This window comes from uncultured Bacteroides sp. (assembly GCF_905207245.1).
Lineage (GTDB): Bacteria > Bacteroidota > Bacteroidia > Bacteroidales > Bacteroidaceae > Bacteroides.
The window spans coordinates 1-57,671 of the sequence record NZ_CAJLKP010000027.1; the positions used below are offsets into that span (position 1 = coordinate 1).

The window sequence follows — 57,671 nt, forward strand, 5'->3', positions numbered from 1 at the left end:
TAGAGAGAAGCCTCCATATCAATTGATGTGGAGGCTTTTTGTATTTACACCATTTTGAAAACTATCCCAATTCTCCTCATCTTGCATGCAAATAGCATCGTTATGAGGAAAAAGTGAGGTCTGTATTTCTCTTGTAATACTTCTTGTTTCAACCCCTGAACTAATGATTAAAACTACTTAAAATCAGGGAATTATATTCATTCTTTGTTTCGATATTCAGTGTTTTATTCGTACCTTTACTTCGTATTAAAAGGTACTATAATACCTTTAATCAATGAACAATTATTTTTTATTTAAAATAAACTTCGATTTTAGTAAAACAAAAAACAGCAGATAGCTGTTGTTATTATAGAATTGAAAACGACATGAGAACAACTGTAAAGACATTTTTGGTATTTATGCTACTGACATTGGTATATAGTCTAAGTAGCAGCGCCGTCAACTTTACGGGGACGGTCGATAAAGAAGCAGCCGCTTGCAAAGTAAGTGCTTCTTCTTCATCGCTGAGAAATGTCTCTTCAGATAATGTCGTTAACGATACAAGAAGCCTGTTTACTAATACCAAGTTCATGTGGTCTACTGATGTGGAACTTGGCAACAAACCTATCTCAGAAAGATATTCTTTTAATTCCCAGCGTTTCCGTAGAGCTATGGAAACTTCTATATTCCTTAAGGGAATTTTCTTAATCTTATCTCAGCATCAGAATCTGATGGTGCATGACCAGTCGAAACTATACTATTCGGATAAAGATCCGCATTATACTTCCTTCAGTAGTGAATACTACATCTATACTTTACGACGGATTATAATTTAAATTTCCCGCAGACTAGTTTTCCCTTTCCATCTTTCCCAAATGTGGCTGAAAGTTGGCGATCTCTTACATCCCTAACTCTAGGGTGAGGTTATACGGGTGATTACGGTATATTGATACCGTGAGGGGGAGAACTGTATCCATACGAATTATTCTAAAAAATCAATTTTAATACAAAACCATTTAAATTTTTCATCATGGAAACTACTCAAAAGAAATCCGCCTCTTTTAAAGGCATCAAGTCTGCCGGTTGGGTAATCGTAATTTGCTTTATCGTAGCCGTGCTTATTTTTCACTTTGTGTTGGGAAATCCCTCTAACTTCATGAACAATGACCCGAACAACCATCCGCTGCCTGGAAACTTCCTCGGCACTATCTATAAAGGTGGATTCATTGTTCCTGTTATCCAGACTCTCTTGCTGACCGTTATTGCATTGAGCATTGAACGTTACATTGCTATCGGTGCTGCTTTTGGTAAAGGTCCGTTGGCTAAGTTTGTTGCTAATATCAAAGCTGCCCTGGCTGCCAGTGACATGAAGAAAGCACAGGAAATTTGTGACAAACAACATGGTTCTGTTGCCAATGTAGTAAATGCTACTTTGAAAAAGTATGCTGAAATGGAAAATGATACCAATCTGTCTAAAGACCAGAAGTTGCTTGCCATACAGAAGGAATTGGAAGAAGCCACTGCGCTGGAACTGCCGATGATGGAGCAGAACTTGCCTATTATCGGTACTATCACTACTCTGGGTACATTGATGGGATTGCTCGGTACGGTTATCGGTATGATTCGTTCGTTTGCCGCTCTGGCTGCCGGAGGTTCTGCTGACTCAATGGCGTTGTCACAAGGTATCTCTGAGGCCTTGATTAATACGGCATTCGGTATCTTGACCGGAGCACTCGCCGTTATTTCCTATAACTATTATACCAATAAGATTGATAAGCTGACTTACAGCCTTGATGAGGTTGGATTCTCTATCGTGCAGACTTTTGCCGCTACGCATAAGTAAATTGACTCAATTTTTAATTTAATAATTATGGGTAGAGCGAAGATAAAAAAGAAAAGTACGTTCATCGATATGACGGCGATGAGTGATGTGACAGTACTGCTGCTGACCTTTTTCATGCTGACATCTACGTTCGTGAAGAAAGAGCCGGTGCAGGTCACCACTCCGGCCTCTGTTTCCGAAATTAAGATTCCGGAAACGAATATCCTGCAGATATTGGTCGATCCGAACGGAAAAGTGTTTATGAGTATGGACAAACAGTCTGACCTGCGCGAGGTGCTGGAAGCCATGGGACAAGAGTATGGAGTGACATTCACTCCGGAGGAAACCAAGAAGTTCGGATTGGCATCTACTTTCGGAGTACCGATGAAGAGTATGAAGAAGTACCTCGACTTGCCGCAGGACCAGCAGGATGCTGTGTTAAAGAATGAGGGGATACCTACTGACAGTATCGACAATCAGTTTAAAGCATGGGTGCGCAATGCCCGTGCCACGAACAAAGATTTACGTATCGCCATCAAGGCGGATGCCAATACTCCTTATTCCGTAATCAAGAATGTGATGAACTCACTTCAGGACCTCAGAGAGAATCGGTATAACCTGATTACTTCTCTGAAGACTACTTCTGAAGAGTAGGGAACAAGGGGCAAGAGGGATAATACACCCTCGTAGACTTGTCAACTGAAACCTCGTCAACTAAAAAAATAGAATATTATGGCTGAAATACAAGAAAGCGGCAATAAGAAAGGCGGAAAAAGCAAGCAGAAGAAAATGACTGTCAGGGTGGACTTTACACCAATGGTGGACATGAACATGTTGCTGATTACCTTCTTTATGCTTTGTACCTCACTGAGCAAGCCTCAGACGATGGAGATAAGTATGCCGAGTAACGATAAGGACATTACCGAAGAACAGCAGTCGAAAGTGAAGGCATCACAGGCTATTACTCTGCTGCTGGGTAGTGACGATAAAATGTATTATTACGAAGGAGAGCCCAACTACAAGGATTATACTTCGCTGAAGGAAACAACCTATCAGCCGGATGGTCTGAGGGCAATGCTCTTGCAACGTAATAGGGCTGCTGTAAATGAAGTGAACGAACTGAAACAGCAGAAACTGGACCTCAAGATATCAGAGGATGATTTCTCGAAGCGGCTTGCTGAGATAAAGAGCGGGAAGAATACACCGACAGTGATTATCAAAGCCACCGATAATGCTTCGTACAAGAATCTGATTGATGCACTCGATGAAATGCAGATATGTAATATAGGTAAGTATGTGATTACCGACATTGCCGAAGCCGACGAATTTCTGATAAAGAATTTCGATAGCAAGGGTGAATTGTCGCAGAACATTGCTGAATAATGTGTAACACCTAAAAAAGTAAGAATATGGCTAAAGTAGATTTAAGTTCTTCGGAATGGTGCGACCTTATATTCAACGGCAAGAACAAGGCATACGGTGCTTATAAGTTGAGGGAGACTTCTCCGAAACGTCATAATATCGCTGTGATATTGGTGATTGTCATCGCATTGGTAGGGTTCAGCATTCCTACTTTGATAAAGATGGCTACACCGAAGCAGAAGGAAGTGATGACTGAAGTGACTACTCTGTCTCAACTGGAGGAACCGGAAATTAAACAGGAAGAGATGAAGAGAGTGGAGCCTGTTGCTCCCCCGCCTCCTGCTTTGAAGAGTTCTATCAAGTTTACCGCTCCGGTCATCAAAAAAGACGAGGAAGTAAACGAAGAGGATGAAATGAAGAGCCAGAAGGAACTGACTGAAACAAAAGTTGCCATTTCTATTGCCGACGTGAAAGGTAATGACGAAGCGAACGGTAAGGATATTGCTGACCTGAAACAAGTGGTTACGCAGGCCGAGCCGGAACCTGAAAAGGTCTTCGATATGGTAGAGCAGATGCCTCAGTTCCCTGGTGGGCAGGCAGAGATGATGCAGTTCATCAGTAAGAACATGAAGTATCCGACTATCGCTCAGGAAAACGGTACGCAAGGACGTGTGACTTGTCAGTTTGTGGTAGGTGCCGATGGTCGTGTGCGCGATGTGAATGTACTGAGAGGTGTAGACCCTTATCTGGACAAAGAAGCTGTTCGTGTGATAATGTCCATGCCTAAGTGGATTCCCGGCAAGCAGAACGGTAAAGCTGTGTCGGTGAAGTATACAATACCGGTTGTGTTTAGATTACAATAATATGTGTGTGATGAAAACGGTGAAACAACTTCAGCTTTTAGGTTTGGTGATGATGCTGGCTTCTGTGTCGGCATGCCAGAGCAAGCCCAAGGACGGACTGACGGATACATACACTTCGGGCGTGATAGCGATTGCTGCGGACGAAAGTTTCCGGCCTATCGTGCAGGAAGAAGTGGATGTGTTTGAGGGACTGTTTCCTTTGGCAGGAATTGTACCCCGTTATGTGACGGAAGTGGAAGCCGTCAATCTATTGCTCAAGGACAGTCTGCGGTTGGCGATTACCAGTCGCAGGCTGACACCGGAGGAGATGAACTCTTTCAATAGCCGGAAGTTCTTCCCACAGGAGATAAAGATAGCCACGGATGGATTAGCGTTGATTACCAATAAAGATAATCCCGATACACTGATTACCGTGAATGAGATCCGCGACATCCTGACGGGAAAGACCGCACAATGGAAAGACATCTATCCGGCATCCCGGTTGAAGGATATCAGTTTGGTATTTGATAACAAGAATTCCAGTACCGTACGTTTTGCGGTAGATTCCATTTGCAAGGGTGCTCCGTTGTCGGACCAGGTAAAGGCGTTGAAGACCAACCGTGAGGTCATCGACTATGTGTCAAAGACTCCTGATGCTATCGGTATTATTGGCGTGAATTGGCTGAGCGACCGTAATGACAGCACAGGACTTTCCTTTAGCAAAGAAGTACGGGTGATGTCCGTCAGCGCTGCCGACAAGGCGACGCCGGAAAACAGTTTCAAACCCTATCAGGCATATTTGTTTTACGGTGATTATCCGTTGGCACGCAGCATCTATGCCCTGTTGAATGATCCGCGGAGCGCTCTTCCGTGGGGATTTGCCTCTTTCCTCTCTTCCGACCGGGGACAGCGGATTATTCTAAAGTCGGGATTAGTGCCTGCTACCCAACCGGTGCGGGTGGTGAATATAAAAGATAAATAACTAAAATGAATGCTATTATGAAAACGATGTTAATTCTTAGTATGGGAGCATTGCTGTTGGCCGGCACTGTTTCTGCACAGGCGCCTGTGAACGAATGGCAGGCTGGGGTAGATAAAATGAAAAACTTGGTTCAGACCAATCCCGAACAAGCTTCTGAGGAAGCCGGTGCATTGCTGAAAGGGAAGAATAAAAAGAATGTGGACCTTGTGACTTCCATAGCCCGTGTTTATCTGAATGCCGGAAAGCTTACCGATGCTCAGGAGTATCTGGCAATGGCGAAGAAAGCCAATAATAAGGATCCGAAAGTGTCCGTACTGGAGGGCGACATAGCTCTTGCACAAAAGAATGTGGGACAAGCCTGTCAGCTTTATGAACAGGCCATTTACTTCGACCCGAACTGTAAGGAGGCTTATCTGAAATATGCGCAGGCCTACAAATCTGCCAGTCCTTCATTGGCCATCGAGAAGCTGGAACAACTGAAAGCTGTGGAACCGGATTGTCTGGAAGCTGACAAGGAATTGGCTGAAGTATATTATTCCAGTAATCGGTTTGATAAAGCTGCCGCGATGTATGCGAAGTTCATCAATACGCCTCTTGCTACGGAAGATGACATGCTGAAGTATGCATTTGCCTTATTCCTGAACCATGACTTCGAGAAATCGCTGCAAATAGCCCAGAAAGGCTTGCAGGCGAATGCCCGTCATGCTGCATTCAACCGTCTTGCCATGTATAATAATACGGACTTGAAACGTTATGAAGATGCGGAGAAAGCTGCTGATGCTTTCTTCCATGCTTCGGACAATGCGGATTATTCTTATCTGGATTATCGCTATTATGGCGCTTTATTGACTGCGTTGAAGAAATACGATGAAGCCATTATAGAATATGGCAAGGCGCTTGAGAAGGACAATACGCAGACCGACTTATGGCGTGAAATCTCCGATGCTTATGAAATGAAGAACGATTATGCACAGGCTATTGCTTCTTATCAGAAGTATTATGATGCATTAGCCAAGGATAAAAAGACCCCTGAAACCTTATTCCAGCTAGGGCGTCTTTATTACGGACAGGGCACGTCTTCGGACACGCTCACCGTGCAGCCTGCCGACCGTATGGCGGCGTTGCAGTCTGCTGACTCTGTATTCGCACTTGTTTCCGAACAAGCTCCCGATAGCTATCTGGGAGATATGTGGCGCGCCCGGACCAATTCTGCCATGGACCCCGAAACTACCGACGGGCTGGCGAAACCTTATTATGAAAAGGTGATGGAGGTGTTGCTAAGTAAAAACGATCCGAAGTATAATTCTCCGTTGATAGAGTGTTACAGTTATCTGGGATACTACTATCTATTGAAGAGCGACTATCCTACTTCGAAGGAGTACTGGAATAAAATTCTGGCTATAGACCCCGCCAATGCTACTGCCAAAAAGGCGTTGGATGGCATCAAATAGCAACAATTTTAGTTGTTTGTCGTGTCGGGAGGAGTGGAGAGTGATTCTTAGCTCCTCTCTTTTTTTGCTTTTTTTTGAGGAAACGCTTGGAATATTAAAAAGTTTGCCTACATTTGCGGTGTACTAATAAACTAATACACTAAATAACTAATAAATATCCAAGCTTATGCTACGAGTAGAAAACATTTCGTTCAGTTATCGTCGGGGCAAGAAAGAAGTTCTGCACGATTTTTCGCTTTCATTGGAGAAGGGTAGAGTATACGGGTTGCTGGGAAAGAATGGCGCCGGTAAGTCTACATTGCTTTATCTGATGAGCGGTTTGCTCACCCCCAAGAGCGGGAAGGTGATTTATCATGATACTGATGTGCGTCGCAGGTTGCCTGTCACTCTGCAGGATATGTTCCTGGTACCTGAAGAGTTTGAACTTCCTTCTATATCTCTGGTCAGCTATGTGGAGTTGAACAGTCAGTTCTATCCCCGTTTCAGCAAAGAAGATATGGTGAAGTACCTGCATTATTTTGAGATGGAGCAGGATTTGAATTTGGGAGCTTTATCTATGGGGCAGAAAAAGAAAGTATTCATGAGTTTTGCATTGGCTACCCATACTTCATTGTTGATTATGGACGAGCCAACCAACGGACTTGATATTCCGGGTAAAAGCCAGTTCCGTAAGTTCATTGCTTCCGGCATGTCGGATGACAGGACAATTATTATCTCTACTCACCAGGTGCGGGATATTGATAAGATATTGGATCATGTAGTGATTATGGATAACAGTCGTGTATTGCTTGATGAGTCTACCGCCAGCATTTGCAACAAGTTGCTTTTCCTTGAAAGTGATGACCGTGAAATGGCGAAGACTGCACTTTATACATTGCCTTCCGTGCAAGGCAACTTCCTGATGCTACCGAATACGGAAGACGAAGAATCGGAGATTAATCTTGAACTGCTGTTCGGTGCTACGCTTGCCGCACCACAGAAGATGGCAGAAATGTTTCACCCTAAAAAGAATGAACAATGATACGCGATACTTTTTTTAGTGCACCCCGTTTTGTGAGCTTATGCCGCAAAGAAATGGTGGAGAGTTGGAAAGCTAATTTGCTTAGGTTTGTAATGATGTACGGCATAATGGCGATTGCTTTTATATGGAATGGCTACTTTCAATATAATCATCCGGAAGGTCTGATTAATAGAGGGATAACTCAGGACCCTATATGGACATTTGAATTGGGAGCTTTCATTTGGGCGCTTGTTATTATGGGACTTCTGAGCGCTTCGTTCATTATGGAACGCATGAAATCTAAAACGAACCGGATAGCTATGTTGATGACGCCTGCTACGATGTTTGAGAAGTTTTTCTCCCGTTGGCTGGTATTTACTTTCGGCTTTCTCATCGTATTCCTGATAGCTTTCAAATTGGCGGATTGGACACGTGTAGCGGTTTATATGGTCAGCTATCCCGAGTTGAAAGATATTATTTCCTCTACTCCGCTTTCCCATCTGGTAGGAAAAGGACAATTCTGGACGGTTTTTGCTGATTGCAATTATTTCATGTTAGGAGTAAGCGCTTATTTCTTTGCACAGTCCTTGTTTGTTTTGGGTAGTTCCATCTGGCCGAAAAACTCATTTGTGAAAACTTTCTCAGCCATTGTGGTCGTTGCTATCATTTATATAGCAATAGGATCGGTACTGGGAAAAATAGTATTTGAAGCACGTGGTGTTCGTGGAGTGAATCAGGATATATCTGATGAAGCCATGACACTTTGGACTACAATCGTCTTCTTTGGTATGGCTATCTTCAATTGGATAGTCGCTTATTTCCGCTTTAAAGAATCTGAAATCATTAACCGCTGGTAAGTATGAATTTTAAAGAAAGTAAAGCCATCTACCTGCAAATAGCAGATCGGATTTGTGACGAGGTACTTCTTGGTCAATATCAGGAAGAAGAACGTATACCATCCGTCAGAGAATATGCGGCTGTGGTAGAGGTAAATGCCAATACGGTGATGCGTTCGTACGATTATTTGCAATCACAAGGGGTTATTTATAACAAGCGGGGCATTGGCTATTTTGTGTCTGCCGGTGCTCGCGAACAAATCCTTTCATTGCGGAAAGAGTATTTTCTGAAAGAAGAGGTGGATTACTTCTTCAAGCAGATGTACACACTCGGTATTTCGGCAAAAGATATGTCGGATATGTATCAGGAATATAGTAAGAAACAAAAATAAAGAAGAAGATTATGAAACGAACAACTTATATAATATTTGGAATGCTGCTTGCCGGATTGGTGGTTATATGCGGTGGCATATTCTATAGCTCTACGTTATTTTTCGACGGGAATGATAACTTTATGGATATCAATGGAGAACAAAAAACAGTGCAGTTGCCAGAGTGCAAAGTGGTGCAGTTGGTGACAGATAGAGATATCATTGTGGATGATAACGAAATAAAAGAAATAAGAATGGTTGCATTCAGTGAGATACCGCTGAAGGTTCGTCAGGCGCAAGCAGAAAACGGTACTTTCACTTATGCTTCTGATATGGATAAGTATATGACGATGAATACGTCGGGAGATACATTGCATATTGTATTCAATTTCTCCAAAGAAAAACTGGAGAAGAAGTACCAGGATATGTCTTGGCTTAATGTGCGCTCCAAAGAGATGATTTTGGCCTTACCCGCTGATATACAAAGGATAACTTCCAATTTGATAAGTCAGCAGGTGAACTTTAAAAATCTGGATTGTGACACATTGTCTTTTGCTGTAGAAAACCGTGCCACTATAGAAAATTGTCGATTTAGAGCCTTGCATGTGATTAATGGAAATTTGAATTTTGACAGTGGAGAAGTGAAAGACTTACATCTTCGGCTGGATAACATACACTCCTGGCATGTAAATAAAGAATCTTTTAGCATTGATACTGAGTATCTCTATGCACATGGTAACCCAAGATGTACAATAGAAAAAGGAGAGTGTCGCCAAGTGGTTTGGATGCCCCAGTCAAGTGGAGCCACGCTGAATATAAACCTGAAAGAAGCCGCACGAATCGTTGTGGAATAACAATAGGAATAGTCAGGATACAAAAAAAGACCGTTGAAAAACGGTCTTTTTTATTTAGTTGCGGAGATCCGACTCGAACGAATGACCTTTGGGTTATGAGCCCAACGAGCTACCAACTGCTCCACTCCGCGATGTTTTGTGGGTGCAAAGGTACGGCTTTTTATGAAACTAACAAATAAAATCCGTTTTATTTTCTCTAAAAAATGTGATGTTGTTTCTAAACTGTTGATAAGTAACATGATAGTGTATGCTTTTTTTTTCTTCTCTTCCTATGATGGAATGTTAATAAAACACACGATTTCTTGTGTGGTATGCAGAAAAGTTTTACTTTTGCTCAAATTATTAAGCAATGTGCAATTATTAATATATGACTGTATCGAAGACAAAAGCTAAATTAGTGGATGTAGCCCGTCAGTTGTTTGCAAAGATGGGTGTTGAGAATACCACGATGAATGATATCGCTCTTGCTTCTAAAAAAGGTAGAAGAACTCTCTATACCTATTTTAAAAGTAAGGAAGAGATCTATACGGCTGTTGTCGAGTCGGAACTGGAGATTCTTTTGGATGTGATGAAGCGGGTGGCAGAGAAAGATATTTCACCCGACCAGAAGATTATCGAAATGATTTATACTCGCCTGGATGCTGTGAAGGAGGTGGTATATAGGAATGGAACGCTCCGTGCTACCTTTTTCCGTGATATATGGCGGGTAGAGAAGGTGCGCAAACGTTTTGATGCCAAAGAACTACAGCTTTTCAAGGATGTACTCCAAGAGGGTGCGGAGAAAGGGGTATTTCAGATTGACGATGTCGATATGACTGCCGAGCTGGTACACTATTGCGTGAAAGGTATCGAAGTACCTTATATACGCGGACACATAGGCGCTAAACTGACGGATGAGGAACGCGACAAGTACGTGGTCAACATTGTGTTCGGTGCGCTGCATAGAAAAGAAAACTTTAATCAATAATTAAAAAAGTATGGGATTATTAGATGGAAAAACTGTCATTGTGACTGGTGCTGCACGCGGCATCGGTAAGGCGATCGCTTTAAAGTTCGCTTCTGAAGGAGCAAATATTGCATTCACTGACCTGGTGATTGATGAAAATGCAGAGAATACAACCAAAGAACTGGAAGCAATGGGCGTGAAAGCTAAAGGTTATGCTTCAAACGCTGCCAGCTTTGAAGATACTGCCAAGGTAGTAGAAGCCATTCATGCAGATTTTGGTCGCATTGATATTCTGGTAAACAATGCAGGTATCACTCGTGATGGTCTGATGATGCGTATGAGCGAGCAACAATGGGATATGGTTATTAACGTTAACCTGAAGTCTGCTTTCAACTTTATTCATGCTTGTACTCCGATCATGATGCGTCAGAAAGCAGGTAGCATTATCAATATGGCTTCTGTAGTAGGTGTTCACGGTAATGCCGGACAAGCCAACTATGCAGCTTCCAAGGCTGGTATGATTGCTTTGGCTAAGTCTATTGCCCAGGAACTCGGTTCTCGCGGCATCCGTGCCAACGCTATTGCTCCGGGCTTTATCCTGACCGATATGACTGCTGCATTGTCTGACGAGGTAAGAGCCGAATGGGCAAAGAAGATTCCTTTGCGTCGCGGCGGTACTCCCGAAGACGTGGCAAACATTGCTACCTTCCTCGCTTCTGATATGTCTTCTTATGTATCAGGACAGGTGATCCAGGTAGATGGTGGTATGAATATGTAGTTTAAATTAAGAATGAAGAATGATGAATGAAGAATTTTGCTACGCTATGCAAGTATGCCGCAAAGTAATTCATCATTCTTCATTCATCATTCTTCATTAAAAAAAAATGACTGTCGTATACGAGGACAATCATATCATTATAGTCAACAAGACCGCTTCCGAGATCGTTCAGGGAGACAAGACGGGGGATACGCCGCTTTCGGAAACTGTAAAGCAGTATTTGAAGGAGAAATACCAGAAACCCGGTAATGTTTTCATCGGTGTTACCCACCGGCTGGACCGCCCCGTGAGCGGTCTTGTTGTATTTGCTAAGACCAGCAAGGCGTTGTCCCGCCTCAATGAAATGTTCAAGAATAGTGAGGTGAAGAAGACTTACTGGGCTATCGTGAAGAATGCTCCGAAGGAGCTGGAAGGAGAATTGGTGAACTATCTGGTGCGCAATGAGAAGCAGAACAAGAGCTATGCATATGATAAGGAGGTGCCAAAAAGTAAAAAGGCCATCCTGAACTATCGCCTGATAGGAAAGTCGGAGAATTACTTTCTGCTGGAAGTGGATTTGAAGACCGGACGGCATCATCAGATACGTTGCCAGTTGGCAAAGATGGGATGTCCTATCAAGGGAGATTTGAAGTATGGCTTTGCCCGCTCCAATCCGGATGGAAGTATTTGCCTGCATGCACGTCGTATCAGCTTTGTGCATCCGGTGTCTAAAGAAATGATTGAAGTGGAAGCACCTGTACCGCCGACGAATCTCTGGCAAGGCTTTCAGATGATATAAGAAAGAGCTTATTATAAAATAGAAATGCATCAAAAGGCTGAATAGTTTTTTGACGCATTTCTATTTTATAGTAGGCTCTTATCAAAAACGTGGCTTCACATATTTATCCTGAGAGGAAGTAAAACGTAATCCCGGTATGCTGTTACTCTTTCTTGGGAAGCTGATGGACTTGATAAGCGAATAATCATCCGCATCCAGTGCATAATATTCGTCCGCGTCGGCTGTTTTCACACAAACCGTCCAGTCGAACATATTTCCGAAGATGGACAGGGCATCCTCTTCAGGATTGAAGGAAGGAACTCCGGTCTTGATCACATCATAAGTCTTATTGTTCAGCACATAGAAGTTGTTATCCACATCCGTCAGGAACCCCAGTGTCTTGCGGTCCTTGAACTCCGTGATGAAAAGATACTTCGCATTTAAGCCTTCCGGCAGGGAAATGGCACGTACATACGGGCGCCCTTTTGTCTGTTTCAGATGGAAAAGTTTTCCCTCATTATCCAGAACCAGATAACCTTCATCGTACTCCTTGCGAGTGGTGGGATTACCGGCCAATCGGCGGGCAGGGAATTTAAACCCTTTCTTCACCATAGCCTCTGTGAACAGTTGGCTTTTGTCTGTATCTACCGTATTGGTTTTCATACCGATAAATTCAAGATTTTTCGAGGTGACGCGGAATACATCATCGGGCATACTCAGGTCCACACGTCCCGACATACTTTCCAGCAAAGGATAAAGCTCTATCTTGGAGGCATTGATATCCGAAGCTGCCGAGCGGAAGCTGAAATTCGTAAGCTGCACCTCGCGCGGAGTGACGGCAACGCCATTGATGCTGTCCGGGAACCGCTCATCCGCCATAAGCTGGCGCATGTAGAAGAACGGGAGAATACTGTCCGTCTGCTCCTGTGTATATACATTGCCGGACTGGTCGCGTCGTACCACGCCTTTACCATCTTCATTGCCCATGGAGAGGAAGTCGCCGAGGACACAACTGTACATGGAAAAAGGAACCTTCGATGGCTTTGCCGCAAAGAAAGAATAACACCAAGGCAACTGCCAGATAATGAGCAATGCAATAGTGATGTATAAGAATATTTGACTAAAACGTTTCATTGTCTTTTTCGTTCTTAATAGTGAATGTATAACCTGTTAATCTTGTTCGCCTGCCTTGAACCGTGCGATGGAGAGCCATGAGAGACTTGCCGTGAGCAGGGTGTAGATTGCCAGCCAGGGCAGGAAAGCGTTGTAAGCTTCCGGTGCCGGAGCCAGGAAGAAGATGCGCAACAGCAATACAGAGATTACCAGATTGAGGACGCGGCGTTTCCAGGTCGGTTCCAGGCATATCCATGAAATCAGAAGATAAGCGGCAATACCTGCCAGATACCAGGGAAGAGCTGTCAGCAGAATCCGCGAATAAAGTTCCGGAGCCAGGACGCCTTGCATGTAAACCGTCATCAGCAGGTAGTTGGCGGCAAAGCAGATAAGTAACACTACCAGTCCGTAGAGCAGCATCAGGTTAATCATCCGCAGTTGCGGGTAGGGCAGATGCAATGTCAGTTTCAGGCATTTATGGTGCATTTCGGGTACGAATTGTACCAGTGCAAGCAGTATCCCGACCAATAGTGGAATAAATTCCAGTAAATCCACGAATACGGTATCCCGTGCCAGCATAACTTCCCAAACGTGTTCCACGCCTTTCATGCTGGCAACACGGTTGATGCGCAACATCGAGTATCCGGCAAAACCGAGCGTTACAAGCAGTGCAAGCAACAGATACCAGCGGGTTTTAATCCATTCTTTATAAAATATAGCGTTCATGGTGAATTAAAAATTAAAAATTGAAAATTAAAAAATGATACTGAGATATTGAAAATTGAGAATTGAGAGGTGATACAACAGCTACACTGCGCAGCTGTTTTTTAATTTTTAATTCTCAATTTTTAATTTAATCAGTATTTTCCCGTCAGTCCGATAAAAGCATCTTCCAGGTTTACAGTCTCGCATTTCAAATCGCTGTAAGGCACTTGCAGGGCTTTGAAACGGGTTTCTACTTCTTGTTGAGGCAGGAACGAGAAGGTTTCCAGCGTGTTTCTGATAAGAGACGGATGGTAGAAATCCTTATCTTCCGGCATCTTGTAACCTTCGGGCAACGTGCAGGTATAGCGGCGTATCGTGTCCAACAGTTCCTTTACGGGCTGCTGGATGAGGATACGTCCGTAATCCATGATGATGCAGTCGTCTACCAGGCGTTCCATATCCTGAATGATGTGCGAGGTCAGGAAAACAGTTTTGTTTTCCGAGCGGGCATAGTCACGCAGATAGTCCACGAAGAGGCGGCGGTAGCCGGGGTCCAGACCGAGAGAGAAATCGTCCAGTACCAGCAATTCCGGGTTTTGCGCCAGGATAAGTCCCAGTGCCACTTGCGAACGTTGTCCGCACGACATACGCGAGATGCGCTGTCCGGGAGCTACTTTCAGTTTATCCATCAGGTCGTAGTACGCTTCTTTGCGCCACTGTCCCGGATAGAAAGCAGAATAAAACTTCTCAATCTCCCGGATGGTCATGAACTGATATTGCACATGTCCCTCGATGAGCAGGCCGATATTACGGCGTGTCGAAGGGTGCATGGTCTGAATGTCCTGTCCGAAGATGGAGCATTGGCCGGAGCGGGGTTTCAGGTAACCGCTCAATATATTGATCGTTGTGGTTTTTCCTGTACCATTTTTCCCCAGCAGTCCCAGGATGCGCCCTTTAGGCACGCTGAAGCTGAGGTTTTCGTAAATTAACCGTTTGCCATAATAGTGCGTCAGGTTATTGCATTCAATGATATTCTCCATTGATATCTTTTGTTTTTAGTATTGAACCTATTTTAATAACTCGTTAGCTGCATGGATTGATCTCGGAACTCCTGTAGGTAATTCTGTTTACCCCAAATGGTAACTCCATTTACACGCCGTGGTAAAGACCGTTACATGCCGAGGTAAAGAGCGTTACAATACGTGGTAAAGGTCGTTACATCCTGCGGTAAATGCTTTTACCTCTTGTGGTAAATGCTTGGTAAATGCAATGCTTTGATAATTAGACTGCTAACCAATGCTTATATCTCAGGCTATATGCGAAGCTTGAGTCGTTTATAGAAATAGAAAAAGTAGCGGAATCAGTATACCTGCTGCAAGTTCTATACCTCCTCGTCCCCACAAGCCTTTTGGTCCTTTCAGCATCACCATTCCCGTGACGGTAATAATGATGAGTCCTACGGCAAATACATCTGCGAAGTGAGTCCACCATCTTCCGGGATTGTAATGCAGCTTGGTCAGGGCGCTTATCAACGGACGACGTGTCAGCTTCTCGTAAACGGCTTGCTTGGTCTGCAGATTGACCATCAGGTTGGAACCGCCTTTCAGGAATACCTTCATCTGGTTTTCCTTCGGGAAGTAATGTTTGGTATAGTTCTTTTCTTCACCGAGTGGTGCCAGCAGCTTCAGGACATCATCCTTTTTCATTCCGGCCTGCGGGGGCATCACTTCGGTAACGGTATATTCCTGTCGCTCTACCGAGTAATTGGGATTGATCGTATTCCGGTGGTTCATCACAATTCCGGAGATGGCATATATCAATACCATCCCCGAGAAGAAGAATGAGAGGTCCCGGTGGATGGTCCGGCTCCATTTCCGAAATACGGTTCCCGCCTTACTGAATTTCATAGTTGGCGGCTTCCATATAATAGAATGACAGATAGGGCTTTCCTGATTCGGCCTGACGCTTGGCTATTTTGGCGCGGAAGTCGGCGATACGTGCTTCGGGCGTATTGGCTGTTTCGCCGCGTGCTTTCTTCTCAGTGCTGCATCCGGCTTCGCCTTCACCGTGCTTTTCGGCAGCGGCAGCTTTCAAGCGTGATTCCCATTGTTGCAGATAAGCTTCGTCCACACGTTGTTCTTTCAGGGTTCCGGTGACGCGGACGATGCTGTTGACACACTTCGTATCGAAAGAACCCAGTTTGGCTGCTTCTACACGGATGGTCTGTGTGTCGTCGCTACCCATCAGGAAGATTTTGGTGGCGCCATGCTTGCAGGCATGTGTACATACACCTTCGATGGTGATTTCTTGGTCGGTCAGTGACTCGGCATTGGCAAGGAGGTCGTCTATTTCCATTGCACCGGAGGTCTGTTCGGTGGTTGCGGTTTCTTCAGTGCTCTTCTGCTTGTTGCTGCAAGAAGTTCCGATAAAGAATAACGCCATGATGGCGGCTGCGATTGATAATGTTTTAGTTCTCATTGTTGTTTTTTGTTTTATTGTTAGTTATACTTTTGTTTATTACGTAATTCACTATAGATGGAAGGAGGCCTTTAGAAAGAAATTCCCAGAGATACTTCTATCCGGTCTGTCCCACCACATTTATCATATTCCTGATGCAGCCAGTTGGCTGAGAGGAATACGGCATACCGATCATTGAGTATATAGTCCCCGCGCAGTTTGAGGGCAACGGAGGCGTGGTCGTCACTGAGGTAATCGATGTTCGAGAGTAAAGTGCTGCCTACTGAACCTTTGCTGTCCAGTCCCGTCAGGGAATAATCAGACTTCACATTGGAAGTATATCCACCGGCAACGCTTGCCGATAACAGCATTTTCGACACTTTCCAGAGGGATTGTGCTTCCAGTCCGCCGCTTGCAGAGGCTATTTCAACATAGCGTCCGTTTCCTTTATATTCGGGTTTCGTCTGGCAGTAGCCGGCGGTGGGGAGCAGAGTCCATCCCCAGCGGCGGTTCCCGTTGAGGCGTTGTCCTATCATACCTTTCAGTCCGGCTTTCAGTGTCGTATTTTTGAACTGGTCCACACTGCTGATTTGGGGATAAATGGCACCGGACGGTTCGCCGAAGATGTTTTCAACACCCGTACGCTGTTGCAATGCGGCAAGCAAGTGCACTCCATATTCCCATTCACGGTTGAGGTGTGTCCATGCAGTTTCTAACGAAGCGTCTATGTTCTTTATTTCATTGATGGGAGTGTAATTGGTGCTGGACAACTCTTTGGTCAAATGAAAGTAGTCCGCCCGCAATGAAGCGGAAAAGCCATTATTGTCCCCTTCCTTGCTCACCGGAAGCAAATCGACGCTGCCGCCTATGCCCTCGCCTGTGTAGCGGGTGCTGGTCTGCGTTCCCGCAAAGCGAACGTAATCCATGCCCAGCCCAAGCATTTGGTAGACGGATGTGGAACCTTTATCGGCAAGGAACGAGATTTCGCTCTTCTGATTGTACTTACGGGCATGCACTGCAAGACCTAAGTTATATTTCCCGCTCAGGTTGCGTGAAAGTGCGAGGCTCGCCTGCAAATCGGAAATGATGTTACGCGGACGCGGGTCTTTGTCGCGGTAAGCAATCACCGCGCGATAACCCAGTTCGGCACCGGCAGTCCATTCGCCGAAGCGGTAGGCATACCCTCCGGAGAATTTATATTCCTCTTCTTTCATGAAGCCGCCGATGGAGTCGCCCACTACGTAAGGGTAGAGGAGAGAGTAGTCGGAATTCTCATTCCAAACCACATCTTCCCTGCGTCCGTTGCGGTAGGAGGCTTGCCCGAAAAGCCGGTTGCGCGGATTCAGTACGACGAAAGAGTTTACTTCTGCGCTGAAATCTTTTTTCCCGTTTCCTTCCTGTGCCAATGCAGCATCACCACGTTGCTCGTACAGTCCCTTCACGCTGACGCTTGTCAGACTGAAAGGACGCTGTTCGAAACGGATGGCGGCATTCTGCCACACTTGGTTGCGGAATACAGCCATCCGACTGTATTCCGACAATAGTTTTTGTTCGACAGTAAGCGTATCTGCTGCGGCCAGTCGTAGGGGCGACAGGACTATTGCGGTCAATATGATAAGGAAACGTTGTCTCATGCTTAATCTTTTGATTATTGGGCCGGTAAGAGGGTGGCACGTACCGAAGGCTCAAAGTCTACGCTTGAGTTATTGGTATCTTGCAATACTTTACGTCCGTCTTCGGTGGTGTAGGCTGTTCTGCGGACAACTGCCTTGCCGTAGTTTTCGGCAATCGTACTGTTCACACCTATATAGGCATATCCCATATCCAATGCCATGCTTGTCACGTTCCATACATATTTGTTCTTCGGACTCAGGTTGACAGCGTCTATAATCCAGCTATTGGGGAATTTGTATTCGGTGAATACCTTAGATTGGTTTCCGGTTGCCAGTGTATAAGTATAGTCGTAGGTATACTCTTCCAAGTATTGTTTGGAAGTCATTCCTGCCGGTAGCCGTCCGATAGCGTATGACCTGTTGCCTTGTTTAGCCAACACCCAAACGGTTTTGGTGTAATTGTACATCATGTCCAGATTGGGCACATCCGGATTGTCTATGTCCGGGTTGGAGGTGCTGGTAGACTGGGTGTACCATTCAAAGTCAGCCTTACTCAGGTCGGCCGAACCGGGGTTGGCTTCTTGATGGTTTATGGCATTATCACAAATGGTGATGCTTTCTCCCGGCAACACCGGATAGTCTGTACCGCTTCCGGGAACCATGGCTATCACCTGCACGGTCATGGCTTCCTCCATAATGTTCGGGGTGTAATCGTTTTTGGTAACGGTCAGGAATTTAGATTCAAGCAATACCAGTCCGTCGGCATACAGCGTTTCGGTAGAGTTGTTGTGGATGCGGATATACTGGTCGCCGTTATACTGCTTGTTTGTTTCCGCATTCAGGGTTCCGGCGGCAAAAACTTCTGCAATCACGAAATCACCTTTCTCGTCCTTGTTCAGCACATAGACGGGCAGGTTCAGTGATATGGTTCCACCTTTTACTTCCACATTTTGCTTGGCACCTTGAACGTCAACATCAGCGGTTTTGGTTACTTCTACCGTTTCTTCTTTTCCGTCCTCATTGGTTATAATCTGGGTTTCCTTGTAACTATAGGATGCGGTACCTATAAAAGTTACGTTATACAGACCGTCGGTCAGCGTGGCCAATGTGCTTTGGACTGCCGCACGGGTCAGGGTAGAGGCATAATCAACTCTTGTCTCAAGTCCGGTGCTGATGTCGGTAAACGTGTATGTTCCCGTCTTGACGGTCAGGTCGTCTCCGATACTGTTGATGACATTTAATCCCATGTCTACCTGTGTAGTGGCAACGTCGTCGTCGCTACAAGCGGTCATTGCAAAGCCCCCTGCCAGCAGGAGTGCCCATGCGAAATACTTTACTCTTTTCATCATAATCTATTGTTTTTATACTTGTTAAAATCTTAAGTTGGCTTCCATCCCGAAGTATGGGTTATAAGTGCGCTTGACCTCTCTCGTACCACTGTGATATATGGGTGCTACGTTCAGCAAGCGGTTTACAAATAATGACAGTTGCATATACTTCCCGATTTCTTTGGTCGCTTTCAGATTGATGCCCATTTCAAAGGGAACCACTTTGCGGTTGAAGTAATCGTCGGCATATTTGTTTACTAAATGTTGCAACTGCACGTCCGTGGCGTCAGCTTCTGTGAAGAGATGTACTTTTCCTCCTTTATCCACGTAACTCACCGGTGTTCCGTTGTTCCAAAGGCTTTGTGAGGCGGTGTACCAAGTGCACTGTGCTGTCACAGAAAAAGCCATTCCTATTCTGTTCAGATAGGTGTCGGCAGTGACATTCGTATTGAATACTTCATTGGTGGAACCACTTTCCCAATCATACAGACCTACATATTGCAATTGTTCTCCGTTCAGTATGATGGATGACTCTTTATATTCGGGCATACTATTGCTATAAGTTGTTTTTAGCCAGGCGCCGGTGACGGTGAATCTGGTTTTCAGTTGCTTGATACGTTGGGACGAGAAAGTGAACTCCACACCCTGCTTGCGTACACGTGTACCGTTTCCGGCCATTTTGTAGGCGTTGATTAAAGTATCTTCTGCATAGGATAGACCTTCCAGTGTGGGCGGACCGGTCAGTTCGGAAGAGTTGATGGAAGAAGTATCGTACTTCTTGTAAGCCAGTGTGCGGTAATAGGAAATATCGCGGAAAGCATTGTTCATGCGTTCCTGAAAATAGGTGACGGAGAATTGGTTTCCTTTATGTGCCACATTCAGGCGCACTTCCCATTTCTGGTTGCGTGCAGGTTCCAGGTTATAATTCGTATTGTCCCATTTATAGGTCATCATGTTGATGCGGCGATAGTCGGCATTGTTATGGTAGTAGTTCAGTTGCACTACGTCCACATATCTGGCATCCGGATATAGCTGTGCGGTGGTCGGGAGCTTTGACAACCAACCGATGCCGGCGGATATGTCGATCAGCCAGTCCTCGTTGGCACCCAGTGCGGGGAGTTGCCACTTCAGGTTAAAGCGGGGATCGAGGTATATTTTGCCTTGAATAGCATAGTCGCCGGATAAGCCTAACAGAGAGTTGGCGCGTACACCTGCCGAGAGGAACAGTTCATGCTTGCCGAGGGGCAGCTTCATTTGCTCTTCTGCATAAACGGATACGTCCTGCCGTGCCGGGATGTCATTATAACTCCGGGGGCGGGTGGTCGATGAGGTGTTCAACGGGCGGGTGGTGTCATATACCTGTCCGTCTCCGAAGTTCTTGCTCAGATTCCATTCCGCACCGACTTTCAGCGTGTGAGAGCTTTTCATCCAGTGAAAGGCGAAATCGCCGATTATTTTGGCATTTGCATAGAAAGGCTTGCCGTCCACCAATACATTGGCTACGTAGTTATAAGGAAGGTAAAGTCCGTCCGCCTCTCCCTGTTCCGTGCTGTTGGGGATACCGGTGGGGCGGTCCAGTGATACCGACTTCCGTTCTTTTATCTTGCTGAACTCTTGCGAAACGGATGCGTTGGCACGCAGCTGGCGCAAGAAAGAGTGCTCGGGGCGCTTCAACACCCATTCGCCGCCCAGCGTCATTTTATCATAAGAGGACTTGTAAGAATCTTCCTTTACGGTAATATCTTTATCACGTTTCACATTGTCGAATGAACCGGTATAATCGGCGTTGATACGCCAGTCTATGTGTCCAATCTTTGCTTTGTAGTTAGTATTCAGACGGGCGGATGCGGTGATGCGTTTGTAGTTCTCACGGCTGTCGCGCGGATCTACTTTCGAATCCAGATAACTAAGATCCAGATTCAGTACATTGGTGCCGCTGATTGCCCAGCCTTTTCCGGCGGAGAACAGTTTGCTTACCTGGTCTGCTTTGAAACGTGCAGTCAGGGGAGAGGCGCTTGATTTCCGTTTGATGTTTACTAATCCTCCGGTCAGGTTTCCGTATTCTACAGAAGGTATTCCCCGGATGATTTCCACACTTTCTATATTGTCTGTTGAAAGCGTACGCATATCTACACCTTTGGATACGGACTCTTTGTCACCTTGATTTGTTCCTTGCAGGTATTGCAAGTTGGCATCAGTGTTTACGGTCATGCCGTCCACCACAAATCCCACTCCTAAAGAGGCGATGGTTTCGCTGGTGCTTCCGGCTTCACGGATTTTTATCAGATTGGCACTGCCCATGTTCGGGTCAACGGACTTTCCGCCGGGAAGCAACTCCAGCAAGTCGGTGAAACTTGTCGGTTGCAGATGTTCCATTGCCCTGCGGTCTATTCTTGACGCACTGGTCAGTCCTTTCGACTCCGAAGCGGTAATCACTACCTCATTCAGTGCTAGGGTCGATGAAGTGAGTTGGAAAGACAGGGTTGTATTTTTGGAGATAGAGAGAGTCTTTGTTAACTTGTCATATCCCAGATAAGATACGGTTATTGTATATGTTCCGGCTGATAATTTGGAGAAAGAATACTTTCCGTTCTGGTCGCTGAGAGCGCCATACCAAGTCTTATCCGCAGTCTGTAATTGAATGGTGGCAAAACTTAAAGGCTCTTTGGTCTGCGCATCTTGTATAGTTCCGGTGAGGGTGTAACCATGTTGGGCAGAGGCAGATAAGTGATTGATAAACAGAATTGTTATGATATAAAGAACTTTGCGAAACATCTTTATGGATTTGTTTGCAAAGTTATGTAGAATGGGAAACGTGGGAAATCGCTATATATAGGTAAATTGTGGGTAGAGTTGTGGATTTTGCTACTTATAAATAGGTATTGGTCAGAAACAACAAAAGCCGTTCCCCAGAATAGACAAGTAGGGAGCGGCTTTTGTATGTTAGCGTGCTTACTATTATTTGGCAGGCTGTGCAGGTGTTTCTGCTGCAGGCGTTTCCGTTGCAGGAGCTTCTGTCTTGGGCTCTTCTGCTTTCGGTTCTTCTGCTTTGGGTTCTTCCTTGGCAGGCTCAGTTGCCTTAGGTTCATCAGTCTTTTCCGTTGTCGGTTGCTGAGTCTTCACGGGATCCTGAGCGTTTGCCACGAAAGAACCACCACAAACAAACATAAACAGGGCTGCTACTAATACTAACTTTTTCATAATCATTTGCTTTTTAAGTGTTATACTATATATATTTCTAAGTTTAAAGTTTAGGTTTCCTCTTTTTTGGGGAAGCTTGTCGCTTACATATGAATAGTTGCAAAGGTTGTGCCAAGAGGAACTGATGATAGGCAAGTGGTTGATTATTAGTGAAGTTGGTGAGTGGGGAAAGTGTGGCACAGTGTGGAATTGTGTGGAAAGTGTAGAAACAAGTGTGGAAAAATTCCACACTGTGGTGGTCTGCACCATACTAAAGCCGTAGCCAAAGCGTGTGGAATTATAAGTTTATGTCGTACAAACTTAATTTATTGTACAACGTCTTCCGGTCAATACCCAGCAACTGTGCTGCCCGGCTTTTGTTGTTTCCCGTTTGTCGCAATGCCTCGATAATTTTTTGTTTTTCTGTTTCCTCATTGCGCAGGGGTAAACCTATGTGGGTATGGATAGGCTCTTGAAGTTCGGTCAGTTCGTTCGGGGTGATGAACTTGCCTTGTGCCAGCAGGGTAGCACGGCGCACAATATTCTTCATCTGCCGGAGGTTACCCGGCCAGTGATATTCTGACAGTGCTTTGGATGCCGCGTCGTCGAAACCAATCAATTGTTTATCCAGCTCGCGGTTGGCTTGGTCGAGGAAGAAGTTTGCAAAGAGAAGAATATCTTCCCGGCGGTCCTTCAGTTCGGGCATGCGCAGGGTGAATTCGTTGATTCGGTGGAACAAATCCTGGCGGAAGGTTCCTTTTTCGATAGCCTGCTCCAGATCTTCATTGGTGGCCGAAACTAAACGTATGTCTACGGTGATTTCCTTATTGGAACCTACCGGACGAATCTTCCGTTCCTGCAAGGCTCGCAATAGTTGTATTTGTACTTCATAACTGAGATTGCCTATTTCATCCAGAAAGATAGTCCCGCCGTTGGCAGCAACGAAAGCGCCTGTCTTGTCCGTCAGTGCTCCGGTGAATGAACCTTTTATGTGTCCGAAGAATTCAGAAGCGGCAAGTTCTTTAGGGATAGAGCCGCAATCGATGGCAACAAAGGGTTGCCCGGCACGTTTGCTGAGTTGGTGGATGCGATGGGCTACGTATTCTTTTCCCGTTCCGCTGGCACCGTTGATGAGTACCGACATGGTGGTGGGAGCAACCAGCCTTACATAATTATATAATTGTTTGGCAGCGTCGCTTTCTCCTTCCAGATAATCAGAAGAACCGCTTCCTGAGGCTTGTGAGTGGGTGTTGTCCCCTTTATCGGAACGGACGGTCTGTTTGGGTGAAGCAGATGGTTGCTTTATCGCTTCGCCTATTTTCTTCAAAAGTTCTTCCGGATTTACCGGTTTGGCAACGTAATCGCTGGCACCTAATTTCATGGCTTGCACGGCCGACTGGATGTCGGCATAGCTCGTCATCATGATGAGTGGGATGGACATACCCTGAGTTCCTAACCACTTCAACAAATCGATGCCGTCCTTGTCGGGCAGACGCAGGTCGGACAAAATCAAGTCGGCACCCTCCGTTTCCAGATGCTTCTGGGCGCGGGCGATACTGCTGACGGAAGTTACCTGGAAGCCTTTTTTGCCTAACCAGGTTTTTAGCATCATACCGTAAGTAATGTCGTCTTCAACGATGAGTATAGATTTCATTGCCTTAACTTTTGTCTCTTTTAAGACACAAAGGTAAACCGTTTTACCTGAAAATCGTATATTTGCAAACTTAATTTAAATAAAAAGCGTTATGAAGAAGAATTTTATTGTAATATTAACCATACTGATTTGCAGTGTAACAGCCTGCCAGTCGGGACAAAAGAAAGATAGAAATATGAGTGAAGAAACTAAATTAAAGATTGAGACATCTGCAGGTGACATCATTGTGAAACTGTATAATGAGACGCCGCAGCACCGTGATAATTTCATTAAATTGGCGGAACAAGGAACATATGAAGGTACGCTGTTCCATCGTGTCATCAAGGATTTTATGATACAAGCAGGTGATCCTGAATCAAAGAATGCACCTAAAGGCAAGATGTTGGGTGCGGGCGATGTAGGCTATACGATCCCTGCCGAGTTTGTTTATCCGAAGTATTTCCATAAGAAAGGCGCATTGTCTGCTGCACGTCAGGGTGATAATGTGAATCCGAATAAAGAGTCTTCCGGTTGCCAGTTCTACATTGTTACGGGTAAGGTGTACAATGACACTACCTTGCTTGGTATGGAGAACCAGATGAATCAGAACCGTTTGACAACTGTGTTCAATACTTTGGCACAGAAGCACATGAAGGAGATTTATAAGATGCGTAAGGAGAATGACCAGGACGGGTTGATGAACTTGCAGGATACATTGTTTGCACAGGCTGAGGCAGAAGTTGCCAAGCAACCGGAATTCCACTTTACACCGGAACAGGTGAAAGCTTATACTACAGTGGGCGGTACTCCGCATCTGGACGGCGAATATACTGTGTTCGGCGAGGTTGTTGAAGGCATGGATATAGTAGATAAGATACAACAGGTAAAAACGGATCGTAGCGATCGCCCGGAAGATGATGTGAAGATCAAGAAGGTGACAGTGCTGAACTAAACTGTTGGTGGAATTAATTCAAGCCGGTACAGAAGAGAAGGAAACAAGGGGACGAGTTGACAAGGGGACAAGGGGCTGCGCAATGCTTCTATACCGCATGGAACCTTGTTCCCTTGTCAACTCTTCCCCTTGTCAACTGATTCAAATCCGCTCCGAAAAGTGTTAATTCCGCTAACAAGTAACAATCGCTATTTTATGAAAATCAATAAACTCACTCTCTCTAATGGTTTGCGACTGGTGCATTACCAGGATATCAGTACTCAGATGGTGGCACTGAACATCGTCTATGATGTAGGTGCTCGGGATGAACATCCTGATCATACTGGTTTTGCCCACTTGTTCGAACATCTTATGTTCGGCGGTTCCGTGAATATTCCCGATTATGATGCCCCACTGCAATCGGCAGGAGGTGAAAACAATGCTTGGACGAACAATGATATCACTAACTATTACCTTACCGTTCCCAAAGCGAATGTAGAGATTGGTTTCTGGTTGGAGTCCGACCGTATGCTGAGCCTGGCATTCAATGAACAAAGCCTTGAGGTGCAGCGCGGTGTGGTAATGGAGGAGTTTAAACAGCGTTGTCTGAACCAGCCTTATGGGGATGTGGGACATTTCATCCGCCCATTGGCCTATCAGGTGCACCCATATCGCTGGCCTACTATCGGAAAGGACTTGTCGCATATTGAACAAGCCACGCTGGAAGAGGTGAAAGCATTCTTCTACCGTTTTTATGCACCCAACAATGCTGTGTTGGCCGTCACCGGAAACATTTCATGGGAAGAAACTGTCAGGTTGACAGAGAAGTGGTTTGGTCCGATACCCCGCAGGGATGTGCCTGTGCGGAATCTGCCGCAGGAAATTGCACAGACGGAAGCCCGCAGACAGGTGGTGGAGCGTCCCGTACCTTTGGATGCACTCTTTATGGCTTATCATATGTGCAGCCGCGAACATCCCGATTATTATGCGTTCGATATTCTTTCGGACATCCTTAGCAACGGGCGTTCCAGTCGTTTGAACCGTCGTCTGGTGCAGGAGCAGAAATTGTTCTCCAGTATTGATGCTTATATTTCCGGCACGCGTGATGCGGGACTGTTGCATATCAGTGGAAAACCGGCGGCAGGTGTGTCGTTGGAGGAGGCTGAGGCTGCTGTGTGCAAGGAGTTGGAAAAGCTGCAGCAGACAGCGATAGAGGAACAAGAACTGGAGAAAGTGAAGAATAAATTCGAGTCTACTCAGATATTCGGAAATATTAATTACCTGAATGTAGCTACTAACCTGGCATGGTTCGAACTGACCGGGCAGGCGGAAGACATAGACCGCGAAGTAGAACGGTATCGCGCTGTGACGGCGGAACAATTGAAACGGGTGGCACAAGAGGCTTTCCGGGAGGAAAACTCGGTAGTGCTATATTATAAGAAAGAGTAGTTTTTTATGAAGAATCTAATAGATACATACAAAGGCCATTACAAAGCCCTGTTTTATTTAGGGCTCCCTATCGTCATCGGCCAGTTGGGTGTCATCATCCTCGGCTTTGCCGATACCCTAATGGTAGGACATCATAGCACAGCGGAGCTGGCTGCCGCTTCTTTCACCAACAATCTTTTCACGCTTTGCATCATTTTCAGCACAGGTTTCTCTTACGGACTGACGCCTGTGGTGGGTGAGTTTTACGGGAACCGCCGCTTTATGGAAGCCGGACAGGCCTTGCGTTCCAGCCTGCTCGCCAATGTGCTGGTAGCCCTGCTGCTGACACTCGTCATGACCATCGTCTACTTCAATGTAGAGCGCATGGGACAACCGGAGGAACTGATTCCCTTGATAAAACCTTACTTCCTTATACTGCTGGCATCGCTGGTATTCGTCATGCTCTTCAATGGTTTCAAGCAATTTACCGATGGTATCACCAACACGCAAACCGCCATGTGGGTGCTGCTTGGCGGGAATGCATTGAATATTGTCGGCAACTACGTACTGATTTACGGGAAGTTCGGCTGTCCGGAATTGGGATTGCTGGGGGCGGGCATCAGCACCCTGTTCTCACGTATAGTGATGGTGATTGTATTTGCACTTATCATTTTCCGTACTCGCAGATTTCTGAGGTATAAGGCGGGTTTCCTTCGCCTGGGTTGGTCGAAACAGATGTTCAGGAGGCTCAATGCACTTGGATGGCCTGTTGGTTTGCAGATGGGGATGGAGACGGCTTCATTTAGTCTCAGTACCATCATGGTGGGGTGGTTGGGCACCATTGCTTTGGCTTCCCACCAGATTATGCTTACCATTTCCCAGTTCACGTTTATGATGTTCTATGGGATGGGGGCGGCAGTGGCGGTTCGTGTCAGCAATTTCAAGGGGCAGAGTGATATGGTGAATGTACGTCGTTCGGCATATGCCGGTTTCCATTTGATTATGGCAATGGCGGTGGTGCTTCTGAGCATTGTGTTCCTGTTTCGTAATAGGGTGGGAGGTTGGTTCACAGATAGCATGGAGGTGTCGGCCATGGTGTCTTCCCTGTTCCTGCCGTTTCTGGTTTATCAGTTTGGCGACGGGCTGCAAATCAGTTTTGCCAATGCCTTGCGCGGCATTGCAGACGTAAAACCTATGATGTTCATTGCATTTATCTCCTATTTTATTATATCTTTGCCTGTGGGTTACCTATGCGGTTTTGTACTGGGCTGGGGCACGGTCGGTGTCTGGATGGCGTTTCCGTTTGGGTTGACGAGCGCAGGCATTATGCTTTGGCTACGGTTCCGCTATAAGACGAGATGAAAGAAAAGTGATAGAATATGAACAATGTCTCCAAGAAGAAAATAGCTGCCGGTTATGCTGTCCTGCTGGCAGTTTTGCTTTACTCCCTGTTCTTTGTGCACAGGGAGATGGAGAACCTTATGAGTTCCGACACTAGCGACATCCTGCGTACCGACAGCTTGATAGGTCTTTTGCGGGAGAAAGATGCCAATACCGTCCGCCTACTGCGCACGCTGAGCGAAGCAAACGACAGCATGATTTCCGCCCGTGAGGTGGAGCAGATAATTGCCGAACAGGATACCATCATTACTCAACAACGTGTGCAGCGTCGTGTTACTGCCCGTCGTGATACAGTTGTGACGCAACCCAAGAAGAAGGGCTTCTTCCGCCGTCTGGGCGAAGTCTTCGTGCCACCCAAGAAGGATACTGCCGTGCAGGTACAGACTACCCTTGAAGTGGCCACCGATACCATTCTCGATGCCTACAACCCCGTCGATTCCCTGCATGCAAAACTGCGTACTGTTGCCCAACAGAAGAAGGCGACTAATAGCGTGGTGCAACGTCGCAAGCGAACCCTGCAACGCCTAGACCATGCACTGACCGCCCGCATCGACAGCCTCTTGAAAGGATATGAACAGGAAACCCTGCTCCGCGCCCGCGAAGAAGCCGAGTATCAGAAGGCGGTGCGCCATCGTTCAGCAACCATCATTTCGGGTATTGCGGCGGGAGCCGTAGTGTTGTCCGTCATCTTCCTTGTCATGATTTGGCGCGACATTACCCGTAGCAACCGCTACCGCCGCCAATTGGAAGAGGCCAACCGCTTCGCCGAGGAACTGCTCGCCTCCCGCGAAAAACTGATGCTTGCCATCACCCACGACTTCAAAGCCCCTTTAGGCTCCATCATGGGCTATGCCGACCTGCTTTCACGTCTCACTGTAGATGAGCGGCAACGCTTCTACCTCGATAATATGAAAACCTCCTCGGAACACCTTCTGAAACTGGTTACCGATCTGCTCGACTTCCATCGCCTCGACCTGAAAAAAGCTGAGATTAATCGTGTCACTTTCCACCCTTCACGCTTGCTGGAAGAAATCTATGTCAGCTTCGAACCACTGACTTCCGCCAAGGGACTGTCTCTGAAATGCGATATAGCCCCTGAACTGAAAGGAACCTTCATCAGTGACCCACTGCGCTTGCGCCAGATTGTCAACAATCTGCTTTCCAATGCTGTGAAGTTCACTTCGGAGGGCAGCATTACACTGACAGCCTGTTTTGTACCGAAGGATGACCCTGCTTTCTCCGGTAATCACCTGAAGCTCTCTGTCATCGATACAGGCAAGGGTATGGAGGCGGGCGACCGTGAACGTATCTTTCAGGAATTTACCCGCCTGCCGGGAGCACAGGGCGAAGAAGGGTTCGGACTGGGACTGTCCATCGTCCGCATGTTGGTGCAGTTACTCGAAGGGCGTATAGATGTGGACAGTGTGCCCGGAAAGGGGAGCACATTTACACTTCGCGTTCCGCTTTATCCGGTGAAGAGGGAGGGGAATGAAGAATTGGGAATGAAGAATGAAGAATTGGGCTGCGCACCCACGCCGTCAGGTAATTCTTCATTCTTCATTTCTAATTCTTCATCTTTCCATATCCTCATGATTGATGACGACCGTATCCAACTCACCCTCACCTCCGCCATGTTGTCGCAAAGCGGCATAACCTCCGTCACTTGCCTGCAATTGGATGAATTGTTGGATGCCTTGCGTACCGACACTTTCGATGTGCTGCTTACTGACGTGCAGATGCCTGCAATGAACGGTTTCGACCTGCTGAATCTGTTGCGTGCTTCGAATATTCCGCAGGCAAAGACCATACCTGTAATTGCCGTCACTGCACGCAGCGACATGCAACGGGATGAATTTCTAAAACACGGCTTCACCGGCTGCCTGCACAAACCGTTCATGGTGAATGAGTTGCTTGCCGAATTGAAACAGGAAGCCGGGGAACTGAAAGCAACACCTCCAGAAACTGAGTCAATCGCCGATACACCGACACCGGCCGGCACTTCGACTTTGAATTTTTCCGCCCTCACCGCCTTCTCCGGTGATGATGCCGACGCGGCAAAATCCATTCTGGAAAGTTTCGTCACCGAGACGCGCCTTAACACTGACCACCTGCGGCATTCCCTTGAGGCGGAAGACACAGATGGCATCGCAGCTATGGGCCACAAGATGCTCCCCCTCTTTACGCTGTTGGGTGCTGATGAACTCGTAATTCTGCTGAAAGCGCTCGAAGCATCGCACGGCGTGCCTTTTAACGAAGAGATAAAAGAAAAGTCACTTTTGGCACTGAGCATTATAGAAGAAGTGCTGACACAAGCTGTGAAACTCTATTAGAAAATCAAGATACGATATGTTCCCGGACAATTTACAAGTTAATTAAACCAACTATTCGAAACATCTGCTTTTTGGACTTTTTTTCTTTATGGGGAACTAAATGTCAGGAGAATTTGTTTACTTTGTAACGATTTAAACACTGACTATCGAATGATACTCTCATGAGAAGAAAATGGATAAAATGGGTAGTATGGATACTGCTTACACCTGTTATACTGTTTGTAATACTGATGGTATTGCTCTACGTGCCTCCCGTACAAAACCTAATACGGAAACAGGCCACTGCAATAGCATCCGAAGCTACGGGTATGGATATATCCGTAGAGCGGATAGACCTCCGCTTTCCGTTGAACCTGCTGGTGCGCGGCGTGCAGGTGATACAGCCTGTGCAGGCTGACAAACAAATCGCTTCCGTCCCCGGTGACACCCTCGCCATGCGGCAAGTCTCTGACACCTTGCTGTTGCTCGAAAGCCTGAACGTGCGCGTGCAGGCATGGCCCTTGATACGGGGACAGGTGGAAGTGGATGAAGTAACTTTGAACGGTGTTTCCGTAAATTCCGCCAATCTGATAGAAGGCATGCACCTGAAAGGTGTGCTGGGCCGCTTCTTCCTCGAAAGCCATGGCATCAATCTGAAGACGGAAGATGTCGTGCTCAATCGTATAGAACTGAGCGACACCCACATGTTGGTAGTGATGAACGACACCACCACTGCCGAACCGGACACTACTGCCACTACTCTCAATTGGAAAATAGCCCTGCACAAACTAGCGTTGAAAAACGTCTCCGTAGACCTGCAAATGCCTCTCGACTCCATGAGCCTCGACGCCCGTCTGGGCGAGGCGGAAATAGACGATGCCACTGCTGACCTCGGACGCCAAGCCTATGGTTTCAGGCAATTCCTGCTTAGCGGCACCTCTGTGAATTATGATACGGGCAGCCACCTTGCCAGTGCACTGAACAGCCTTATCGACACCGGCAGCCTTGCCAATGCCGACAGCACCTCCGTGAAGCCCCTTCCCGGTTTCGATGCTTCGCACATTGCCTTGCGGGATATACGCATCGGCATAGACTCCGTGCTTTACGCCGGGCACAATATCAACGCCGTCATTCGCGAATTCTCCATGAACGAACGTTCCGGTCTGAGCGTTACCTCACTGACGGGACGGGTGTTTGCTGATTCCACTGTGATACAGGTACCGTTTTTAAAGCTCCTCACCCCGCATAGCGAGATGGACTTCACCGCGCAGACTTACTGGGAGTTAGTGGATATTCCTACCACCGGGCGATTGACCGCCCGCTTCAACGCCCGCATCGGTAAGCAGGATGTAATGCTCTTTGCTGGCGAACTTCCTGAAACTTTTAAGGAAGCCTATCCCTTCCGCCCCCTCACCATTCGTGCCGGAACGGAAGGTAACTTCAGGCAGATGCAGATTTCACGTTTCAACGTGGATTTGCCGGGCGCTTTCACCCTTGACGGCGGCGGCGAAATATGGAACCTCACCGACAGTCTGACCCGCAACGGGAGCATCGACCTCGACATCCGCACTCAGAATCTGAACTTCCTTACCGGCCTGACAGGTGTCACTCCGGATGGCTCCATCGTGGTGCCGGACAGTATGCATCTGACGGCGCGTCTCACCATGGATGGCCCCAAGTACGATGCCACCCTGAAGCTGAAAGAGCGCGAAGGCGTGCTGAACCTGCTGGCACACTACAACACCGCAACTGAAGCCTATCAGGCGGACCTCAACGTGGATGCCCTGCAACTGCACCATTTCCTGCCCAAAGACTCTATTTATACCCTTTCGGCTAAAGTTGCTGCCAAAGGCCAGGGCTTCGACCCTGCCAACCACCGCACGGTGGCCACCCTGAAAGCCTCCCTCGGCGAATTGCAATACGGCCACTGGCACATCTCCGGTATAGACCTGACGGCGGGATTGAAATCCGCTCTTGCCACCGTGCACCTGGCGAGTGACAACCCACTCTTGAAGATGCAGGCCGAAGCCGATATGCGTCTGGACCGCAAGTATCTGGACGGTAAACTCGATATGAATGTGACGGAGGTGGGCTTGCATGAGTTGGGTATTTCGCCCAAACCCTTGAAGCATCCTTTCGCCTTCAATCTCGGTGCGGAAGCACGCCACGACTCCATCAAAATGAAGATGGATGCAGGCGACCTTGACTTCCAGTTCCGTGCCCGCAGCACTCTGAAGAAACTGATAGACCAAGGCAGTGCTTTCGCCACACTTCTCACCAGACAGATAGAACAGAAGCAGCTTGACCATGCCGAACTGCGGCGGGCGCTCCCCTCGGCCGGTATGCAACTGAAAGCGGGCAAGCAGAATCCCGTCAGTTACTTTCTGGTAACGAAGGATATTTCTTTTAATGATCTCATTCTGCGCTTCGGCACCACACCCCAGCGGGGTATCAATGGCCGGACCGCTATACACGGTCTGCGCATGGATTCCTTGCAACTGGATACCATCTTCTTTGCCATCAGTCAGGATACTGCTCGCATGAAGTTGCAGGGCGGTGTTATCAACGGGCCGAAGAATCCTCAGGTTGTATTCCGCAGCACATTGACGGGCGAAGTCCGCAACGATGATGCCGAACTGACTCTGAACTACGTGGATGCCAAGGGAGACACCGGTCTCGATCTCGGGGTCAATGCCCGCCCACTCATTGAAGGCAGGGGGAGGGGCAATGGTATCGCTTTCCGCCTGACGCCCGCCGAGCCCATCATTGCCTTCCAAAAGTTCCATTTTGTAGATGGCAACAACTGGATTTACTTGCACAAAAATATGCGAGTCTATGCCAATGTGGACATGGACAGCAATGACGGACTCTGTTTCCGTATGCAGTCCGATAGGTCGGACACCGTTTCTTTGCAGAACATTAATCTGGAATTAATCCGTTTCCGTCTGGACAAACTGAGTGGTATCTTGCCCTATATGCCACGGATAACAGGACTATTCTCAGCAGAAGCAAATTATATACAGACGGCAACTTCACTGCAAGTGTCGGCGGAAGCCGGTGTGGAAAACCTGACCTACGAACGCCAGCCGGTAGGTAACATCGGACTGGGTGCCACGTGGCTACCGGGTGATGCAGGTACTCACTACCTGAACGCTTATTTCCGTTCGGGAGATCAGGAAGTATTGACTGCCGATGCTGTGCTGAAGCAGAAGAACGGACGCGATTCCATCGATGTCAATACCACCTTTGAACATTTCCCGCTTTCGCTTGCCAATGCTTTCGTTCCCGACCGTATGGTTGCCCTCACAGGTGATATTGATGGCGGGCTCTACATCAACGGCTCCCTGGAAAAGCCGAAGTTGAGTGGAGACCTTTCGTTGGACAGTGTATCGGTTTATGCCCGCCAGGCAGGCGCACGCTATTGGTTCGACAACCGTCCGTTGAAGATAGAAAACAATCAGCTTATCTTTAATAAGTTTGCCATATACACCACCAGCCGGAATCCCTTTACGATAGACGGTAATGTGGACTTCCGTAATATGGAGAAGCCTACTGCGAAACTGAATCTGCGTGCCCAGAATTATACTTTACTCGATGCGCCCCGTACCAAGGAAAGCATGCTCTACGGTAAAATCTTCGTAGACCTGAATGCCACCGTACGCGGTCCGCTGGATGCGTTGACCATGCGCGGGAATATGAATCTGCTGGGTAATACGGATGTGACCTATGTGTTGACTGATTCTCCCCTGACGGTGGAGGACCGCTTGGGTGAGCTTGTGAAGTTCACTTCCTTTACGGATACCACTTCTGTACAGGCCACGGAAACACCGACCATGTCGCTTGGCGGTATGGATATGCTGATGTCTGTGCATATTGACGATGCCGTGCGCCTGCGTGCCGACCTCAGTCCCGACCGTAGTAGTCGCGTGGAACTTGAAGGGGGAGGAGACCTGAATCTGCAATATACTCCACAGGGCGATCTTACGTTGTCCGGTCGTTATACTTTGATTGGCGGTATGATGAAGTATGCCTTGCCTGTGATTCCTTTGAAAGAATTTCAGTTCACCAATGGCAGTTATGTCGACTGGACGGGGAATCCGATGAATCCCAAACTGAACCTGACTGCCACGGAGCGTGTCCGCGCTTCCGTCTCCGACGGCGATGACAATAGTGGCTCACGCATGGTAAACTTCGATGTGTCCATCAGCATTAAGAACAGTCTGGAAAACCCCGACCTGAGTTTCAACCTCAGCGCACCCGAGGATGCCAGCGTACAGAATGAATTGGCGGCAATGAGTGCAGACGAGCGAAGCAAGCAGGCCATCACCATGCTTGCCACAGGCATGTATCTGTACAATGGGGGGAAAGGTGGTGGACTGACTATGGGATCCGCACTGAACAGTGTACTGCAAAGCCAGATTAATTCGTTAACCGGAAACCTTAAGAATGCATCTCTCAGTGTCGGTATTGAGGACCGCACTGCTGCCGAAACCGGTGATAAACAAACGGATTATAGTTTCCGCTATTCGCAACGTTTCTTTAATGACCGTGTGCAGGTTATCATTGGTGGAAAAGTGTCCAGTGGTGCCAATGCTACGAATGATGTAGAGTCGTTCATCGACAATATCTCACTGGAATATCGACTGGACAACAGTGGAACGCGCTATGTTCGCGTTTTCCATAACAAGAATTATGAAAGTGTGCTTGATGGTGAAATCACTGAGACGGGTGTCGGTCTTGTACTCCGCCGCAAGATGGATAAGCTAAGCGAGTTGTTCATTTTCAAGAGAAAAAAGAAAATAGAGCCGGTAAGTGAATAATATGAATGATAATTTGTAGGGGTGAGTAGTTACACCCGCAAACATAAAGCAAAGAAGATGAAGAAACTTGTATATATACTCATTGCAACCCTGCTTCTGGCAGCTTGCTCCACTACTAAGCATCTGCCTGAAGGAGAAGTGCTCTACACCGGACAAAAGCCGATGATAGTGGAGAACCGTTCCGTGACCCCGGTTGGTGTGACGGCAATGGAAGAAGTAGAAGCAGCCCTTGCCAAAGCTCCCAACAACTCTCTGCTGGGTAGCTCCGAATATCGCATCCCTTTTCCTTTCGGATTATGGGTATACAATGGCTTCAGCAAGTATAAAAAAGGTTTCGGTAAGTGGATATTCAATCGCTTTGCCGCTACTCCTGTATTTATGTCCACCGTCAATCCGGACATCCGCCAGAAGGTGGCAACGAACATCCTGCACGATTATGGTTACTTCAATGGCAAGGTCAGCTACCAAACCTTTGTGAACCCCAAAGACAGCCTGAAAGCCAAGTTGCAATATACTGTCGACATGCGCAACCCATACTTCATTGATACCGTTTATTATCGTGGTTTCAACGATACCACCATGCGTATCATCAATCTGGGGCGCCGTCGCTCTCTCATCAGTCCGGGTGAACAATTCAATGTCACCGACCTTGATGGTGAGCGTACCCGTATCAGTGGCCTGTTACGTAATATGGGCTATTACTATTTTCGTCCCGACTATCTGACTTATCAGGCAGACACAACGCTTGTTCCCGGTGGGCACGTTAGTCTGCGCATAATACCCGTCCCCGGTCTGCCGAAAGATGCCGAACGTCCTTTTTTCGTAGGAAATACCAACTTCTATCTGCATGGTCCGCAGGGACAGATGCCGAACGATAGTCTTTATTATAAGTCTTTCTGGATACACTACTACAATAAGTTGAAGATACGCCCCAATATGCTTTATCGCTGGTTGCACTATCAGGGTTATCAAAGAAAGCGTCAGGAACTGGATAAGGGAGGCATGCGCCGCCGTCCGGACAAATTGTACAGCCAGTATCGTCAGACCCGTATCCAGGAGCGTCTGGCAAGCGTAGGCATTTTCCGCTATCTGGAAATGCAGTACACTCCCCGTGATACCGCCCTCATTTCCGATACCCTTGACGTGAATATTCGCGCCATATTGGATAAACCGTATGATGCAGAGTTTGACTTCAACGTCACCATGAAAAGCAATAACCAGACGGGACCCGGCGCCGCTTTCACCGTAACCAAGAATAATGTTTTCGGTGGTGGCGAGACTTGGAATGTGAAAGTGAACGGTTCCTATGAATGGCAGACGGGCAAGAACAGCAGTTCGCTGATGAACAGTTACGAATTGGGATTGTCTTCAGCACTTACTTTCCCGCGCATCGTCTTCCCCCGTATGGGTGATAAGGAGTATGACTTTCCGGCTTCAACCACTTTCCGTGTCTACATAGACCAGATGAATCGTGCCAAGTACTACAAGCTGCTTGCTTTCGGTGGAAACGTCACATACGATTTTCAGCCTGTGCCCACCCGTAAGCATAGCATCACACCCTTCCAGTTGACGTTCAATGTACTTCGTAATCCCACTACGGCTTTTGAAGAAATACAAGCCCAGAATCCTGCGCTCTATGTCAGCCTCCGTAATCAGTTTATTCCTAAGATGGAATATACTTATACTTACGACAATGCTTCCCTGCGCACTGTTCGCAATCCTATCTGGTGGCAGACGACGGTGGCTTCCGCCGGTAATCTGACTTCCTTGATTTACCGTGCATTCGGAGAATCGTTCAGCAAGGAAGATAAGAAACTGATGGGCGTCCCCTTTGCCCAGTTCCTGAAGTTGAATTCCGAGTTCCGCTATCATTACCGGATAGATAAGAATCAGATGATTGCTTCCCGCATTGCAGGTGGAGTGATTTGGTCCTATGGAAATGCGACCACTGCGCCTTATACCGAGCAATTCTATATAGGTGGTGCCAATAGTATCCGTGCTTATTCCGCACGTAGTATCGGCCCCGGTGGCTATCCGCCCAATAAGGAGAAGAAGTATTCTTATATTAACCACGTGGGTGACATCCGCATGGAGGCAAACGTAGAATACCGTTTTCGTATCCTTGGTGATTTGCACGGTGCTATCTTCCTTGATGCCGGTAATGTTTGGTTGATGCGTAAAGATGAGGCTCGGCCCAATGGAGAACTCACTTTAAAGAATTTCCCCAAACAGATAGCTCTGGGTACAGGTGCAGGTTTGCGTTACGATCTGGACTTCCTCGTGTTCCGTTTGGACTGGGGAGTGGCACTACACGATCCGTATGAAACTGGGAAGAAGGGCTATTATAATATTCCGAAGTTCAAGGATGGCATGGCATGGCATTTTGCAATAGGTTATCCGTTCTAATTGTAAGTTTTGTACAATAGAACTAAATTATGAACTAATTGTCTACCTTTGTTGGTTATATTTTTTGTAATTTTGCCAGCGTAATCAACAGTGATACACTAACCTATTTTTAATAATAACTAATATGAAACCAACTTTATTCTTATTGGCAGCCGGTATGGGCAGCCGTTATGGTGGCTTGAAGCAATTGGACGGATTGGGTCCCAATGGCGAGACTATTATGGATTACTCTATTTACGATGCTATTAACGCTGGATTCGGTAAGCTCGTGTTCGTTATCCGTAAGGATTTTGAGAATGACTTCCGTGATAAAATTATTTCCAAATACGAAGGTCACATTCCGTGCGAACTGGTATTCCAGTCTATTGACGACCTGCCCGAAGGCTTTACTTGTCCCGAAGGTCGTACAAAACCTTGGGGAACCAACCATGCTGTAATGATGGGTGCCGATGTAATTAAAGAACCGTTTGCAGTGATCAACTGTGATGACTTCTATGGTCGCGATTCTTTCCAGGTGATGGGAAAGTTCCTTTCTGCACTGCTTGAAGGTTCAGAGAATGTATACTCTATGGTAGGTTTCCGTATCGGCAACACGTTGAGCGATAGTGGTACGGTGTCTCGTGGGCTTTGTGGCACGGATGCCAAGAATCTGCTGACTTCTGTTGTTGAACGCACTAAGATTCAGCGCATGAATGGCGAAGTGAAATATGTAGATGATAATGGTGAGTGGGTAGCTACTCCCGAAACTACTCCGGTAAGTATGAACTTCTGGGGCTTCACTCCCGATTACTTTGGATATAGCTGCGAGTTCTTCAAGAGCTTCCTGAGCGATCCGAAGAATATGGAGAACCTGAAGAGCGAATTCTTCATCCCGTTGATGGTGGATAAGTTGATTCAGGACGGCACTGCTACGTGCGAGGTGCTTGACACTACGAGTAAATGGTTTGGCGTGACTTATCCTGAAGACCGCCAGAGCGTTGTAGATAAAATCCAGGCTTTAGTGGACGCAGGTGAATATCCTGCCAAGCTGTTTTAAGTCTGGAGACTTTGCGAAAGTAATTTTAAATTGTAATGAGAGGGAGTCATCGTGAGATGGTTCCCTTTTTTAATTACTTTCCCTTCTTAGAGGCGTATGCTGGCTTCGCAGGATTCTGCTACGGCGGGGTGGTGGGTGATGAAGATAAAAGTCTTTCCTGTGCAGTCTCTGCGCAGGTTCTTTATTAATTGCCGTTCGGTTTCGGGGTCGAGGGCGGAAGTGGCTTCATCTAATAATAAGATGTGTCCCGGGCGGAGGAGTGCACGGGCGATGGCGATGCGTTGGGCTTGTCCTTCGCTGAGGCCGCCACCTTGTTCGTTGAGACTGGTGTCGATGCTTTGCGGAAGAGAAAAGACAAAGTCGGCACAAGCGGTGCGGAGGGATTGGAGCATCTGGGTTTCCGTGGCATGAGGATTACCCATGAGGAGATTGTCACGGATAGTACCACTGAAAAGGGTATTTCCCTGGGGAACGTAGACGAAGTTGGCACGTGTTTGTGGAGAAACCTTGAGAGTTGAGAGTTGAGGCAATGCTGCGTTGACAGATGAAGAATTGTGGTTACTTGCAGGGCCTAAAAATCTTTTGCCTATAAGAGTGATGTCTCCTTCTTGAGGGGTAGTGAGAGCGAGTAACAGACGGATAAGAGTGGTCTTACCGGCACCCGTCTCACCTAAAACAGCAGTACAACTTCCGGCGGGGAAGTTGCAGGAGAAATGATTCAGTATAGGGCGGTCGCCTGGCGAATAACTGAAGGTAATATCCTTTAGTTGCAAATCCGGCGTTGTTTCAAAGAATTCCGATTCTCCGGTCGTTTCAGCAGGCAGTTCTTCCAGTTCCATTAATCGCTCCACGGCGGTGAGGGCGTTGATAAACGAAGGCAGCAGGCGCGAAAGGTCGAGTGCAGGGCGTTGCACTTTGCCTACTAATTGTAGGAAAGCAGTCATCGTTCCGAAGGTTATGCTGCCTGTGCTGAGGCGGACGGCTCCCCAAAGAAAAGCAGTGAGATAACCGCCGGAGAATGCGAAGGCTACCAGTGTGCGTGCCGATAATGAAAAGCGGGTGCGTCCGAATATCTGGCTACGGAGAGCATCTTGCAAGTCATCCAATTTATTGATATGCCGTTCGCCCTGTTCCAGTGTTTTGATAACAGTGCGGTGTTGCAGGCTCTCCTGGATGACGGATTGAATACGGCTATCACTTTGCCGGATTTCCCGGGTATAGCGGCGCATCCGTTTCATGTAGAAGCGGCTGCCGAGAAGAAAAATAGGTAGGATTCCTACAACTACCCATGGCAGGGACGGGTCGAGTAGACAGAAGAAAATGAATGCAGCCAGTAACTGGACAATGGTGACAATAAAAGCGGGGATTGTACTGGTCAGTAGTCCTACGATGGCGGCAGTGTCCTGCTCCACCCGGTTTACGATGTCTCCGGTGTGGAAACGTTCCAGTTCGTTCCAACGGCTTTGCAGTAGTCGGGAGAAGAGACGGTGGCGCAAGGCATTTCCGGCTTCTACCTGCATACGGGCACTGAGCCAAGTGTCGGCGGCACTGCAAAGAAGCTGTGCTATCAGTAGGGCGATGGTGAGGAGGGCGGCATGAGTCAGGCGTCCGGTTGCGGCACCTGTGGCGATGTCTATGACGACTTTAGAGGCGTAGATAAATGCAAGAGAGACGCCTACACCGATAATTCCGGTGAAGCAGGAGAGAAGGATGCGTCCTCGTTGTCCGTGGGAGACTTCCCGGACGTATTTTAGCTGCGCTGTCTTCATGCTTTATCTTTTTAATATGATTAGCTACGCGGGAAAGTGTATTGCAATCTTTATTCTATGATTCCGGCTTTCAACCAGTCCTCTGTCACTTGGCGGGCATCGCGTGCGGCGGTGTCGGCTTCTACTTCGTAGTGTTCCGTAAGGTAGGCGGCGAGCGTTTCGGCATCGAACTCTTTATTTTCTACATTTTTCCATAGCCGGGCAGCTGTGGGGTTCAGACTGATGATGTTACTGAAATCTACATTGCCGGTGCCGCTCTGCATGATGACGTATTCGTCACCGACTTGGTGGAGGGTAAAGCCTTTTTTGATTTTCATGGGTGGTATATTTATTAATGTTAGATTCTTCTGAATATCGCCAGCAACCAGCGCCTTATAGGCATCAACTTCATCCACCAGTAGGAATATCGCTGCCAGGTTCGCCCGTTGCAAGGGTATTCCTTGTCTTTGCGTATGGCGGCAATCATGATTCCCATGACATCCGTTATATGGGTCTGTTCGGTTACTTTCAGGTTTCCGTCGCCTAGGAGTGTTAATTCCTGTCCGTTGCGGCGGATGATACGATGGAAGACGATGCGTCCCAGACTTTCCCTTGCCAGAACAACAGCACCCGGTTGCAAGTCTGCTTCGGTGAAGGGACCTACGACGATGCGGTCGCGGCGGTCCACAAGAAAGGGATTCATGCTGTTGCCCCGTATGATTAACGTCACGGTATGCCCTTCGTTGATGAGGCGTGCCACTTCGGGGAGTAATACCTCATTGGGGATGATTCTTTTCTGTTCGTTGCTTATCATTTGCTTACTTGATGGTGTTGAAACTCAGTTCGGCTGCCGCCTTGTCGGGCCGGCATTTCAGATGATAGACCGGCAGGTTGGCGGCAAGAAGTTTCACGGTTTCTATCACGCCATTGTTCAGTTCTTCCACTGCTTTCAGGCAGGAACAGGAGGGCAACAAGGAAGCGAATGCACGTGCTGCCCCTTCCCTTTTTATGATATTTTCCGGTGCCTGCTCCAAGCGGACGAATGCGCCTACCGGAACAGAATCGTTCTTGTAGCAAGGCGTCTTTCCACTCCAGGGCGAACCGTAGACGGTGGCTCCTCCGGTTTCCTTATTATAGTGGACGATAGGATTATCGTCATTCAGTAACTCGCAACCGGGAATATTTTCTAACCACAACCGGGTGTGCGTGCTCTTTCCCGTTCCGCTTTTCCCTAAGAAGAGGTAGCCTTTTCCATCTTTCTTGATGACGGAGGCATGCATCAGCACGGTATCCATGCAGGCAGTCCTGAATGCATACACCATCATCAGTATATTATTGAGTACGAACGCATCTGCTTCTGTGTGGTGCAAAAACAACGTACCTGTGGCAAAGCCGGAGTGGAAACAGGCTGAATATTCTTTAGTATCGTTCGGTGCAAGGATGGTGATGAGGTATGAGTCGGTACCGGTCATTACGCTGATTCTGCACGTGGCACCTTCCCACTCAAACTCTGTGAGCTGGTGGTATTGCGAATTATCTTCCTCGTTACTCCCTTTTTCCAACTGAATGTTGAGTGAGAATATAATCTTACTCTTGCTTTCCGGAATTTCTTTTTCCGGCAACAGGAAAGGGCTCAGGGAAGGGATAAGTTCCTCTGACTTCCAGCCTGGAATAGGAGATGAAGTGCCGAACAGGTAGGGACCTACCCGGAATAGTTGCACATTGCGTTCCTCTTTCATTCTTTTTTTGTATAGTAATTGGGTTGCTGTTTGTATATACGACGTAAAGGTAGATGTATTCTTCTAATTTACCAAAGCTGCCGGAAGGATAATTCATTAGGAAGTTATATCTCTGCGTCTGATATATATTAGTAAATCTGAATCCTCAGTGAAAGTAACAGAAATGTTGTATCAGATGTCTTCTTTCTGACTATAATTTGAAGACAAACTGCCGGAAATGACTACCTTTGCAGTCTTGAACGCTAAATTTCATTGACACTATGATATCAGTAGAAGGACTGAAAGTGGAATTCAACGCCACTCCTTTGTTCGAAGACGTCTCTTACGTTATCAACAAGAAAGACCGCATCGCCCTGGTGGGCAAGAATGGTGCGGGCAAATCTACCATGCTTAAGATACTGGCTGGCTTGCAACAGCCCACTTCAGGCGTTGTTGCCGTTCCCCGCGAATGTACTATTGGCTATCTGCCTCAAGTGATGATTCTCAGCGATGAACACACTGTGATGCAAGAAGCCGAGCTTGCCTTCGAGCACATCTTTGAGATGCAGGCAAACATCGAACGCATGAACCGGCAGCTTGCCGAACGCACTGATTATGACAGCGAGGATTATCATAAACTTATCGACCGCTTCACCCACGAGAACGAACGCTTCCTGATGATGGGCGGCACTAACTTCCGTGCCGAAATAGAACGAACCCTGCAAGGTCTGGGATTCAGCCGTGAGGACTTCGACCGCTCCACTAGTGAGTTTTCCGGTGGTTGGCGTATGCGTATCGAATTGGCAAAGCTCCTGCTTCGCCGTCCCGATGTGCTGTTGCTCGATGAGCCTACCAATCACCTTGATATTGAGAGTATCCAATGGCTGGAAAACTTCCTCTCTACCCGTGCCAATGCGGTAGTGTTGGTAAGTCACGACCGTGCTTTCCTCAACAACGTTACCACACGCACCATCGAAATCACCTGCGGACAGATTTACGACTACAAAGTGAAGTACGATGAGTTTGTCGTGCTGCGGAAGGAACGCCGTGAGCAGCAACTTCGTGCCTACGAAAACCAGCAGAAGCAGATAGAAGACACCGAGGCCTTCATCGAACGTTTCCGCTACAAAGCCACCAAAGCCGTGCAGGTGCAAAGCCGCATCAAGCAACTGGAAAAGATAGACCGCATTGAAGTGGACGAAGAAGATAACTCGGCACTGCGCCTGAAATTTGTTTGCAGCAATCGCAGCGGAAGTTATCCTGTCATCTGTGAGGATGTGGCCAAAGCCTACGGCGACCACGTCATCTTCCATGATGTGAACCTCACCATCAATCGTGGTGAGAAAGTGGCATTCGTGGGCAAGAACGGTGAAGGTAAATCTACTCTCGTGAAGTGCATCATGGACGAGATAACCGATTATACCGGAAAGTTGACTTTAGGACATAATGTCCAGATAGGATACTTTGCCCAGAACCAGGCACAGCTTCTTGATGAAACGCTTACGGTGTTCGATACTATCGACCGTGTGGCAGTGGGGGACATCCGCACCAAGATACGTGATATCCTTGGCGCATTCATGTTCGGCGGCGAGGCTTCCGATAAGAAGGTAAAAGTGCTTTCAGGTGGTGAACGTACCCGTTTGGCTATGATTAAGCTCCTGCTGGAACCCGTGAACTTCCTGATACTGGACGAACCGACCAACCATCTGGATATGCGCTCGAAGGATGTGTTGAAAGATGCTATCCGCGAATTTGACGGTACGGTGATATTAGTCAGCCACGACCGTGACTTCCTTGACGGACTTGCGACTAAAGTATATGAGTTCGGTGGTGGCGTTGTGAAAGAACATCTTGGCGGCATCTACGATTTCCTACAGAAAAAGCAGATAGAAAGCCTGAATGAATTACAGAAATCACCGACACTTTCAGCTTCCCCTTCCAACGGAAAAGAAAGTGCCGATAAGGATGTGGCAGCGCAGCCTTCCGGCGCAAAACTCTCTTACGAAGAGCAAAAGGAACTGAATAAAAAACTCAAGAAGCTGGAACGCCGTGTTGCCGACTGTGAAGAGGAGATAGAACAGACTGAATCCGCCATCGCCATTCTCGAAGCCAAAATGGCAACTCCCGAAGGCGCTTCGGATATGACACTCTACGAACAGCATCAGAAGTTGAAACAACAACTCGACTCCGTGATGGAAGAGTGGGACACCGCCTCTACCGAACTGGAAGAAGCGCGTGGTAACCAATGACATGTATCAACCAATTTAATAATACAAGAATGAGATTTACCAAGTATTTACCTTTCGCTGCAATTTGCCTCATGATGGCGGGATGCGGCACCGGCAAGCAGAAGGCTGAATTGACAGCCGGCATCAAACTTGCCAATCTTGACACGACTGCCCTTCCGGGAAGCAGTTTCTATCAGTACGCCTGTGGCGGTTGGATTGAAAGCCATCCACTTTCGGCTGAGTATTCGCAATATGGTTCTTTCACCGAACTTGCCGAGAACAACCGCAAACAGATACAAGGTCTGATTGAGGAACTTGCCGCCACCCAGCATGAAGCCGGTAGTGTGGCTCAAAAAGTGGGCGACCTTTATAAAATTGCTATGGACAGCGTGAAGTTGAACCAGGAAGGTGTTGCCCCTATCAAAGCCGACCTGGAACAAATAGCCGCTCTAAAGGATAAAAAAGATGTCTATGCCCTATTGGCCAACTTGCGCAAGCAAGGCATCGGCGCTTACCTCGGAATGTATGTTGCTGCCGATGAAATGAACAGTAACGAGAATGCCGTACAAACTTATCAAAGTGGTTTGAGTATGGGCGAACGTGACTATTATCTGGCTACAGACCCTTCTACTACTGCTATCCGCGATGCTTTCCGCACTCATGTGCAGAAGATGTATCAGTTGGCAGGCTTCGATGAGGCTACTGCCAAGAAAGGCATGGAAGTAGTGATGGACGTAGAAACCCGTCTTGCCAAGGCTTTCCGCTCTCGCACCGAACTGCGCGACCCGCATGCCAACTACAACAAGATGAGCATGGAAGAAATAAAGAAGAATTATCCCACTTTCAACTGGGATGCTTATCTGTCAGAGCTTGGCTTGAAGGACGTAAAAGAAATCATCGTAGGTCAGCCTGCCTCTGTGGCTGAGGCAGCCAAGATTCTGGATACATTACCTGTTGACCAGCAATCTCTCTACCTGCAATGGAAACTGATTGATGCTGCCGCCAACTACCTGAATGACGAGATAGCTCAACAAAACTTCGACTTCTACGACCGCACTATGTCCGGAACACAGGAGATGCAGCCTCGTTGGAAGACCGCTGTTTCTGTTGTCAGCTCTGCACTGGGTGAAGCTGTGGGACAGATGTATGTAGAGAAATATTTCCCTGCTGCTGCCAAGGAACGTATGGTTACTCTGGTGAAGAATCTTCAGACGAGCTTGGGCGAGCGAATTAACAACCTGCCTTGGATGAGTGATGAAACCAAACAGAAAGCACAGGAAAAACTGGCCACCTTCCACGTGAAGATTGGCTATCCTGACAAGTGGAAAGACTACTCTACACTGGAAATCAAAGACGACTCATACTGGAATAACATAAAGCGTGCTAACTTATGGAGCTATGCCGAAATGGTTGCAAAAGCTGGCAAACCGGTGGACAAAGACGAATGGCTGATGACCCCGCAAACCGTAAACGCTTATTACAATCCGACAACGAACGAAATCTGTTTCCCTGCCGGTATCCTGCAATATCCGTTCTTCGATATGGAAGCTGACGATGCCTTCAACTACGGTGCTATCGGTGTGGTAATCGGTCACGAAATGACACATGGATTCGACGACCAGGGACGCCAGTACGATAAAGACGGTAACCTGAAAGACTGGTGGACGGAAGAAGATGCCAAGAACTTTGAGAAACGTGCCGACGTGATGGTTGCTTTCTTCGACAGCATCGAAGTGGCTCCGGGCGTACATGCCAACGGGCGTATGACATTGGGTGAGAACATTGCCGACCATGGAGGCCTGCAGGTTTCTTTCCAAGCGTTCAAGAAAGCTACGGCTGCTGCTCCGCTGGAAGTGAAAGACGGTTTCACTCCCGAACAACGCTTCTTCCTGGCTTATGCCAACGTTTGGGCCAACAACACCCGCCCCGAAGCTATCCTGCAATTGACGAAGGTGGATGTACACTCTTTGGGCAAATGGCGTGTAGACGCTGCATTGCCGCACATCGCAGCATGGAATGAGGCATTCGGTATTACTGAAAAAGATCCAATGTTCGTACCGGTGGAAGAACGCGTCTCTATCTGGTAATTACTGCCACCACGTTGGCAAGACTTTGCCACCGTGATGGCAAAACTTTGCCACCGTGATGGCAAAACTTTGCCACTATGATGGCAAGACTTTGCCAATGCGATGGCAAAACTTTGCCACTACGATGGCAAAAATGCTCTGATAATGCAATGATATTCAGAGTTCCTACTTTACGAAAGATAAAGCAAAAGGCAGTAAATCCTAAACAGGATTGCTGCCTTTTTTAATTATACCTAATTTATTGTGTTTGAGTATATGTGCAAATAAACATTTTTAGTACCTTTGCGCATCAAATCGTTAATACGCAAATCCATGTCTGAAACAAAAAAAATTAAAACCGCTCTGGTATCGGTTTATCATAAGGAAGGTTTGGACGAAATAATTACCAAACTGCATGAAGAAGGAGTAGAGTTTCTGTCAACCGGCGGAACTCGTCAGTTTATAGAATCGCTGGGCTATCCCTGCAAGGCAGTGGAAGACCTGACAACTTATCCCTCTATCCTGGGAGGACGTGTGAAAACCTTGCACCCGAAGGTATTCGGTGGTATTCTTTGCCGTCGCGGACTGGAACAGGATATGCAACAGATTGAAAAATATGAAATTCCCGAAATAGACCTTGTAATCGTCGACCTGTATCCGTTTGAAGCTACCGTGGCTTCCGGTGCCGACGAAGCATCTATCATCGAGAAGATTGACATAGGCGGCATCTCCCTGATACGTGCTGCTGCCAAAAACTTTAATGATGTAGTGATTATTGCTTCTCAGGCTCAATACCAGCCGTTCCGCGACATGCTGATGGAACACGGAGCTACTACCTCTATCGAAGAGCGCCGTTGGTTCGCCAAAGAGGCATTTGCTGTTTCTTCTCACTATGACTCGGCCATTTTCAACTACTTCGATGGTGAAGAAGGTTCGGCATTCCGTTGCTCTGCCAACAATCAGAAGACTTTGCGCTATGGGGAAAACCCGCACCAGAAGGGGTACTTCTATGGAAATCTGGAAGGAATGTTCGACCAGATTCATGGGAAAGAGATTTCTTACAATAACCTGCTCGATATCAACGCTGCCGTTGACTTGATAGACGAATTTGAAGATATAACTTTTGCCGTATTGAAGCATAACAATGCCTGTGGTCTGGCTTCGCGCCCCACGGTGCTCGAAGCATGGAACGATGCATTGGCAGGCGACCCGGTATCTGCTTTCGGTGGTGTGCTCATCACGAACGGTGTGATTGACAAGGAAGCTGCCGAGGAAATCAACAAGATTTTCTTTGAAGTAATTATCGCTCCCGACTACGATGTGGATGCACTGGAAATACTGGGACAGAAAAAGAACCGTATCATTCTGGTTCGCAAGCCGACTACGTTGCCGAAGAAACAGTTCCGCTCATTGCTGAACGGCGTACTGGTTCAGGACCGTGACCTGAACATCGAACAGCCGGAAGATTTGAAGACAGTAACCACCAAAGCTCCTACCGCACAGGAAATAGAAGATATGCTCTTTGCAAATAAGATTGTAAAGAACAGCAAGTCCAATGCCATCGTACTGGCAAAAGGCAAACAATTGCTGGCAAGCGGTGTAGGACAGACTTCACGTGTGGATGCTTTGAAGCAAGCTATTGAAAAAGCCAAGAACTTTGGTTTCGACCTGAAAGGTGCCGTGATGGCATCCGACGCTTTCTTCCCCTTCCCCGACTGTGTGGAAATTGCCGGAGGCGAAGGTGTGACTGCTGTTATCCAGCCGGGTGGCTCGATTAAAGACCAACTCTCGTTCGACTATTGCAATGAACATGGCATCGCAATGGTGACTACGGGAATCCGTCATTTTAAACACTAATTAAATTGAGAATTGAGAATTGAAAATTGAGAAATAATATCTTCTCTCACTTTTAATTCTCAGTTCCTAATATGAGTGATATTTTTTAATTTTTAATTCTCAATTTTTAATTTACATGGGATTATTCTCTTTTACGCAAGAAATAGCGATGGACCTTGGTACCGCCAATACCATTATCACAACCAATGGCAAGATTGTGGTGGATGAGCCTTCGGTGGTAGCTCTCGACCGTCGTACCGATAAGATGATTGCCGTGGGTGACAAGGCAAAGATGATGCATGAAAAGACCCACGAAAACATACGTACCATCCGTCCGCTCCGCGACGGTGTAATTGCCGACTTCTATGCTTGTGAGCAAATGATACGCGGTCTGATAAAGATGGTGAATAACCGTAGCCGTCTGTTCTCTCCTTCGCTTCGTATGGTAATCGGTGTCCCTTCAGGTAGTACGGAAGTGGAATTGCGTGCCGTACGCGACTCTGCCGAGCATGCCGGTGGTCGTGACGTTTACCTGATTTTCGAACCTATGGCTGCCGCTATCGGTATCGGTATCGACGTGGAAGCTCCGGAAGGAAACATGATTGTAGACATAGGTGGTGGTTCTACTGAAATCGCCGTTATCTCTTTGGGTGGTATCGTAGCCAATAACTCTATCCGCATTGCCGGTGATGACTTGACTGCTGACATTCAGGAGTACATGAGCCGCCAGCACAATGTGAAAGTCAGCGAGCGTATGGCTGAACGTATTAAGATCAATGTAGGTGCTGCCCTGACCGAACTTGGAGAGGATGCTCCGGAAGATTATATTGTTCACGGACCGAACCGTATCACGGCCCTGCCTATGGAAGTGCCCGTATGCTATCAGGAAGTGGCACACTGTCTGGAGAAATCAATCTCCAAGATTGAAACTGCTATCTTGAATGCGCTGGAAAATACACCTCCCGAATTGTATGCCGATATCGTGCACAACGGTATTTATCTGGCAGGTGGTGGTGCATTGCTCCGCGGACTCGATAAGCGTTTGACAGATAAGATAAACATTCCGTTCCATATTGCCGAAGACCCCTTGCATGCCGTTGCTAAAGGTACAGGTGTTGCATTGAAGAATGTGGATCGTTTCTCATTCCTTATGCGGTAATAAAAGGATATGCGAAATTTACTGAACTTTCTTGTTAAATACAACTACTGGTTCCTCTTTCTATTGTTAGAGGCAGCCAGTTTTGTTTTATTATTCCGCTTCAATTACTATCAGCAGAGCGTGTTTTTTACTTCTGCCAATAGCGTGGCGGGGAAAGTTTATGATATTTCGGGAGCTATCACTTCTTATTTCCACCTGAAAACAACCAATGAAGACCTGCTGGACCGCAACATGTGGCTGGAACAACGGGTGGCATTCCTTGAAAAGACACTGAAAAACAACGGAATGGACTCTGTCAGGCTGTATAGCCTGGAACGGCTCGAACCGGAAGAATATCAGATATTCAAGGCGAATGTGATTAAGAATAGCTTGAACCGGCTGGATAACTATATCACTCTTGACGAGGGAACCAGTGCAGGTATCCGTCCGGAAATGGGTGTGGTAGATGCCAATGGAGTGGTAGGTATTGTTTATAAGACTTCTCAGCATTATTCTACCGTCATTCCGTTGCTGAACAGTAAATCGAGTATTAGTTGTAAGATTGTGGGCAGTGACTATTTCGGCTATTTGAAGTGGGAATATGGAGATTCCCGTTTCGCTTATTTGAAGGATTTGCCCCGTCATGCCGAGTTCAACCTGGGCGATACGGTTGTGACAAGCGGTTACTCTACGGTATTTCCCGCAGGAGTCTTAGTGGGCACGGTGGATGATATGTCCGACTCGCACGACGGCCTTTCTTATCTATTAAAGATAAAACTGGCTACGGATTTCGGAAAAGTGAGCAATGTGCGTGTAATTGCCCGTACAGGACAGGAAGAGCAGAAAGCGTTGGAGAAGGAAGAGGAAAAGTGATAGAGTGATGAGATGATAAAGTGATAGGGCGAAAAGTGATAGAATGAAAAATGATAAGAGAATAAACTCCCCTTCATTTTTTAATTTTTAATTTTCAATTTTTAATTTAATAAGTGTGGTCATCAATTATCTGCATAAATTAGGTTGGTTTATTGGTTTGGTGCTATTGCAGGTGCTGATACTGAACAATGTGCATATTGCCGGATATGCCACTCCTTTTCTATATATCTATCTCATACTGAAGTTCGAGTCGGAAACGCCGAGAAATGCCTTAATGCTATGGGCGTTCTTCCTGGGACTGACAGTGGACATTTTCTCGGATACGCCGGGCATGAATGCGGCGGCTACGGTAGCGCTGGCATTCTTGCGGCCTACTTTCCTGCGATTGTTTGTGCCGCGAGATACATTAGAGAACATCGTTCCTTCGATAAAGTCGATGGGAATTGCTCCCTTTCTGAAATATTTGGTTGTCAGTGTTTTTGTTCATCATGCAATATTACTTACCATAGAATTCTTTTCGTTCGCCCACATCGGAACGTTGCTACTGAGAATTGTGGCAAGTGCGTTGCTGACTATAACCTGCATAATGGCTATAGAAGGAGTGAGGAAAAAGTAAAATGGCTAAAAACTACGTACTCGAAAAGCGGAAATTGGTGATAGGTGGGGTGGCGATTGTGATTGTCATCATCTATATTATGCGTCTTTTTGTGTTGCAAGTCATGACTGATAGTTACAAAAAGAATGCAGATAGCAATGCTTTTCTTAATAAAATCCAGTATCCTTCGCGTGGTGCGATTTATGATCGTAATGGAAAGTTGTTGGTGTTCAATCAGCCGGCATATGATATTACGTTTGTGCCACGAGAGGTGACGCAACTTGATACACTGGATTTTTGCCGTACACTGAATATTACCAAAGAACAGCTTCTTAAGCGAATGGCGGATGTGAGGAACCGCTGGATGAACCCTGGCTACTCAAGATATACGCATCAGGTTTTTATGACGCAGCTCTCGGCGGAAGAGTGCGGTGTGTTTCAGGAGAAACTTTTCAAATTCCCCGGTTTCTATATTCAGAGGCGTACTATCCGGCAATATACATATGATGCCGCCGGACATGCTTTGGGGGATATTGGTGAAGTGTCAATGAAAGATATCGAAGCGGATGACTACTATATTCGTGGTGACTATATAGGCAAGCAGGGAATAGAAAAGTCTTATGAGAAATACCTGCGTGGAGAGAAAGGAGTTGAAATTCTTCTTCGTGATGCACATGGACGTATTCAGGGACATTATATGGATGGAAAGTTGGATCGTTCGTCTGTGCCGGGTAAGAATCTCACGTTAGGGTTGGATATTGAGTTGCAGAGATTGGGCGAACGCCTGATGAAGAACAAAATTGGTGCGATTGTAGCCATTGAACCGGAGACGGGGGAAATTCTTTGTCTTGTATCAGCTCCGAACTTTGATCCGCATTTGATGATTGGTCGTCAACGTGGAAAAAATCATCAGATGTTGCAGATGGATAAGCAAAAGCCTTTATTGAATCGTGCCATTATGGGATCTTATCCGCCGGGTTCTACTTTTAAGACAGCACAGGCTTTGACTTTCCTGCAAGAAGGAATTATTCAGCCTTCCACATCTTTCCCTTGTTCTCATGGGTTTGTTTATGGTGGTTTGCGGGTAGGCTGTCATGGACATGGGTCGCCATTGCCACTGATTCCGGCAATCGCTACCTCTTGTAACGCTTACTTCTGTTGGGGACTTTATCGCATGTTTGGTGACCGGAAGTATGGTTCGCCACAAAATGCGATTACAGTCTGGAAAGATCATATGGTTTCCCAGGGATTCGGCTATCGATTAGGTACGGACCTTCCCGGAGAAAAGCGTGGATTTATTCCGAATGCAGGTGTGTATGATAAAGCCTATCGCGGTTCGTGGAACGGACTGACGGTAATCAGTATTTCTATCGGTCAGGGTGAAGTATTGAGCACTCCTTTGCAAATGGCGAATCTGGCGGCTACCATTGCCAACCGTGGCTATTTCGTAACCCCTCATATTGTAAAGGAAATCCAGGAAGCAGAGTTGGACAGCATCTATCGGGAACGTCGGTATACTTCTATTGACCGGCAGTATTATGAAGAAATAGTAGAAGGTATGCGGGCAGCAGTAACAGGTGTTACCGGAAGTGCTACTTGTCGCATTGCGGGGACTATTCTGCCCGGTGTGGAAATATGCGGAAAGACCGGTACGGCACAAAACCGCGGACATGACCACTCCGCATTTATTGGTTTTGCACCTATGGATAAGCCAAAGATTGCCATTGCCGTTTATGTGGAAAATGGCGGTTGGGGGGCTACTTATGGAGTACCTTATGGTGCTCTGATGATGGAACAGTATTTGAACGGAAAACTTTCGCCTGCCAGTGAGGCACGGGCGGAAGAGATGAGTAACCGTGTTATAATGTATGGTAACGAGGAGAGATAGTATATGGAAATCATTGGATTGGGTGACGATTTGCGTTTATCTGATTCTTATCGTATTTGGATGGTTCAGTGTCTGCGGGGCAAGTTATGACTATGGCGACCGCGACTTTTGGGATTTCTCAACCCGTGCGGGTAAGCAGTTGGTGTGGATTATCTGTTCTTTCGGTTTAGGGTTTGTATTGCTGATGTTGGATGATGATATCTATGATATGTTTGCCTACCTGATTTATATAGCGCTTGCCATATTGCTTGTAGTTACCATATTTATAGCTCCTGATACCAAGGGCTCCCGGTCGTGGCTGGTGATGGGACCTGTCAGTTTGCAGCCGGCAGAGTTTGCCAAGTTTGCCACGGCATTAGCACTTGCCAAGTATATGAATTCCTATTCGTTCACCATGAAGAACTGGAAGAACATACTGATGATGGTTTCTCTTATCCTACTCCCGATGGTGCTGATTATCCTGCAACGAGAAACGGGTTCTGCACTGGTATACACTGCATTTTTTCTGGTATTGTACCGGGAAGGGATGCCGGGTGTGGTGTTATTCTCCGGCTTGTGTGCGGTTGTCTATTTTGTGGTAGGCATCCGTTTCGATCAGGTATTTATTGCCGATACACCGACACCGATAGGGGAGTTCGCAGTGCTGTCTATGGTACTTTTGTCTGCTGCAGGTATGGTATGGGTGTATAAAAAAAAGTGGGAACCTGTACGCAATATACTATTGGTTACGGTGGGGGTGTTACTGATAGCTTATATTATCTCAGAACATGTGGTTCCGTTCAATCTGGTTTGGGTACAGTGGGGATTATGCATTCTGGTGGTAGGGTATCTTATTTTTCTTTCTTTGAGTGAGCGACATCTCAGCTATTTCCTGATAGGCTTGTTTGCTATCGGTTCTATCGGTTTTCTGTATTCAAGTGATTATTTCTTTAATAAAGTACTGGAACCGCATCAACAGATTCGTATCAAGGTAGTATTGGGTATGGAGGAAGATTTGACTGGTGCAGGATACAATGTGAATCAGTCTAAAATTGCTATCGGTTCGGGAGGATTGACCGGGAAGGGATTCCTGAATGGTACGCAGACCAAACTGAAATATGTGCCCGAACAGGATACGGATTTTATTTTCTGCACGGTAGGCGAGGAGGAAGGATTTATCGGTTCTACTGCCGTATTGCTTCTATTCCTTATATTGATACTTCGCCTGATAGCTGTGGCGGAACGGCAACCGTCTGTTTTCGGCAGGGTGTATGGCTATTCGGTGCTCAGTATATTCTTGTTCCACCTATTTATAAATATAGGTATGGTACTGGGATTGACGCCTGTGATTGGTATCCCTCTACCATTCTTTAGTTATGGCGGCTCCTCTCTCTGGGGCTTCACTATCCTGTTGTTCATCTTCTTGCGAATTGATGCAGGACGTAAAAAAAGACTTTCAGCGTTTTAATTTAATTCCTATGTCATTGATGCCGGGAAGTACTTCGTCCGGTAGCAGGTGTGTGATTTTAAAGCGGTATTCTCCGACTTTTCCAATGCGAATAAGTCCTGCGGAGAGTGTCGATTGATATAATCCGCCCCAACCGTCACCCAGCCAGATGCCTGCACTGTCGGCAAGTTTCAGTTCTAATGTATCCCTTTTGATGTTCTGGGCTTCCGGGCTGTCGTAATAAATAAGAAGAGGCAGGTTCTGATAAGGATAATTGTTTCGGTTTCTGACTTCTACGGATACGTTGTAGAGCGTAGCGGAGTCCGGAACCATCACATTGAAGAATAGTGTATCTTTCCTCTGCCACCCTTCCGTTGGCAGAGATTGAAAGGTATGATATACCGTCTGTTCGTCGCAAGCCATGCAGAGGCTTGCGGCAAACAGTAGTATCAAACTCTTTTGGAGAAACGTCTTATGCTTGAGCTGGCTTTTCATTTCCGGCTGGTTTCTCTCCTTGTTGTCTGGGTGAATTATTGGGTCTGGCGCCTTTGTCGTTGCGCTGACCGTTCTCGCGTTGCCCGTCGCCCCGTTCACGATTATTCCTTGGCGGCTTGTTACGTCTGGGCTGTTCTCCTTGCTGCCGGTCTCTTTGCGGCTTGGCTTGGTCACTTTGCTGTCTAGGCTGTTCGTTCTGAGGTCTGGCACCATTTGGGGATCTAAAGTCTCCTTGCGGACGTTGTCTGGGTTGTTGTTCCGCAGGTTGGTTAGGGTTTCCTTTTTTCTTTTTCTTGCGGTTATTATTGCCGTTTCCGCCACCGTTATTCTCTCCGCCGTTCTTTGCCTTGCGGCTACGATCGAACCGAGTGAGACTTTCTTGTTCCAGCAAGTCTACCGGCTTTTTAGATTCTACACGGCGTGTTTCTTCTATGAGACTGTCAGGTTTAGTACCCCTCTTGTTCATGCCGATGATTTCGAACGCACGTTTACCGCTGATAGTTACCAGATTGGCAGGAATATTTTTGTCGGTAGAGTATGTTATCTGGTTACTCAGAATATCCGCTTTAAAGAAATAGAATGTACCGTCTTTAGTTTCCAGTTCGATTTCTCTGGAAGGGAGGCGCTTCTGCGCTTCTACATAGCAGTCTACTTCGTAGTTGAGACAACATTTCAGTTTGGCGCATTGTCCTGCCAACTTTTGAGGATTGAGGGAAATATCCTGATAACGTGCCGCACTTGTAGATACCGACACGAAGGAAGTCATCCAGGTTGCGCAACAAAGTTCACGTCCACAGGGACCGATGCCTCCGATGCGTCCGGCTTCCTGGCGCGCACCGATTTGTTTCATCTCAATGCGTACATGGAAAGCGTCAGCCAGTACTTTAATGAGCTGACGGAAGTCCACACGTTCATCGGCAATGTAATAGAAGATTGCTTTATTGCCGTCTCCCTGATATTCCACATCACCGATTTTCATATTGAGGTTTAGGTTGAGGGCAATTTGGCGGGCACGTATCATCGTGCTGTGCTCGCGGTCTTTCGCCTCGTTATACTTGTCCATATCTACCTGTTTTGCCTTGCGGTAGATACGTTTGATGTCAGCTTCGGATTTGATATTTGCTTTCCTCATTTGTAACGGAACGAGCCGTCCGGTCAAGGTTACTACGCCGATATCATGTCCCGGTGTTGCTTCTACGGCTACGATGTCTCCCTTTTCAAGAGGTATACGGTTGCTGTTGCGGAAGTACCCTTTGCGGGTATTCTTGAACTGTACCTCCACCATGTCGCTCTCTTCTCCGTTTCCGGGGATGTCAGCCAACCAGTCGTAGGTGTTCAGTTGCTTGTCCTGTCTGCAACAACTTTTGCAACAGAGACCTCCACTTCCGTTATGTAGTTTAAAATCCATCTTTTTATTTATGATTTAGCTATTTACAATTATATATCTGGTTTCTACTGTTTAAGTAGAACAATCATTTTTAATGAAAAATCAAAGAATACCATCCGGGCATTTACGTTCTGCTCGATGTGTATCTGTGCTTCACTCAGTTCGTCCATCATCCCCATCACGTTCCGTTCGTTGATGAAAGGAGCGAAGCGGGTGGCAAAGTTCTGCTCAGGCAAGGTCATGTAGTTCATCTCCTTGTTGTGCAGATTGTAGATGAAATTCTCACGAATCATACGTTGGGCATATGCCAGGAAATTCTTCTGCCGTTCGCGTCCTATGCCTGCGAGTTGTTCGCTCCACTGCTTCATTTCCCGTATCTTTCGTTGATAGGAGAGACGCATGAGGCTGACGAATAGTTCAAAGAACAATTCATTTTCCTCATTCAGATGGATGGTTTCCAACGCTTTAATGAAGTCACCATTGGCAAGATGTGCCAAGGTGAAGCTATCGTTGGGACGTACACCGTATTTCTGTTGCAAAGCATTGGCAATGTCTGTTTCTTCTATCTTGCGGATATTGAAACGTTGCGTACGGCTTAGGATGGTTGGTAAAATCATGTCCGGAGTCTCGGATACCAATAGAAATACTGTCTTTTCAGGTGGCTCTTCCAGAAGTTTCAGCAATTTGTTGGCACAGACTACGTGCATCTTTTCCGGTAACCATACGATAGTGACTTTGTATCCGCCTTCGCTTGACTTCAAACTGAGTTTTCGTACAATTTCATCACTTTCCTTTGCGTAGATGATGGCTTGCCCATTTTCGGCATCCATCTCATTGAGCCAGTGGTTGAGGCTGAAATAGGGGCTGTTTAATATCAAGTGCCGCCAGTCGGCTATATAGTCATCACAAACTTCCTTTTTCCCTTTCTTTACGATGGGGAAGACAAAGTGCACATCAGGATGTACCAGTTTGTTCCATTTTACACAAGAAGGACAAGTTCCGCAAGCATCTGTTTTGGTACGATTCGGGCAACAAATGTAACGGGCATAGGCCATTGCCAACGGAAGTTTTCCTACCCCCGATGGACCGCAAAATAGTTGTGCATGAGGGATGCGTCCTTCTTGCACTTCTTGTCTTAATCGCTCTTTAGCGGCTTCCTGTCCTATTACATCTTTGAAAAACACGATATTATCTACGATTTACATTGTTCTTAACTTCCAACTCTCAACTTCTTTTTAGTAGACCAGTTTTGCAACTTCTTTTATACTATCTACGGCACCAATGGAATAGAAGTGAATGCTTGGCACACCATACCCTACTAATTCTTTGCATTGTTGCACACACCATTCGATACCTACTTGCTTGGCCTCTTCATCTGTTTTGCACTTCATAGCTTCACGTGCCAGCTCTTCGGGCAGGTCTACCTTAAAGGTCTTGGGTATCATGCTGATTTGAGATATTTTCTTGAATGGTTTGATGCCGGGAATAATAGGGATGGTAACACCTGCTTTCTGTGCGCGTTTCACGAAGTCGAAATATTTTCGGTTATCATAGAAAAGCTGTGTGACGGCATACTCTGCGCCTGCTTCCATCTTCTTTTTTAACCAATAAATGTCAGTATCTATATTGGGCGCTTCTTCATGTTTCTCTGGATAGCACGCCACACCATAGGAAAACGGTGTATTCGTCACCTTCATTTCCGAACCATCTACGAAGATGCCTTTATTGAAATTGTTGATTTGTTCCTGTAATTCGATGGCGTGGTGATAACCGTCGCCTTCGGGAGTAAATACCGATTCATGCTTTGCCTTGTCTCCACGTAAAACAAGTAAGTCCGTGATGCCGAGAAATTGTAAGTCAAGCAGCACATATTCCGTTTCTTCACGGGTGAAACCACTGCAAAGAAGATGAGGGACTACGGTGATGTTGTATT

Annotated in this window: 47 protein-coding genes and 1 tRNA gene (1 of these 48 running past the window's edge); 29 read left to right on the plus strand and 19 right to left on the minus strand. The window is 46.8% G+C overall.

Annotation, left to right across the window (positions count from 1 at the left end; genetic code table 11):
- Nucleotides 1–365 precede the first annotated feature (365 nt).
- The 11 genes from QZ135_RS10190 (at nucleotide 366) to QZ135_RS10240 (ending at nucleotide 9,499) form a co-directional block, all read left to right on the plus strand.
- Entirely contained in the window at nucleotides 366–815 is a 450-nt protein-coding gene (locus QZ135_RS10190) for a hypothetical protein (protein WP_294608606.1), read from the plus strand.
- 194 nt (nucleotides 816–1,009) lie between these two features.
- On the plus strand, nucleotides 1,010–1,822 hold the full coding sequence (locus QZ135_RS10195; RefSeq protein WP_294608608.1) for a MotA/TolQ/ExbB proton channel family protein: 813 nt from the start codon (nucleotides 1,010–1,012) through the stop codon (nucleotides 1,820–1,822).
- A gap of 27 nt (nucleotides 1,823–1,849) precedes the next feature.
- On the plus strand, nucleotides 1,850–2,455 hold the full coding sequence (locus QZ135_RS10200) for a biopolymer transporter ExbD (protein ID WP_294608610.1): 606 nt from the start codon (nucleotides 1,850–1,852) through the stop codon (nucleotides 2,453–2,455).
- A gap of 78 nt (nucleotides 2,456–2,533) precedes the next feature.
- Entirely contained in the window at nucleotides 2,534–3,184 is a 651-nt protein-coding gene (locus tag QZ135_RS10205) for a biopolymer transporter ExbD (RefSeq protein WP_294608612.1), read from the plus strand.
- A gap of 26 nt (nucleotides 3,185–3,210) precedes the next feature.
- A complete protein-coding gene (locus QZ135_RS10210) occupies nucleotides 3,211–4,026 on the plus strand; it encodes an energy transducer TonB (protein ID WP_294608614.1) in 816 nt (271 codons plus the stop codon).
- A 10-nt stretch (nucleotides 4,027–4,036) separates the two neighbouring features.
- Entirely contained in the window at nucleotides 4,037–4,987 is a 951-nt protein-coding gene (locus QZ135_RS10215) for a substrate-binding domain-containing protein (protein WP_294608616.1), read from the plus strand.
- 5 nt (nucleotides 4,988–4,992) lie between these two features.
- Nucleotides 4,993–6,438: a tetratricopeptide repeat protein gene (locus QZ135_RS10220; RefSeq protein ID WP_294608618.1), complete on the plus strand. Its 1,446-nt coding sequence runs from the start codon at nucleotides 4,993–4,995 to the stop codon at nucleotides 6,436–6,438.
- 166 nt (nucleotides 6,439–6,604) lie between these two features.
- Nucleotides 6,605–7,459, plus strand: coding sequence for an ATP-binding cassette domain-containing protein (locus QZ135_RS10225; protein ID WP_294608620.1), 855 nt, complete (start codon nucleotides 6,605–6,607; stop codon nucleotides 7,457–7,459).
- Nucleotides 7,456–8,295, plus strand: a complete 840-nt coding sequence (locus tag QZ135_RS10230) for a hypothetical protein (RefSeq protein ID WP_294608622.1) — start codon at nucleotides 7,456–7,458, stop codon at nucleotides 8,293–8,295. The genes QZ135_RS10225 and QZ135_RS10230 overlap by 4 nt, the downstream gene beginning before the upstream one ends.
- Nucleotides 8,296–8,297: 2 nt before the next feature.
- Nucleotides 8,298–8,666 carry a GntR family transcriptional regulator gene (locus QZ135_RS10235; RefSeq protein WP_009132081.1) on the plus strand — a complete coding sequence of 123 codons (369 nt, stop codon included), beginning with the start codon at nucleotides 8,298–8,300 and terminating at the stop codon, nucleotides 8,664–8,666.
- Between the two features lie 11 nt (nucleotides 8,667–8,677).
- Nucleotides 8,678–9,499: a lipocalin/fatty-acid binding family protein gene (locus QZ135_RS10240; RefSeq protein WP_294608625.1), complete on the plus strand. Its 822-nt coding sequence runs from the start codon at nucleotides 8,678–8,680 to the stop codon at nucleotides 9,497–9,499.
- 58 nt (nucleotides 9,500–9,557) lie between these two features.
- On the opposite strand, the gene QZ135_RS10245 is transcribed toward QZ135_RS10240, so the two are convergent.
- Nucleotides 9,558–9,630 (minus strand) — tRNA-Met (locus tag QZ135_RS10245).
- Between the two features lie 236 nt (nucleotides 9,631–9,866).
- Between QZ135_RS10245 and QZ135_RS10250 the strand changes: the two genes are divergently transcribed.
- From QZ135_RS10250 to QZ135_RS10260, 3 genes are all read left to right on the plus strand, one after another.
- Complete coding sequence (locus QZ135_RS10250; RefSeq protein ID WP_294608627.1) at nucleotides 9,867–10,466, plus strand: TetR/AcrR family transcriptional regulator; 600 nt, start codon at nucleotides 9,867–9,869, stop codon at nucleotides 10,464–10,466.
- Nucleotides 10,467–10,476: 10 nt separating this feature from the next.
- On the plus strand, nucleotides 10,477–11,223 hold the full coding sequence (gene fabG / locus QZ135_RS10255) for a 3-oxoacyl-[acyl-carrier-protein] reductase (protein ID WP_294608629.1): 747 nt from the start codon (nucleotides 10,477–10,479) through the stop codon (nucleotides 11,221–11,223).
- 106 nt (nucleotides 11,224–11,329) lie between these two features.
- On the plus strand, nucleotides 11,330–12,001 hold the full coding sequence (locus QZ135_RS10260) for an RNA pseudouridine synthase (RefSeq protein WP_294608631.1): 672 nt from the start codon (nucleotides 11,330–11,332) through the stop codon (nucleotides 11,999–12,001).
- 81 nt (nucleotides 12,002–12,082) lie between these two features.
- On the opposite strand, the gene QZ135_RS10265 is transcribed toward QZ135_RS10260, so the two are convergent.
- The 10 genes from QZ135_RS10265 to QZ135_RS10310 all read right to left on the minus strand — a co-directional run bounded on the left by QZ135_RS10265 (nucleotide 12,083) and on the right by QZ135_RS10310 (nucleotide 24,030).
- Nucleotides 12,083–13,114, minus strand: coding sequence for a DUF4857 domain-containing protein (locus QZ135_RS10265; protein ID WP_294608633.1), 1,032 nt, complete (start codon nucleotides 13,112–13,114; stop codon nucleotides 12,083–12,085).
- A 36-nt stretch (nucleotides 13,115–13,150) separates the two neighbouring features.
- Nucleotides 13,151–13,819: a hypothetical protein gene (locus QZ135_RS10270; protein WP_294608635.1), complete on the minus strand. Its 669-nt coding sequence runs from the start codon at nucleotides 13,817–13,819 to the stop codon at nucleotides 13,151–13,153.
- A gap of 131 nt (nucleotides 13,820–13,950) precedes the next feature.
- Entirely contained in the window at nucleotides 13,951–14,838 is an 888-nt protein-coding gene (locus QZ135_RS10275) for an ABC transporter ATP-binding protein (protein WP_007667645.1), read from the minus strand.
- Between the two features lie 294 nt (nucleotides 14,839–15,132).
- Nucleotides 15,133–15,705, minus strand: coding sequence for a PepSY-associated TM helix domain-containing protein (locus QZ135_RS10280; RefSeq protein WP_294608638.1), 573 nt, complete (start codon nucleotides 15,703–15,705; stop codon nucleotides 15,133–15,135).
- Complete coding sequence (locus tag QZ135_RS10285) at nucleotides 15,692–16,276, minus strand: hypothetical protein (RefSeq protein ID WP_294608640.1); 585 nt, start codon at nucleotides 16,274–16,276, stop codon at nucleotides 15,692–15,694. The genes QZ135_RS10280 and QZ135_RS10285 overlap by 14 nt, the downstream gene beginning before the upstream one ends.
- Nucleotides 16,277–16,347: 71 nt before the next feature.
- Nucleotides 16,348–17,889 carry a DUF6850 family outer membrane beta-barrel protein gene (locus QZ135_RS10290; RefSeq protein WP_294608642.1) on the minus strand — a complete coding sequence of 514 codons (1,542 nt, stop codon included), beginning with the start codon at nucleotides 17,887–17,889 and terminating at the stop codon, nucleotides 16,348–16,350.
- A gap of 14 nt (nucleotides 17,890–17,903) precedes the next feature.
- A complete protein-coding gene (locus QZ135_RS10295) occupies nucleotides 17,904–19,217 on the minus strand; it encodes a DUF4876 domain-containing protein (protein WP_294608644.1) in 1,314 nt (437 codons plus the stop codon).
- Nucleotides 19,218–19,238: 21 nt separating this feature from the next.
- On the minus strand, nucleotides 19,239–21,971 hold the full coding sequence (locus tag QZ135_RS10300; RefSeq protein ID WP_294608646.1) for a TonB-dependent receptor: 2,733 nt from the start codon (nucleotides 21,969–21,971) through the stop codon (nucleotides 19,239–19,241).
- A gap of 183 nt (nucleotides 21,972–22,154) precedes the next feature.
- Entirely contained in the window at nucleotides 22,155–22,397 is a 243-nt protein-coding gene (locus QZ135_RS10305; RefSeq protein ID WP_294608648.1) for a hypothetical protein, read from the minus strand.
- A gap of 277 nt (nucleotides 22,398–22,674) precedes the next feature.
- Nucleotides 22,675–24,030, minus strand: coding sequence for a sigma-54 dependent transcriptional regulator (locus tag QZ135_RS10310; RefSeq protein WP_294608650.1), 1,356 nt, complete (start codon nucleotides 24,028–24,030; stop codon nucleotides 22,675–22,677).
- 91 nt (nucleotides 24,031–24,121) lie between these two features.
- Here QZ135_RS10310 and QZ135_RS10315 point away from each other — a divergent pair, with 91 nt between their 5' ends.
- The 7 genes from QZ135_RS10315 to QZ135_RS10345 all read left to right on the plus strand — a co-directional run bounded on the left by QZ135_RS10315 (nucleotide 24,122) and on the right by QZ135_RS10345 (nucleotide 38,340).
- Nucleotides 24,122–24,961 carry a peptidylprolyl isomerase gene (locus QZ135_RS10315; RefSeq protein WP_294608652.1) on the plus strand — a complete coding sequence of 280 codons (840 nt, stop codon included), beginning with the start codon at nucleotides 24,122–24,124 and terminating at the stop codon, nucleotides 24,959–24,961.
- A gap of 195 nt (nucleotides 24,962–25,156) precedes the next feature.
- Complete coding sequence (locus tag QZ135_RS10320; RefSeq protein ID WP_294608653.1) at nucleotides 25,157–26,389, plus strand: pitrilysin family protein; 1,233 nt, start codon at nucleotides 25,157–25,159, stop codon at nucleotides 26,387–26,389.
- A 6-nt stretch (nucleotides 26,390–26,395) separates the two neighbouring features.
- A complete protein-coding gene (locus QZ135_RS10325) occupies nucleotides 26,396–27,730 on the plus strand; it encodes an MATE family efflux transporter (protein ID WP_294608654.1) in 1,335 nt (444 codons plus the stop codon).
- Between the two features lie 17 nt (nucleotides 27,731–27,747).
- Nucleotides 27,748–30,099 (plus strand): ATP-binding protein, encoded by a 2,352-nt coding sequence (locus tag QZ135_RS10330; protein ID WP_294608655.1) that lies wholly within the window; start codon nucleotides 27,748–27,750, stop codon nucleotides 30,097–30,099.
- Between the two features lie 161 nt (nucleotides 30,100–30,260).
- Nucleotides 30,261–34,898, plus strand: coding sequence for a translocation/assembly module TamB domain-containing protein (locus tag QZ135_RS10335; protein ID WP_294608656.1), 4,638 nt, complete (start codon nucleotides 30,261–30,263; stop codon nucleotides 34,896–34,898).
- 57 nt (nucleotides 34,899–34,955) lie between these two features.
- Nucleotides 34,956–37,304 (plus strand): BamA/TamA family outer membrane protein, encoded by a 2,349-nt coding sequence (locus QZ135_RS10340; RefSeq protein ID WP_294608658.1) that lies wholly within the window; start codon nucleotides 34,956–34,958, stop codon nucleotides 37,302–37,304.
- Between the two features lie 124 nt (nucleotides 37,305–37,428).
- On the plus strand, nucleotides 37,429–38,340 hold the full coding sequence (locus QZ135_RS10345) for a nucleotidyltransferase (protein WP_294608660.1): 912 nt from the start codon (nucleotides 37,429–37,431) through the stop codon (nucleotides 38,338–38,340).
- 86 nt (nucleotides 38,341–38,426) lie between these two features.
- On the opposite strand, the gene QZ135_RS10350 is transcribed toward QZ135_RS10345, so the two are convergent.
- The 4 genes from QZ135_RS10350 to QZ135_RS10365 are packed head-to-tail and all read right to left on the minus strand — an operon-like array spanning nucleotide 38,427 to nucleotide 41,827.
- Nucleotides 38,427–40,109, minus strand: coding sequence for an ABC transporter ATP-binding protein (locus QZ135_RS10350; protein ID WP_294608662.1), 1,683 nt, complete (start codon nucleotides 40,107–40,109; stop codon nucleotides 38,427–38,429).
- 50 nt (nucleotides 40,110–40,159) lie between these two features.
- Entirely contained in the window at nucleotides 40,160–40,426 is a 267-nt protein-coding gene (locus QZ135_RS10355) for a PqqD family protein (RefSeq protein ID WP_294608664.1), read from the minus strand.
- Nucleotides 40,427–40,446: 20 nt separating this feature from the next.
- On the minus strand, nucleotides 40,447–40,902 hold the full coding sequence (locus QZ135_RS10360) for a S24/S26 family peptidase (RefSeq protein ID WP_294608666.1): 456 nt from the start codon (nucleotides 40,900–40,902) through the stop codon (nucleotides 40,447–40,449).
- A gap of 4 nt (nucleotides 40,903–40,906) precedes the next feature.
- Nucleotides 40,907–41,827 carry a hypothetical protein gene (locus QZ135_RS10365; protein WP_294608668.1) on the minus strand — a complete coding sequence of 307 codons (921 nt, stop codon included), beginning with the start codon at nucleotides 41,825–41,827 and terminating at the stop codon, nucleotides 40,907–40,909.
- 260 nt (nucleotides 41,828–42,087) lie between these two features.
- On the opposite strand from QZ135_RS10365, the gene QZ135_RS10370 reads away from it, so the two are divergent.
- The 8 genes from QZ135_RS10370 (at nucleotide 42,088) to rodA (ending at nucleotide 53,877) form a co-directional block, all read left to right on the plus strand.
- Nucleotides 42,088–44,055, plus strand: coding sequence for an ABC-F family ATP-binding cassette domain-containing protein (locus QZ135_RS10370; protein WP_294608671.1), 1,968 nt, complete (start codon nucleotides 42,088–42,090; stop codon nucleotides 44,053–44,055).
- Between the two features lie 29 nt (nucleotides 44,056–44,084).
- Nucleotides 44,085–46,121 carry a M13 family metallopeptidase gene (locus tag QZ135_RS10375; protein WP_294608673.1) on the plus strand — a complete coding sequence of 679 codons (2,037 nt, stop codon included), beginning with the start codon at nucleotides 44,085–44,087 and terminating at the stop codon, nucleotides 46,119–46,121.
- Between the two features lie 312 nt (nucleotides 46,122–46,433).
- A complete protein-coding gene (purH, locus tag QZ135_RS10380; RefSeq protein WP_294608675.1) occupies nucleotides 46,434–47,957 on the plus strand; it encodes a bifunctional phosphoribosylaminoimidazolecarboxamide formyltransferase/IMP cyclohydrolase in 1,524 nt (507 codons plus the stop codon).
- A gap of 115 nt (nucleotides 47,958–48,072) precedes the next feature.
- The gene (locus QZ135_RS10385) at nucleotides 48,073–49,095 is read left to right on the plus strand and encodes a rod shape-determining protein (protein ID WP_009132050.1); all 1,023 of its coding nucleotides are present in this window, start codon (nucleotides 48,073–48,075) and stop codon (nucleotides 49,093–49,095) included.
- Nucleotides 49,096–49,104: 9 nt separating this feature from the next.
- Entirely contained in the window at nucleotides 49,105–49,947 is an 843-nt protein-coding gene (mreC, locus tag QZ135_RS10390) for a rod shape-determining protein MreC (protein ID WP_294608677.1), read from the plus strand.
- A 115-nt stretch (nucleotides 49,948–50,062) separates the two neighbouring features.
- Nucleotides 50,063–50,563, plus strand: coding sequence for a rod shape-determining protein MreD (gene mreD / locus QZ135_RS10395; protein ID WP_294608678.1), 501 nt, complete (start codon nucleotides 50,063–50,065; stop codon nucleotides 50,561–50,563).
- A 1-nt stretch (nucleotide 50,564) separates the two neighbouring features.
- On the plus strand, nucleotides 50,565–52,430 hold the full coding sequence (gene mrdA / locus QZ135_RS10400) for a penicillin-binding protein 2 (protein WP_294608681.1): 1,866 nt from the start codon (nucleotides 50,565–50,567) through the stop codon (nucleotides 52,428–52,430).
- Nucleotides 52,411–53,877: a rod shape-determining protein RodA gene (gene rodA, locus QZ135_RS10405; protein WP_294608683.1), complete on the plus strand. Its 1,467-nt coding sequence runs from the start codon at nucleotides 52,411–52,413 to the stop codon at nucleotides 53,875–53,877. The genes mrdA and rodA overlap by 20 nt, the downstream gene beginning before the upstream one ends.
- Here rodA and QZ135_RS10410 read toward each other — a convergent pair.
- The 4 genes in view from QZ135_RS10410 to metF are tightly spaced (at most 51 nt apart) and all read right to left on the minus strand, a layout consistent with a single transcriptional unit that may run on beyond the window.
- The gene (locus QZ135_RS10410; protein ID WP_294608685.1) at nucleotides 53,866–54,351 is read right to left on the minus strand and encodes a gliding motility lipoprotein GldH; all 486 of its coding nucleotides are present in this window, start codon (nucleotides 54,349–54,351) and stop codon (nucleotides 53,866–53,868) included. The two genes, rodA and QZ135_RS10410, sit on opposite strands and share 12 nt — an antisense overlap.
- The gene (gene ricT, locus QZ135_RS10415; RefSeq protein WP_294608687.1) at nucleotides 54,329–55,759 is read right to left on the minus strand and encodes a regulatory iron-sulfur-containing complex subunit RicT; all 1,431 of its coding nucleotides are present in this window, start codon (nucleotides 55,757–55,759) and stop codon (nucleotides 54,329–54,331) included. Before ricT ends, QZ135_RS10410 begins: the two co-directional genes overlap by 23 nt.
- Before the next feature lie 44 nt (nucleotides 55,760–55,803).
- A complete protein-coding gene (locus QZ135_RS10420; RefSeq protein ID WP_294608689.1) occupies nucleotides 55,804–56,922 on the minus strand; it encodes a DNA polymerase III subunit in 1,119 nt (372 codons plus the stop codon).
- 51 nt (nucleotides 56,923–56,973) lie between these two features.
- A protein-coding gene (metF, locus tag QZ135_RS10425) for a methylenetetrahydrofolate reductase [NAD(P)H] (RefSeq protein ID WP_294608691.1) crosses the window boundary here: on the minus strand, nucleotides 56,974–57,671 show its 3' portion. It continues 256 nt past the right edge of the window; only the last 698 of its 954 coding nucleotides appear in the window; its start codon lies beyond the right edge, outside the window; its stop codon occupies nucleotides 56,974–56,976.

What these genes read in the sequence shown, in the direction of transcription:
- QZ135_RS10285 (WP_294608640.1), bottom strand. Translation starts at nt 16,276, where the DNA reads ATGAGAACTAAAACATTATCAATCGCAGCCGCCATCATGGCGTTATTC.
- QZ135_RS10300 (WP_294608646.1), bottom strand. Translation starts at nt 21,971, where the DNA reads ATGTTTCGCAAAGTTCTTTATATCATAACAATTCTGTTTATCAATCAC.
- QZ135_RS10290 (WP_294608642.1), bottom strand. Translation starts at nt 17,889, where the DNA reads ATGAGACAACGTTTCCTTATCATATTGACCGCAATAGTCCTGTCGCCC.
- fabG (WP_294608629.1), top strand. Translation starts at nt 10,477, where the DNA reads ATGGGATTATTAGATGGAAAAACTGTCATTGTGACTGGTGCTGCACGC.
- QZ135_RS10240 (WP_294608625.1), top strand. Translation starts at nt 8,678, where the DNA reads ATGAAACGAACAACTTATATAATATTTGGAATGCTGCTTGCCGGATTG.
- rodA (WP_294608683.1), top strand. Translation starts at nt 52,411, where the DNA reads ATGGTAACGAGGAGAGATAGTATATGGAAATCATTGGATTGGGTGACG.
- QZ135_RS10235 (WP_009132081.1), top strand. Translation starts at nt 8,298, where the DNA reads ATGAATTTTAAAGAAAGTAAAGCCATCTACCTGCAAATAGCAGATCGG.
- QZ135_RS10195 (WP_294608608.1), top strand. Translation starts at nt 1,010, where the DNA reads ATGGAAACTACTCAAAAGAAATCCGCCTCTTTTAAAGGCATCAAGTCT.
- QZ135_RS10280 (WP_294608638.1), bottom strand. Translation starts at nt 15,705, where the DNA reads ATGAAATTCAGTAAGGCGGGAACCGTATTTCGGAAATGGAGCCGGACC.
- QZ135_RS10355 (WP_294608664.1), bottom strand. Translation starts at nt 40,426, where the DNA reads ATGAAAATCAAAAAAGGCTTTACCCTCCACCAAGTCGGTGACGAATAC.
- QZ135_RS10345 (WP_294608660.1), top strand. Translation starts at nt 37,429, where the DNA reads ATGAAACCAACTTTATTCTTATTGGCAGCCGGTATGGGCAGCCGTTAT.
- QZ135_RS10325 (WP_294608654.1), top strand. Translation starts at nt 26,396, where the DNA reads ATGAAGAATCTAATAGATACATACAAAGGCCATTACAAAGCCCTGTTT.
- QZ135_RS10230 (WP_294608622.1), top strand. Translation starts at nt 7,456, where the DNA reads ATGATACGCGATACTTTTTTTAGTGCACCCCGTTTTGTGAGCTTATGC.
- QZ135_RS10220 (WP_294608618.1), top strand. Translation starts at nt 4,993, where the DNA reads ATGAATGCTATTATGAAAACGATGTTAATTCTTAGTATGGGAGCATTG.
- QZ135_RS10320 (WP_294608653.1), top strand. Translation starts at nt 25,157, where the DNA reads ATGAAAATCAATAAACTCACTCTCTCTAATGGTTTGCGACTGGTGCAT.
- QZ135_RS10340 (WP_294608658.1), top strand. Translation starts at nt 34,956, where the DNA reads ATGAAGAAACTTGTATATATACTCATTGCAACCCTGCTTCTGGCAGCT.
- QZ135_RS10310 (WP_294608650.1), bottom strand. Translation starts at nt 24,030, where the DNA reads ATGAAATCTATACTCATCGTTGAAGACGACATTACTTACGGTATGATG.
- QZ135_RS10315 (WP_294608652.1), top strand. Translation starts at nt 24,122, where the DNA reads ATGAAGAAGAATTTTATTGTAATATTAACCATACTGATTTGCAGTGTA.
- QZ135_RS10260 (WP_294608631.1), top strand. Translation starts at nt 11,330, where the DNA reads ATGACTGTCGTATACGAGGACAATCATATCATTATAGTCAACAAGACC.
- purH (WP_294608675.1), top strand. Translation starts at nt 46,434, where the DNA reads ATGTCTGAAACAAAAAAAATTAAAACCGCTCTGGTATCGGTTTATCAT.
- QZ135_RS10370 (WP_294608671.1), top strand. Translation starts at nt 42,088, where the DNA reads ATGATATCAGTAGAAGGACTGAAAGTGGAATTCAACGCCACTCCTTTG.
- QZ135_RS10250 (WP_294608627.1), top strand. Translation starts at nt 9,867, where the DNA reads ATGACTGTATCGAAGACAAAAGCTAAATTAGTGGATGTAGCCCGTCAG.
- QZ135_RS10295 (WP_294608644.1), bottom strand. Translation starts at nt 19,217, where the DNA reads ATGATGAAAAGAGTAAAGTATTTCGCATGGGCACTCCTGCTGGCAGGG.
- QZ135_RS10210 (WP_294608614.1), top strand. Translation starts at nt 3,211, where the DNA reads ATGGCTAAAGTAGATTTAAGTTCTTCGGAATGGTGCGACCTTATATTC.
- QZ135_RS10225 (WP_294608620.1), top strand. Translation starts at nt 6,605, where the DNA reads ATGCTACGAGTAGAAAACATTTCGTTCAGTTATCGTCGGGGCAAGAAA.
- QZ135_RS10275 (WP_007667645.1), bottom strand. Translation starts at nt 14,838, where the DNA reads ATGGAGAATATCATTGAATGCAATAACCTGACGCACTATTATGGCAAA.
- ricT (WP_294608687.1), bottom strand. Translation starts at nt 55,759, where the DNA reads ATGGATTTTAAACTACATAACGGAAGTGGAGGTCTCTGTTGCAAAAGT.
- QZ135_RS10190 (WP_294608606.1), top strand. Translation starts at nt 366, where the DNA reads ATGAGAACAACTGTAAAGACATTTTTGGTATTTATGCTACTGACATTG.
- QZ135_RS10365 (WP_294608668.1), bottom strand. Translation starts at nt 41,827, where the DNA reads ATGAAAGAGGAACGCAATGTGCAACTATTCCGGGTAGGTCCCTACCTG.
- QZ135_RS10215 (WP_294608616.1), top strand. Translation starts at nt 4,037, where the DNA reads ATGAAAACGGTGAAACAACTTCAGCTTTTAGGTTTGGTGATGATGCTG.
- QZ135_RS10360 (WP_294608666.1), bottom strand. Translation starts at nt 40,902, where the DNA reads ATGATAAGCAACGAACAGAAAAGAATCATCCCCAATGAGGTATTACTC.
- QZ135_RS10375 (WP_294608673.1), top strand. Translation starts at nt 44,085, where the DNA reads ATGAGATTTACCAAGTATTTACCTTTCGCTGCAATTTGCCTCATGATG.
- QZ135_RS10350 (WP_294608662.1), bottom strand. Translation starts at nt 40,109, where the DNA reads ATGAAGACAGCGCAGCTAAAATACGTCCGGGAAGTCTCCCACGGACAA.
- mrdA (WP_294608681.1), top strand. Translation starts at nt 50,565, where the DNA reads ATGGCTAAAAACTACGTACTCGAAAAGCGGAAATTGGTGATAGGTGGG.
- mreC (WP_294608677.1), top strand. Translation starts at nt 49,105, where the DNA reads ATGCGAAATTTACTGAACTTTCTTGTTAAATACAACTACTGGTTCCTC.
- QZ135_RS10265 (WP_294608633.1), bottom strand. Translation starts at nt 13,114, where the DNA reads ATGAAACGTTTTAGTCAAATATTCTTATACATCACTATTGCATTGCTC.
- QZ135_RS10270 (WP_294608635.1), bottom strand. Translation starts at nt 13,819, where the DNA reads ATGAACGCTATATTTTATAAAGAATGGATTAAAACCCGCTGGTATCTG.
- QZ135_RS10410 (WP_294608685.1), bottom strand. Translation starts at nt 54,351, where the DNA reads ATGAAAAGCCAGCTCAAGCATAAGACGTTTCTCCAAAAGAGTTTGATA.
- QZ135_RS10385 (WP_009132050.1), top strand. Translation starts at nt 48,073, where the DNA reads ATGGGATTATTCTCTTTTACGCAAGAAATAGCGATGGACCTTGGTACC.
- QZ135_RS10330 (WP_294608655.1), top strand. Translation starts at nt 27,748, where the DNA reads ATGAACAATGTCTCCAAGAAGAAAATAGCTGCCGGTTATGCTGTCCTG.
- QZ135_RS10205 (WP_294608612.1), top strand. Translation starts at nt 2,534, where the DNA reads ATGGCTGAAATACAAGAAAGCGGCAATAAGAAAGGCGGAAAAAGCAAG.
- QZ135_RS10305 (WP_294608648.1), bottom strand. Translation starts at nt 22,397, where the DNA reads ATGAAAAAGTTAGTATTAGTAGCAGCCCTGTTTATGTTTGTTTGTGGT.
- QZ135_RS10335 (WP_294608656.1), top strand. Translation starts at nt 30,261, where the DNA reads ATGAGAAGAAAATGGATAAAATGGGTAGTATGGATACTGCTTACACCT.
- QZ135_RS10200 (WP_294608610.1), top strand. Translation starts at nt 1,850, where the DNA reads ATGGGTAGAGCGAAGATAAAAAAGAAAAGTACGTTCATCGATATGACG.